Source organism: Fibrobacter sp., assembly GCF_017545445.1.
Taxonomy (GTDB): Bacteria; Fibrobacterota; Fibrobacteria; order Fibrobacterales; family Fibrobacteraceae; genus Fibrobacter.
Genome location: NZ_JAFWOM010000074.1, coordinates 1 through 56659 on the forward strand (window position 1 = coordinate 1; position 56659 = coordinate 56659).

Sequence of the window (56659 nt, forward strand, 5' to 3'; positions counted from 1 at the left end):
CGTTAGCCTTAAGAATAATTTCCATAGTCTAGTTCCTCCTATTAGCGCATGCTGTCCGAAACGAACGGGAGAATAGCCATCTGACGGGCACGCTTGATAGCTTCGTTCAGCATACGCTGATACTTAGCGGAAGTGCCAGAAATGCGGCGCGGAATGATCTTGCCACGTTCAGAGATAAAGCGACGGAGAGTCTTTTCGTCCTTGTAGTCAATGAACTTGACGTTGTTCTCAGTGAACCAGCAAGTCTTCTTGCGGCGAATACGAGTAGCCTGCTTCTTATCTTCAAAAGCCATTATTCAGCCTCCCCTTCTTCTGCGTCAACCGGAATGATTTCTTCGGTTGTCTGTGCCTGAGTCTGGTCATAAACGATTTCGCTCATCGGATAATCAGCGAGGGTCATCCAACGGAGAACGTTTTCGTTAAGCTTGAGAGCGGCTTCCATAGCAGCGACTGTTGCAGCTTCTGCCTTGTAGTAGAAGATGACATAGTAGCCGTGCTGGCGCTTGTTGATCGTGTAAGCGAGCTTGCGCTTGCCCCAGTCGTCACGGCGGAGAATTTCGCCGTTGCCGCTGGTGATGTTATTGCCGATGGTCTCGACTTCAGCCTTGATAGCGTCGTCAGAGATCATAGCGTCGATGATCACCATCGTTTCGTATTGTCTCATAATGAGTCCCTTTGGTCTATCGCCCAGGTACCACCATTGGTCCTGGGAGGGTTCCGATTAAATCGGTACGGCAAATATAGAAAAAACGTTTTTCGATGTCAAACCGGAAGCGGCAGTCCTAGCTATATGCCGAATTGCAAACCGAGGAAACCGGCCAAGGCCCATTCATTCACATCGCGGTTGAAATATCGCTGAAAAACCATTTCAAAAGAAATCCACGTTGACCGGAGATTCTTGTTCGCCCAAGGCCATACCTCATGCAAGTTGAAAGCAATTCCCGGAGTGAACGTCACTAGTTGCGTCCATGAGAAATTGAATTCATAACTTGCCCCGCCAATGAGTCCAAAATACCGTGACAGAACAACGCCCATGCCCACTTCAACGCCAAGCGTAAAGCCATCTAGCGAAAACATCTTTTCGCAATTACGCCCCTTGTCAGAAGAACTCGAAGTGTTTCCTGTAGAATTCTGATTACCATCATCATCTATCGGTTCTGCAGACGGATCCGCAACAGCCCCATCATTTGAATTTAACGAAGTCACACTACCAGAATCGCTGGGATTATCTTTATGAACACCTTCACGAATTTCCTTGCGGAATTCCGAAAGGTCCGTAGATTCCAGTCCAAGCAAAGCCGCGATGTAAAAGTCCGCCCCCGCGAAACTCTTGTGGAACCGAGTATTCAAGCGGTAGCGCTGGTACAAAAGCATCACATCCCGGTCTAACGTTCCGCCAAAAAAGCGAACGTCAAAGCCGCCAGTGATGTAGTCCTTGTAATGAAATTCCAACTGCCCTTGCCACACGCCCAAGCAATCGCAATCCTTCGACGCATTGAAAAGTCCAGCACCAATGCCCACAGAAAATCCTTTGCCCAAAAAAGCAGACTGGTGCGGCAAAGGAATGTTGTAGCAATCTTTATTTTGTTTTAATTCAGCCGTATCAGGAGTAACGACATAAACGGTATCGACAACCGTGTCCCGTACAACAACAACGTTATTCGGAACTTCTGCAAGAGAGGGTGTTACGGTTTCTGGAATAGCCGCTTCTAATATTGGAGATTCTTGACTAGCCACAACGGACGGGGCCGACTTTATCGACTTAACCGTTGTTGTTTTTGATTTTTTTGTTTTTTGCGATTTAGCCCCAGCCTTGGCCGTAGCCTTTGGAGCAACAACAGCAGTTTGCGCTTTTTTCGTCTGTTTGCCACTTTGAACAGAACCGGAGCTTTTTGCTTCGGCATAGACGTTCAGAATCAGCAAAAGAACTAAAAAAAGAATTCGCACGACTGTAATTTAATAAATAGTGGTGAGTAGTTAATGGTCAGTGGCCCGTCTCCACCTGTTGAATCAGAGCATTTTCTTTTTCACCACATTTTTTTGCAACTTCATAAGAAGAAAGCGCAGTAAATATTTCGCGAGGAGGCATGAGATCAAGCATCATTTTTTCAATAGCCATAGCGCCTCGCATTCCAAGGATGGAAGCATTACTCAACCCCAATTGACGACTGGTTTTGCGTTTATAATCTTTCATCGCGATTCTAACAGAATAACCATCCCAAATTTCATCAGAATAATATTCCTGTTCGTATTTTTCTATAGCATTTTTTAACGCTTTAGCAGCGGCTGATGCTTTTTCGGAATTCAGCGGCAGCCATTGGGTAGAATCGATATTAGACTCCACACTACACATGTGATAGGCGGCACGATAAAAAACGGAGTCGTTCCGTTCCCTGATTGTTATGATGCGAGAATCATTCCCCCAAGCATCTTCCAGAACCATTTCTATTTCGTAATCAGCGTTCTGCGCCTCATCCAATTCAACATCCTGCAGCGGTTCATCGACAATTTCTGCAAACGGGTAAAAGACAGGAGGATAAACAAGTGCAAATACAATCACAGAATACGTTAGCAGCGGCATTATGGGAACAAGAACCCAATGCAATTTTTTCGATGCATTGAACATATTTCCCAAAGCCATTCCAATAAAGTAAGGAATAAACACCAAGACACAATGATTAGTAAATAACGCTTGTGTTAACGAAAAGCCCACCAGCAAGACAGCCGGAAAAATATAAGCAACGGCCAACCACAACTTTTTTCTTGGAGAATTTCTACGAAGGCAACAAAATACGAAAGCCAAAAAGAAGAAAACGGCAACTTCAGCCAAATTGTCTATTTTGCAAAATGAATACGAAAAATCGCGCCAAAGCTGATAAAGGAATTGAGAGGTTTCAATCATTTTTGTTGTTCCTGAATTTCTTATAAAGTACAATATACACAAAAGCTCTCAGCAAAAAGCCGAGAGCCTTGTAAAATGTTTTTTTTAAAGCCAAGCGATCCTTTCCTTCAACTTCAGCATTTGGAAAAGGAGGGTCTGTGAGCGAAAAACGCCTCGTATCAACGAGGCGTGATCGCGAGAGAATCCGCCAACCGTCATATTCAAGTTAGATTCTAGCGGATTCGGTCTCATATTTGGGGAGGGCGGAGCCTTCCCTAGTCGCAGGAAACTTACGTTTAGTAAGTTCCTAATAAGTGACGCACGCGGTCCATCATGATCTTAGCCTTCGCGCGGGCGCGTTCCTTACCATAAGCGAGAATCTTTTCGATTTCGTCGGTATGGTCGAGCAAGTAGAAGTACTTTTCGCGGGCGGCACCGAGATGTTCTTCGAGAACGTTCTGGAGTTCCTGCTTGGCGTGGCCCCAGCCCATGCCACCAGCGCGATAGCGGGCCGCGAGAGCTTCGGTCTGTTCCGGCGTCGCAAAGAGTTTGTACAACTTAAACACATTGCAGGTATCCGGATCCTTCGGTTCTTCGATGCCCTGGGAGTTCGTCACAATTTTGCCGAGACGCTTCTTGAGAGCCTTCGGTTCGAGGAAGATATCGATGTAGTTGTCATAAGACTTGCTCATCTTACGACCGTCGAGCCCCGGGATAACGCCCGTGGATTCCTGGAAAACCGGTTCCGGAATGGTGAACACGTCTTCACCAAAATGCTTGTTGAACTTGATAGCGATGTCGCGAGCAAATTCAACGTGCTGTTTTTGATCCTTGCCCACCGGCACGATGTCTGCACTAAACATAAGGATGTCGGCATCCATGAGGCACGGGTAGCAGTAAAGGCCCATGTTTACGTTGGAATCGACATCGACACCAGCGGCGGTGTTGGCTTCGACCTTTGCCTTGTAAGCGTGTGCGCGGTTCATGAAACCCTTCGGCGTAAAGCAGCTGAGAGCCCAGCTGAGTTCGAAAATTTCAGGGATATCACTCTGCTTGTAGAAGAGCGATTCTTCGGGATTGAGACCGAGAGCAAGCCAGGTGGCCGCGACCTTGTAGATGTTCGCACGCATTTCGGCGCCGTTCTGCACAGTCGTCAAAGCATGATAGTCCGCAATGAAATAGACCGTGTCGTAAGTCTTTGTAAGTTCAAGAGCTGGACGGATAGCGCCCACATAATTGCCGAGATGGGGCGTGCCCGTCGGCTTAATACCGGTAAGAGAAATTTTTTTCATGGGCTACAATTTAGGAAAATTTTAAGGATTCCCTAAAACCAATAGCCAATACCGAGCTGGATTTTGTTGAGCAAAAAATACGACCCCGCAAAATCGTCATTGAACTCGTATAATTTTTCAACTGATTCCGTACCAGACTCTTTATCCATACGGCTGCTCCATCCGGAAACCTTATAACAGTCACACTTTTTATCGACGGTCACAACATCAGTCAACTGGTACGACAAACGAACATCGACAAAAAGTCCAAACGAAAATACATGTCCAATCCCAACTGAAATTCCAGCTCCGAAAATACGGTCTTTTTGACATTTATCCGTACGATGTTCTTTGGGCAAGAAAAATTCGCTTTTTCTCATGAGTTTAAAATCAAAAACGGGACCTGTTTCGAAATAGACAATATCTGCAATATGCGCTTGGACAAACAATGGAATTTCCAAATAAAGAAGATAATCTTTATTTTCGCCATCCCAATAAGCATCTTTGCAACCATCACAACTTAGCCCAAATACCTGATTATCCGAAACAAAATAACGATAGTCCATTCCTACGCCAGCATGCAAATATAACCACGGTAAAAAACGGTACGACGCATCAAACGAAAACGTTGCACCAACGCCAACCCCACTAGCGAAAACACCCCAAGATGCATCCGTAATTTCACCAACGCTATTCAAACTCAAGCGAGTTCCAAAACGTAGCGGATTATCCATAGCCAAGTCTGAGGCCGCATTTGCAAGCTGCGGCATGCACAGCAAAATTGCACAAATTTTTATTTTATTAAACAACATTTTCCTCCTAACACTTTTTTATCATTCATTTTATTCGCGAAGTAATCTATAATTCATTCCTTTCGCGACCAAGAATTCCGTTGATGCAATCTTCAAATTCACGGGCATTTTGCTTTCTAATCCCATACGCCCCCGATTCCATTTCATTTAAATAAGGTGCATTTTCTTCACTGCACTGTTCTTGTGTAATATTTGGAATTTCGCGGCTAAACCCATTGCAAACAACATTACCCGACGTTAATGTTACAGACACACTGTCCATTATTTTCGCATAATTCAATTTCAAATCGAAAGCATGTCCATCATAATCAAACTTCATTCTCTTATTCGTTTTTTCTTGAATTACAATTCCATAAGTCTTAGCAAAATATTCGACATCACCACCATAAAACGGAGTTTCAATCTGAATCGAGTTTTGGTTATCCAAGAACATGAACAATTCATCGACAAAAATCGAATTCATGTAATCATAGTCCGCAATATCTGCAATACGGTATTCAAACTTATTTCCATCAATCTTGAAAAACGAGTCATAGCCATCAGCGCCACAGGACCTACTCCCTTCCCTATACCTACATTGAGTCAATCGCCATGAGCCTCCCAACTTACCCGAAGTTCCACCCACCAAAATAAGAGTTTCATCAAATTCTTCTTGATGGACTTCATACGGATTTGGCACATAATGCCTCGTAAGCATCAAAGTATCACCTTGGAAACTATAAACAAAAGCCATAGAATCTCCGTAATAGAAGCTCGGATCATACATAAACGCTTCACCTTTCTTGACACATCCACCAAAACCTTCGGCTATAAGCGTTACCGAATCTTTCGATTCATCAACGAGCACTTTACCTGTATAAACCACACGAGCCGATTTAAATGCATTTTGCGCATCAACATTTCCAGAATCAGCACTTGAAGATACATTGCTTTCAAGAATCCCCTGGATGCATTTTTCAAATTCAGGACGATTATCTTTTTGATATCTCGACGCATGTGCATCTGAATCCGAATCTTCTGCGTAAAATTCCATATAAGGTGCATTTTCTTCGCGGCATAATTCAGGCGGGACGTTTTTCTTCCTGCTGTAATTGCCAACGCATGTCGTTCCATTAGACGAGAGCGTCACCGCCATGCTATCGCTATAACGGACAAAATCTAATTTCAGGTCAAACGTGCGACCTTCATGCGTAAACTTCATGCTCTTATTCGTTTTTTCTTGAACTGTAATCCCATATTTCTCTGGTCTATTGTTGTTAGTACGTGAATAAAAAACATCATCGAACATAATGGAGCTTTTATTGCTCAAGAATCGGAATACTTGACCTACAAAATCCGAGTTCATATAATCATAGTTTGGCAAATCACCAGCACGGAATTCTACGTTGTCTCCATCGATTTTAATAAACTTTTCATAAGCATCGTTATTACAGTAATGAACTCCATCGAGATAAAAGCACGGTTGCGAACGCCAAGTGCCATCCAACACGCCAGAGGTTCCGCCAACGAACTGAACCGTCTCAAGCTCTTTTGTATTTTTATCTTCGTAAATAGAAGAAAGCTGTAAAGTATCATTACGGAAATTATAGGCCAAGCGACTTGTATCTGCAGAATAATAGTCTGGATTATAGAAAATCGTTCCATTACGCTTCAAGCAGCCCCCGAAAACTTCAGTTACAAATGTTACAGAATCCTTAGATTCATCAACATGTGCCTTGCCCATTCCCGTCACACGAGCCGAGGCAAAAGCTGTTTGCACATCAACAAATTCGCCTTCATCATAAGATGTATTTCCATCTTCGGTAAAGCCGGTACACCCTGTCAACAATGTAGAGCTTGCAAGAATCGCAGAGAACGCGAAAACCGTTGCACAAGCAATCCCCATGGGAAATATATTTTGCATCAAGTCGATTTTTTTCATTTTTCATCTCCAACTTTTTTGCTCAAAGGAAAGAGCTGTAAATTCATTCGATAAACGCGATCGTAACTTTTCACGTTCGACACAATCTCCGCCACTTTTTTGCGGAATGCGTCGAGTTCGGCGGCCAAGCGTTCATACGCTTCTCGGTCGAGGCCCATCGTCATTCCAGAGATGTGGCGATATTCTCGCGAATAACGTTCAAGAGCGTCGGCGGCCAAATGAGCATATTGCTTTTGCATATTGACGACCGTTGCCGAAACCACTTCACGGGAACTCGAAACGCCTCCGCTTGTTTGCACGTAATTTCCACTTTCATCTTTTTTCAAAAGCCCAAGCGATTCCTGAAGTTCCAAAGACTCACGAGCTTCCGCAGCAGAAATTGCAGGAACAAGCGTATGCCCCATTTCGAGCGGAGTCGCCCCCTTCATAATCGGGGCAAGTTCCCTAAGCGCAGGATTCGCCCATGACGAAAAATACGCAAACGATTTAGCTTCTAGAAATTCGACGCGGTTTTCGCTAGCAATTTTCATCATCCGTTCAAACGAAACGCGGCGAACATCAGGCTGTTGCGAATCGCAAAATTCAACCATCGCACGAAAATACTCCGCCTGAGCATCAGACAAATTCATTGCGTGCAAGACTTTTTCAACGCCTACTTTCGAGAGTCGCGTTTTGCCATCGCAAACAAGCTTCAAAAATCCCGACGAAGAAAAGCCCGCAAGTTTAGCAAACTCGCGCCACGTAAATGCGGAACACTTTTTACGGCTCTCGTAAAAATCTCGCACATACTCGCGGTAATCTCTATATTCAAAAATCGTTTTCATATTTCGTCTTATCTATATACAAAGATAAAACATCCACAATAAAAAAGCAACCTCAATGAAACAAAAATTACCAGATTATTCAAAAATCAAGTATTTTTTTACTCAATTATCAAATTTTTATTTTAGTACATGAAACAAACTGTTTCATAAATGCCATCTTGAGGCAAAAGAGCAAATGTAATAGATTAATACGAGAGAACGGAATCGATAAATTTCTTTTCGAGGAAAACGTCAAAATCAGCCGGATTCATGACGCTCAAATTCGAATTTTTACAATAAACCAAGCAATTGCCGTTACTCCCGCCCAACCAGTCCATTTCCTTGAACATGAGCGTCACTTTATCATCGATAGCGTAATCAATGATGTCGTATTCGAAAGCGTCCAAGCCCTCATCATTTTTAGAATAGGGATGGAACAGCATTGCATTGTACTTAGGTTTAAATTTATCGACAAACGCATTTTCTGCTTTCACCGAAAGCGTTTCGATAGACGGAAGCCTTTTTTCGTTCAACGGTGCTAGGAATTCGTTTATCGATGTCGCATTCCCCACCAAAAGACTATTATCCCTTTCATCAACGTCAAAGAACAATAGAACAATGTCATCCTGAACATCTTCGTATTCTTCAATTTCTGATTCAAGAATTTCTAGAAACGATTCACGATCTTTATGCAATTTCAAAGAATTTTCATGAACAACTTTTCCGATGTACATGATTTCATAATCCCAAAAGAAATTTTTCGCTTTATCAAAATTCGGGATTCGGAGCAGTTTGTTCGTATATAGGTACAAAAGTTTTTCAGGAGCAAGCCAACCCGCAAAAGCATTGTCATTCAAATGTTTTTTCAATTCTTTTTCATTGGCTTTTTCTAATACTTTTTTTTCAACCTCATAGAAACAGATTCCACGAGCGCTTGCGACATTGCCTTTCTTGATAATTATGTTATTTTCAATATCAAAAACAAGTTTTTTATTACCACACGTTTTAAAGAAATCTTGATTTGTGGGAATGGAAATACTCGTATGGCCGCACGTATTTACGAGATCAAGATTAATTTTATCATTCACGACATTAATATTGCTAAAATAGATTCGAGGTTTTTTAGCAATCATATACGCATGAGCTTTTCTTATCGCTCTATTAATATCGTCATCATTCTTAGCCCACGCAATATCGGATACAGATAGCGGGCTACACGCCAATTTCAATACTGTCGAAAGTACTTTCATACCACACTCGCTAAATATCCATACACCATACCAAACATAAAACTTTTTTAAAAAATTCCGTAGCTCCAAAAACTGCAAGAAATTGCTTTATATTTCTTATGTTTTGATGACGTTTTACAAAACAGGGCGAAACCGCAGTTTCGCCATTTGCTTTTTTACAGAATTTGAAAATATCTATTTTTGAATGTTTTTAGCAATGTCTGTCGCCATATTTGCAGACATCATTCATCAACGTTCTTGACGCAACGAACCGCGTTATAAGTGTTCTTGTAAACTTCCTTTTTTTCCATCACTTCGCCATAAACAACGTGCGACTCGTCCAAGACATAGACATAAGCCCTGAGATTCCTGAAAGACTTATTGGTTTCATAAACAGGATCGGCGGTCCACAAGTAAGCTGTTTCATTGACAACAGAATTGTGGTTAGCTCCGATAGCCTCGTCTTTTTCGTCATAACGGCCAGCAGCTACCAACGAGAATCCATATTCATCATCGCCAGGATTACTCCAACCCACTTTAGCCTTCAGCGCATGGACTTTGTCCCAGCCGCCAATGGCGTTTAACAGTTCTTCAAAATCGAGAATAATCGGCAAATGCCAGCCTTCTGGGCAAATACCGCGAACCGGCTCCTGACTAAAAAGCTTATCCAAGAACGAATAATCAAAAGAACCGGAATCCATGGCGGCGGCCCAAGAATAAAGCATACCATACGTTTTCTTCAATTCAGCTTCATCGGTTTCCACCGACACGGAACGTCCCTTGAGTACCGGAGTCTTGGCGGAATCTGCATAATTGAGATTTTCGGCCATCCAAGTTTGCTTGCCAATCGTTACGGTTTTATACACCTGTCCATCGCGAGCATCTGTAAATTCGCCTTTTTTCACAGACGATGGTTCCACCGGTCCGTGAATATGTTCATAATTTTCCACACAACGTACAGACAATCCATGACTTTTTGATTCATAGTCAACATCACTACGCGAGCCATAAACGGAACAATAAGCCATCGCCGTTGAATCGCTATCTTCATGCGTAGTCCAAAAAAAGGCATTTTTCGTACTCAGTCCTTTTTCTCCATTGCTATACTGATAATACATGCCTGACGGAAGAAGCGTAAAGCCGTAAATGTTCACGTCAATAGAATCCGACCAAGAAAAGAAGCGACCACTTCTGAAAAGATTATGTCCATATTTATAAAATAAACTAGCTTCTTCATTTTCGAGAACGTGCCAGCCTTCAGGACAAATTCCTTTAAAGTTGTCAGTAATTTTACATATTTTTCCATAACCGCAACCGGATTTTACGGAATCCATGGCGGCAGCAAACGTGTAAAGACGCCCGTACAAATCACAGTTTTCCTGAGCACACCAAGTATTGGCGGTATCGCCCAAATCATAATTCAAGTTCTCGGCCATAAAATTATACGGCCCCAGCTTGATGGTCTTATAAATCTTGTTGTCGCGGCTATCGACGAGTTCGCCATAGGTAAGCCCCGGATTGAGGTAATCCCACGCGGTCTCTACAGAACTGGAGCTTTCCAGACTGCTAGAACTCTCGACGCTGCTGGAATGAGCCGAACTGCTGGAACTTTGCTCGCGAGACGATGATAAAGCTTCGCTGCAAGAACTTTCAGCAACGGAGCTCGACGATATTTCTAGCGGAGGCATCGACGTGCTTTCTTCACCGCAAGCGATTACAATAAAGGAGATAGATAAAATGCCCGTACTCAAAATACGGGCAAAAAACTTATGGAAGAAATTTTTATTCATACAACAAATTACTTCAAAGTATCAATTAAAGAACACCTTTGCTGCTAGGCACACCCTTCACGTTACGCGAAGGAGCGACTGCCATAGCGACAGCACGGGCGAACGCCTTGAAAATGGATTCCAGACAGTGATGGTTATCGTTGCCATAGAACAGTTCCACATGCAAATTCATGCGGGCGTTTTCGCAAAGGCTTTTGAAGAAATGCTCGAACATGCTCGCTTCGATTCCGCCTGCGGTCGCAGCCGGGAGTTTCACATTCCAGACAAAACCGATGCGGTTGCTGAAATCGATGCACACGCGAGAAAGAGCCTCGTCCATTGGAACAAAGTAAAACCCGTAACGTTCAATTCCCTTCTTGTCGCCAAGACATTCCACAAGAGCTTGACCCAGTACAATCGCGATATCTTCCATGCTGTGGTGCATATCTACTTCGGTATCGCCCTTGCACGTCAGATCCAGATGGAATCCGCCATGAACTTGGAACAAATTCAGCATGTGGTCCAGAAAGCCTGACCCTGAATTGATTTTGCCTCTTGTGGCATCATCCAAATTCAAAAACAGTTCAATATCGGTTTCACTAGTCTTGCGAGAAATCTTAGAAGAACGCATCTTAAAAATCCTTATTGAAGAACGCGACCGTCAAAAACGCTAAAGCGAACTACACGGCCAAATTTCGGCGTCGGGATTGGAGTTTCCACGCCGTTCAAGTACATTTTGCCAATCGCACGCGGTTCGCCAATGACGATATACAGCGTTCCGCTTGCCGTATAGACAAGCTTGTTATCGACAGTCGCAATGTTCGCTTCTTTTACAAAATCATCGTCATCTTCGTCACGCTTGATGCCGACCCAAGAACGAGTTTCGCCAGAACCCACGAGCTCGATTTTCGTGCGGCCATTATCCGAAACCGGCCCCGTCGGAGCCTTCACCGTGTCCTTCTTGGAAGATGCGGAAATGAAAATCGTTGCAGAAGCCGGGAGATTCTCGGACTTTTTCATCGCGTTATCGACGATAGCCTGTGTGACCTTTTCGTTTTTTTCATCCTTGATGGAATCGACCGGAACCGCTTCGGCACCTTCAGGCATATCCTGATTCAATTCTGGAGTATCTTCAGAAGCGACTGCCGCCGGAGGATTAACGTTAGCATCAGAAGCATTTTCGTTAATGGTCACAAAATGAAGCCCGACAAAGAGCAACACAGCAATAAGAAGAATCGCAATGGGCACAGCCTTGCTGCGCGGTTTTTTCTCGTCTTCTGTCATCGGGGCGATGTTCTGCATGAGTGGTTCTGCGTCATTTTCTGCATAACTAGAGCCAACTTCTTGAGCGTAAGCCTTAAGAAGAGTCTTGACATCCAAACCCAGCTTACCGCTTATAGAGTTCAAATAGCTACGAACGTAAGCTTCCACCGGAAAAGCTTTCCAGTTGCTAGCTTCGATATTAAGAAGAATCCTCGTCGGAATCTTTGTACGTTCCGAAAGATCTTCAACAGAAAGCCCTTGAGATTCACGAACCCTGACAAGATATTCACCAAGACGTTCGTTAGGATTTTTTTCGTCCATTTGAACCATTACCTATACCCTATTTTTAACCCATCCAGCATTTCCAGCGTACGTGCAACAGGCAATCCAACCACGTTGTAGTAGCAGCCGTTGATGGACTTGATCAAGCGCGCGCCATTCGTCTGAATTCCGTATGCACCAGCCTTATCCATCGAGTCCTTAGAATTTACATAATCTTTAAGCTCTTGTAAGGAACAATTTCTAAAAAAGACCTCTGTTTTCTCCTCTGACGAACAAAGGACTTCCCCATTTCGAGCAACCGCCACTCCAGTAATGACAAAATGGCTTCGGTTATTCAATTTGTTCAGCATATTGAGGGCATCGTCTTCTGATTTTGGCTTGCCAAGCGGAACGTTATCCAAAAAGACAAGCGTGTCAAAGCCAAGGACGTAAGCATCACGCTCCAAGCGGGATACAGACAAAGCCTTAATGCAGGCGTTTTCACGTGGAAAATCAAGCGGATTGGAGCTTGTCGGCTTTTCGTCTTCATTCGAGACGACCACGCGGAAGTTGACACCCAGCTGTTTTAAAATTTCAGAACGACGCGGCGAACCGCTAGCGAGAATAATTTGGTCTTTAGTCATTGGTTGTTTTTAGGTTATAGGTTTTAGGTCGTAGGGATTAGGCCGCAGGCGACCGCGCCCATTCCCCACAACCTCTCTCGTCTTTGGATTATCGCTTCTCCCCACAGAGGATAACTCAACTAAGGCAATAAATTGCCAAGTTTCGTATAGCTCTAATCCCAAATGCTGGACTCGGTCATGCCCATGCAAGCATGGTCGCGACTCTCGTCCTACGCATTTGTCGTCTTTCGTCTTTCGTCTCTCGTCTATCAGCGAAGCGGTCTTAATCATAGTACTTCGTGTCGGTGCTGCCTGCGTTCAGCTTGATGTCCGGCAAGTCTCGCACATAAACAGAGAAGCTCCAACCGGCGGCAGGCCCCGTAGGCGTCCACGAGAAATCGAGTTGCCAACAATGCAACACACGCTTGAACGTAAACTCATGCGAAACGAAACGGCCTTCGTTGTAATCGTAACGCGTACTGTACGATACGTCCCAGTTGACGGTCGGCTGGAACGTCGCCGAAATCCCCGTCGAATGGTTTATGTTATCCTTAAATAAATTCTTTGCGACTCGCGTACTGCTGAACGAATAACGGTAATCCAAGCTCAAGGACCACTTCAGCATTTCGTACTTTTCCATCTGCGACGGAAGCCCGCCGTTAAACGAACCGCTCCAGTGGAAACTCTTCGAAAGTTCGTAACCCCAATATGTGAGTTCCGGGAATCGAACTTTATTCGGATTCGATTCGTACTTGTGATAGAAGCTATGGCGAGTATTGATGGTGAACATGTAATCTTGCAAAATCTGGAATCCGAACGAAGACGAAATATCGGAGAAATTCAGTGAATCCGCCGCAAAGTTGTACGAGAAGCTATGCCTTGTAGTGAGCAAACGGCGAGTCCCGTATTGATCTTCAACCATCTTCGCTTTCTTAGTCGAATCGCCGCGAGTCGTATCGACATGGCCCGCCACCTTGAGGTATTTGATGTCAAAGTCGTTGCTCAAGCTGAACCCGATTGTCTGCTGCTTTTGCTGGTACGTCGATTGTCCCAAGAGCGGGTGCGGAGCGAACGTCTTGACCGTATCAATTTCGGGTGCGTACGTGTAAGAAATGCTCGGAGAAAGCACGTGACGAATACCCGTAAACCGCCCTATTTCGGGAACCCAAATGCCGTAAAGTTTCGTGTCGGCAGTCAAGCTGTAGCTGTGATTGTAAGCGACATCGCCAAAAGTTCCTTCGCTCGGATTAAAGCTCATGTAGCGTTTTCTTTTGTACAAAGAATCATTCGGATTCCGCCAAGATGTACCCGTCCAATACCCCGAGAACGTCGCCCTCGGCGTGATGTTGATAACGTTAAAAAGACGGCCCGAATAATCCAACGTGTAAGTTCCCGAATATCCTACATAATGCGCAGTCGTATCTTCGTCCAACGTTTCATCCCTATCGCGACGCATGTAGTAGTTAAAGCGGTTCGTAAAACTGTAGTTGAACTTTTCAAGGAACGACTGGAACGAGCCGTCTTCTGCGGCGACCTCGCCTTCTTCCAATTCAAAATTGAAAAGGTTTCCGCTCATGCGATACTGGATATCGGGCAAGTTGCGTTCGAGCATGCCAGTCGTGAGGTTATGGCTCTGCGAGATCTTGACCGTTAAACTCTTGTTGTTGCCGAACTTTCCAGAATACGCCAAAGAAGCGTTCGCCTGCTGGTTCAAAATTGTGCTCGCCTCTAGCGAGTTGTTCTTACGCACATTCTTGCTGCTGACAAAAGAGCCTTGACCGCTCAACGTATGCTTTGCATCGGGAGTCAAATTCTGATTGTGCAAGAAAGAAATGTCATAACCGCTGTTGCTAAAATCGAATTCTTGCAAATAGCTGGTGTATCTCAAATACCCGTCTAGCAAATAACGTTTTCTGTAGCGAATTTCGCCAGACAACGTAGAGCGTTCAAAGCGAGCCTCGTCACCTTCGATAATGTCGCCCGAAATCGTCGCATCCCAGTAATCGTTCGCGGCATAGTAAAAACCGATGTTACGCAAGTAAAAACCCTGCTTTTGGTCGCCACCGAACTTAGGCGTCAAAAGGCCCGACTTGCGACCGCTCTTGAGAGGCGCCACGATCATCGGGAGAACCGCCACCGGCACGTCGGCAATGTTCAGCACCACCGGGCGAGCCGTAATCGTCTCTTTGGGCTTCACCACCATGCGTCGTCCGTAAAAGTAGAAGTGCTGATGCGTCGTATCGTTACACGTACTGAAATCGCCACGGGCAATCTGGATTCGCGTATCCGGCAAACGCCGGACTTCCATGCCGTTCAGTTGCTGATTGTCCTGGAACGTGGTCGCGTAATACACCTCGCCTATTTTCGACTTGAGGTTGTACTTGAGACGCATCCCCGAAAGCGAGGGGTTCTTAGTTTCGCGGAGCACGGGATTTCCGCTAGCCGCCAAAATCTGATTTTTCTGGTCCATCCAAATCGTGTCGGATTCCAGCGTCGCGGTGCGATACTTGAGCTGTGCGGAATTATTCAAGTTGAAGGTCGATGTTTCCACATCATATACCAAGTCAACCGCACGGTACTCAATCGTATCCACGCCCGTCGTGTCGTTCATCCAATCGACTTCCGTCGTGTCCTCTACAGGCTGTTCGCGTTCTTCAAGTTCAAAGCGGGTCATCTCCTCGCCATAAGAGCAAGGAGCAAAGACCGCAGCGACCAAAAAAGCAAAAACGGCCCACAAATAACGATGGGTTGCGGATAAAATCACGGTGCAACAAAATAGAAAAATATGAAAACGAGAAAAAAATTTCTCATAAAAAAGACGACCCCGGCACTATGGCCGGGGTGACATATTCGAAATTGTTATAAAAAGCGAGAGTTACTTCAGCACAGCGTTTGCACCGCTAATGCTGCCATTGTGGTCAATGGAAATAACGTAGCGGCCAGACGGAATCTGAGAGCCATCCCAAGAAAGCGTGTTGACACCAGCCTTTGCATCGTCGAGCTTGAGCTTTGCCACCTGTTCGCCATCAGCATTCAAGATGGTAACGGTTGCACGGCCTGGAGACTTGAGCGTAAACCAAACCGACTTGCGGTTGAAGAGGCGGAGGCTTGCGTCACCAGTACGAACGGCAGTCTGCTTTGAAATCTTCGGAGTGGACTTGACCTTTTCCACATAAATTCCATTGACGTTTGCAGAAGCGACAGAGACATCCTTCTTGATGAGAGTGCCGAAGTTGAGCACAGCAACCAACTGTTTTTCGTTTTCGGCAGCGCTAGCGTACGTTTCAAGTTCTTGCACGTTCACGCGGTCCTTGTCGCCGTACCAGCTCGTGACAGCCTTGCCGTCCAAGTCCTTCACGGTAATCTGCGCACGACGGATAACGGTGGAATAAGTTTCACCATTGCTGATGTAAGAGATTTCGAGCGGCTTGTTGACCTGACCACGGAGCTTAGCCTTCGAAAATTCAATATCCTGACCCTTGAGGCTCACACCGTCAACAGCAGTGATAACATCACCAGCCTGCAAATTGGTTTCGGCAGCCGGAGTGCCCGGAATAACTTCGGCCACATGAACGCCGTCCTTCACCTGATAAATGGTGATGCCAACGCCACCAAAGGATTCGTCAGCCATAAGCGGAGCGGCCATCATCGCAGCAATCAGAGAAGCCTTAACAAAACTATTCATGATATTCTCCTTAAATTTTACCTATCATAATATATAATAAAAAAAATCATATTACAACCGTAAAGCCCCCTAAAAAAAGCCTTTTTTCAATCCATAAAAACCTTTTTCTTATATTTTTTTTCATGCATAATCGATTTATCAGAACATTTTTCGTCTTAACGGAGTTTTTCTTCTTCGCCCAAGCTTCTGCAAGAATGCTTGCCCCCTTTGAAATTCCCGAATTTGACGACCCCGTCCCCACCGAGGTTCGCACCACACGTTCCTCGCCCACCCCCACGAAATACGCCTTAGAAAAGTATCCGTTTTCTAGCGATTACAAAGAAGCTTACCGCTACCGCACAAACGTACCCAACGCGCGAATCGTATCATTCATAAACAACGTAGAAAACGAAACGCTCCGCATCAACAGCCCTGAAAAATACCTGAAAGCACTATGCCAAATGATAAATTTTTCGACGAAAAACCCGTTTGAAAAAGTCAAAATGGTCTATGACGCGACAACACTTTTGCTCGATTACGATACAGAAGCCGTAAAACTCCCGTTCATTCCCGTTCAAACTTGGGAACAAATTCTAGTTTCCCGAAAAACCGTCTGCGAAGGATATGCCGATTTTTTCAAGAAAATTTGCGACATGCTAAACATCCCCTGCGAAAAAGTTCCCGGTTTTGCGCAAGGCGGATTGCTCCCTTTAACGCCCAACAAAGACTTAACCGCAAACCACGCTTGGAATATTGTGCAAATTAACAATTTTTGGTATAACATAGACTGCACTTGGGGGTCCAGTTCAGCCGACGTGCTGACGCAAACACAAAAAAAGAAATACTCTACAGATTGGCTATTCCTCAATGGCGATTACTTTAGATACACGCATTTCCCCTCCGATTCCAATTTTCAACTAGCAAGTCCTAAAATCAACGAAGAACAATTCAAGACCTTGCCACGACTGGAACCAAGCTTTTTCGACAAGCTCAAACTTATAACGCCATTAAAATCAGTCAACGACATCGAAAGCACGTTTAAAATAAAGTTGCAAAAAAAAGACGATACGAAAATTCAAGTTTTATTCTACGATTACAACAGCGGATACGCCGTACAAAACAAGACTTTACAGAATCAAAAAGACGATACGCTTTCAGTCACGTTCAACGCACCGCAGGCCGGAACTTATTTAGGCACGGTCATGTACAATCTCGAAGGAAACGCCTACAGAGGCTGCGCTTACTTCTTTGTACAAGCTAAAAATTCAAACAATATTCAATATCCCGTTCCGCTGAAATCTTCAGCAAAAGACGTTGAAATCATTTCGCCGCTCGTCGCATTGCAAGCCGATTCCACATACGATTTCAAAGTCAAGGTTTCGAATAAAAAATACCTCATCCTTTCTTGCAATGGAAAAATAACGCGAATGAAATCCGAAGGCAACGGAACATTCACGCAACGACTCACAATCCCACGCAATACCCAAAGCGTCACGATAAGTGCCTCCGATACTGAATACGGGCAGTACGAAGGTCTCGTGAAATACTTTATCGAGAATTAAAACGCACTGTCATCCCGCACTCCGTTGCGGGATCGGTTGTGGTTATGAAAAAGCCGACCCCAGCATTCCGCAACTAGTGCGGGACAGGCTCAAACCGGAGTGACAAAGTCATGAGATTCTTCGGCTTCGTTACACTACGCTCAGAATGACACTAGCCCTCACGGCTCATAGCCCATTGCTCACGGCTCTTTCACGCAGCGGATGGGAGCCAAGTCATCAGCATCTATATTATAAATATAGATATAGTCGTAAGACAAGCCAAACACAACAACGTCACCTGTTTTTGAGGAATTATAAGCCCAGTATATAGCATTTCCCGATCCATTTTTAGCATTTGGCTTTTTGCTCGTTCCCAAAGGCAAGAAAGACGTTCCATACGTATTGCATTCAAAGCCACTGCAAATAGAACCGATTTGCGACACGAACTGTTGGCTAAAGCAGTTTTGCAAGTACATGGAAAGATGGTCGTATCCTTTTTTCAACGAATTGACAACATTCGAATCAGGCAGAATCCAACCCGCAGGGCAAGCGTTTTTCGCGGCCTCCTTCGAATAGAAACGGCCCGCAATTTCGCACCCTTCTTGAACAGAAACGCTTTGCGAAGCATTTTCCGTTACATACCTCAAGTTCTCGGCCATCCAAGTGTAACCATTGACTTCGACCGTCCTATAAGTTGCGCCATCGCGGTCGTCCGTCAACGTACCGTATTGAACGTTCGGATTAAAGTAATACTCCTTCGGAAAATCGCAACTCCAGTTTCTTGAATAACTCCATTTGCCGTTATAGCAGATGTAATCTTCGTTCAAGCCTTCTTTCCAATCACGGACTCTCTTGTTGTCCGTATCGCAAGGAGCATCGTAAAAATCCACCCAAGAGTTCTGATAACAGACGTATGACATATTCGTATCAACGACACCTTGAATGGTTTTACCTTCCGCATCGCAAGATCTATCGCCTATGTCCGCTTCCCTTTGTGTCGCCGTGTCCCAGCCTGTATCGCGGCAGATATAAAAGATTCTCCCCTTATAATCCTTGGTTCCACTATCCACAATTTTCCCGACACGGTCGCAAGGAATATTCGTCGTTGAAATTTCCATTTGATCCGCAATTTTCCACTTTGAATTTTTGCACAAGTAATACTTGGTGGTGTCTGTCGGGCTTTTCACGAGCATGGCCGAATCGCCGCAAGCGAGGTCTTGTACTTCAAAGTCCATTTTCGTAGCGACATTCCAGCCATCGGCCTTACATATATAGTAACGTTCGTTTACAGACGCACTCTTGATGACCTTCCCGACTTTATCGCAAGGGACATCCTTGGTATCTTGATCAAAACTACTCAAAAATGTCCAACCGCGAATATCGCAAAAATACAATGTATCGCTGATGATGTTTTTTAGGCCGGCTCGCTGGACAGTACCAAACATTTTATCGTCGCAATAAGGCAGCCCTATGCATTTTCGATAGAGATTGCTGAATATGTAAGTAGGCGGCACTTCCTCGGAACCAGTCGCGGCACACCCACGTTGGGCGGCATTACTCGCCCATACACGGGCCCTTATATAAACTAAATCCGTCGTAGCTTCGCCCCAGCCTGGTTTCAAAGAAACATTCCATATGCCACAATATTCAGAAGGGTCTAACGTTCCTGTTTCAGAAAACGACTTGATAAAACTGGCGACAAAAACAGTGTCACGAGAGAAGAAATAGTTCAAAGCGTATTCTACATTAGACCTCGTAAATCTGGCATAGCCGTTTTGCAGCGGACTTTCGTGAAACAACGTGTCCAGCCCCAAAGCCGCAACAAATTCTTCCTTTGCCTTTTTTTCGGCATCAGCCGCTGCGACTCCGTTTGAAACAAGCTTTGCGGTTCGTGCTTTGATAATCTGCGTATAAGGGAAAATCGCAAGAGAGGATGAATCTACTGTGAAGCCGCCCTCCATGCCAGAGGTTCCCCACGCCCCCGCACCCCCAGCAGCCCCAGCGGCACCTCCGGCAAAACCACCACCTCCGCCACATCCAAAGCTATAGGACATATCCTCATCTAAAAAGTCGAGGTAATTCGAATTGGAAGGGACTTGTTTGTCGTTGCCGCTAGAAGGAGTCGCTCCAGAAGAACTGGACAATACCTTTCCATCACTTGAGCCAGGCTTTCCAGATGAACTGGACAAGGATGATTTTTCAGTCGCAGACGAAAGCTTGGACGCACCGGAAGATAGCTTCTTTTCGCCGGGCTTTTCAACAGAAGACGACTGCACTTCAACGCTCGACGAACTTTCATCCTCCGCAAGAAAGCCGTCATCGACCTCGGCTATGTTTTCGGACTCCGAGCATGCGATTAACGCCGCAACGGACAACAAATATGCAATTTTTTTCATATTTCCTCCCCCAAAAAGCACACCACAACTGACACATAATTAAAATACATTTAAATAATTTACCGTATTGTAAAAAGAAATCAACTTTCAGAATAAACGTTGAGATGCACTCATTAATGGGAAAAAAATTGATAAGATTTTCAAAAAAAAAATCCCCGAAATCATCAAGATTTCAGGGAAAATGTCATTATTTTATAATGCGAAACAACGTTCTAAACGACCATTACTTATTTTACGAATGCCGCATTTTTTGCCATGTCGCATTTCATATATCTAAGGTCCTGCAACAGATTCGGGTCTAGACCTCCTGAAAGCGCAACCGCTTCCTGCATGATCTGCAAGCCCTCATTCTTCTGTCCGAGACGGTAAACAGCCAAGGCCCGGCCACCCATCGCATAAGCATCCGCGCCATTGATTTCCAGAGCCTTCTCGTTTGCTTCAAGGCAAGATTCATAATTGCCACACATGAATTCGCTATACCCCAAAGCCCTGTAAACCGCCGCATTATGGGGTTCCAGTTCCTGGGCCCGTTTCAAAGCAAAAGAAGCCTCTTGATGGTCACCCTGCGCAATCAGCGATTCAGCCAAATTCAGCAAGGAAGAAGCATTATCGCACTTGGAATATTTCGCCTGCTTTTCTTTAAGCGTGAGATTGTAGGCACAATATTCATTTTCCTCATAAATGCTCCCCTTCATCGTAAGACGAGTGTTCGGGCAGCCTCCGAGGCACTTGGATCCGTAAACACAGTTTTTGCATGAACCAGAAAGCTGTTCCTTTTTCATTTGGCGTCTCCACGCAAAGGCGTTTTCATCTTCCCAAATGTCGCGCAACTTTCTTTCGCGGATATTTCCTTCAATGAACTCCTTTGAGCGGATTGAAGTACAGCCTAGAATGTGACCGTCATGCAAGATACCGAAGCTACGAACGCCCGCATTGCAGCCATCCCACAACGAATAGCTACTAGATTTATAAGAGATACGTCTTGCTTCTAGATCTTTTTTAGAGTAGTATCCGATACAGTCCGCAGGATAAATACGTATTCTCCCCTCTTTTGCTGTATTGTAGCAAAAATCAATAATATCTCTGATTTGCTTCGGCTCTAGTAGCCAGTCCGGGCGCTCCTTCAAATTACCCATAGGCAGACCGATCTGAACCTGCCATGTTTTAACACCCATGCCAATAAGTTCTTCCTTCAAAGCAGGGAGAATATCTATGTTCTGCTTTGTGATCGTTGTAATCGCGCCAGTTTCAATTCCTAGATCCGTCATGGCGTGGAAAGCACGCTTTGCATGTTCAAAAGCGCCTTTTTTCCTGATTTTATCATGAATTTCCGGTGTCCCGTCTATGCTGATCGCGACCGTCGATATCCCGTTTTCTTTTAATCTTCGGGCCATTTTTTCATCAAGAAGCCAACCGTTCGTGATGACGTTCACCTTAACGCCATTCCCGGACAGCCGCTTCACCAATTCTGGAGTATCCGATCTCGTAAGGGGTTCGCCACCAGACAAGGTTATCCATTTCAGTCCAAGATCCGCAACCTGATCGCACAAATCAAGAGCTTCTTCAGTACTCAACTGTCCCGGGAGAGCACCCTCACAAGACGAACCACAATGCCCACAACGAAAGTTGCAGCCCATTGTAACTTCCCAAACAGCGGTAACTGGTTTATAATCAATATTTGCCATAAAAAACCTCCAAACTACCGGCAAAAATGTTTACCGGCAGATATTTTAGTCCTATATTCACAGATTTTTATTAAAGAAATAATGAGCATACGCCTAAATGGATGGCGTACGCCCACCGCAATAATCGTATTAAATCTTAAGATTTCTGATTATCGCACTTGAATCCGTACATAACCGCAGCGTCCTGTGCTCCGCAAGGATAACCGTACTTCAGAGTTAAATTGCGATCAACGCAAGGATAACCATACTTCACATTCACTGCATCCTGAGCGCCACACGGATAGCCGTACTTCAGAAGCACATCCTGATCGCCACAGGGGTAACCATACTTCACGTTCACAGCATCCTGAACGCCACAGGGATAACCGTATTTCACGACCGGATCCTGCTGATTATTTGCGCACGGATAGCCATACTTCACGTTCACGGCATCCTGAACGCCGCAAGGATAACCGTATTTCACGACCGGGTCCTGCTGATTATTTGCGCACGGATAGCCATACTTCACATTCACGGCATCCTGAACGCCGCAGGGATAACCGTATTTCACGACTGGGTCCTGCTGATTATTTGCGCACGGATAGCCATACTTCACGTTCACGGCATCCTGCACACCGCAAGGATAACCGTATTTCAGGGTCACATCCTGATTTGCGGGGAAACCATACAACACGAGCGGATTAAACGTTCCACAGTTATAGCCATACATCGCATTCACAACAGAGTCTTGCACTTCTTTGGGCGAAGGAAAGCCATAAGGCGGCATCGAGTTGCAGACATCCCTGAACATCGGTTCACAGTTTTCGCTGAGCTTTACAAATTCTTCAGAATCACTCGGAATAACTTTCACCATCACGGTATGTTTCTGTTTCGAAACTTCCATGGTTGCAAAACTAATCATCGTGAATTCGATTTCCGCCTTATCCTCTGGTGCTGCAATTGCAACAAATTCAAATTTCTGGATAACAGGCGCAACCATTCGAGCATACGTCGAAGGCGACATTGTCGTATCTAACAGAGCTATACCTTTCGATAGCCCAGTCAAGCTCCACCCAAAGCCAGAAGAACCAAGCATCGACTGCAGTTCAACAGTGAACTTTTTCCCCTGTAATACAACCATTTCATTTGCCATAAAGGACCTCCATTTTATTGTGAAAACGGTTTTTCTCCCACCCCGATCAACTTATTTTTTTAGGATTTCAACACAAAAAAAGTGCATCAAAGCAAAAGCCACAGATGCACAAAAATCTTAAAATCTGTATTTTTTACGCTTGTAAAGCTGAAGCAAAAGCGTTGTACAAACGCCCAATACAAAACCAAGAATGGCTATTACCATATACAAGCCATTTCCTGCGGGCAGAATAAACGCCCCATACTCGATTTGGTTCACAGGCACTTCTGAACCTGAAAAAACTCCAATTACGCAAAAAAGAGCAATTAGACAAAAACTCGCTGAGGCAGCCAAGAGATTTGTAACCACTCTTTGATGCCTACGTCTAATCGTTTTGGCGCGTCGATTTATTTCTTTTAACGCATCTTCAGTTGTATATTTCACTTTTTGTTCCTTAGCCCCAATAATCTTTCATTTTATTAATTACAAAATCCGTGTATTTTACTCTTTGTTTTTTGTAAAAAAAATTTTCAGCAGACTAGTCCCTCGGCTCGGTGGTTCGACAAAAGGTCACTGAGCCTGCCGAAGTGCACCAACCTTAATTCGGGCTAAAGGCAAGAATGACTAAGGGATACTTATTCCGTCATTTCGCGAGATTCTTCGTACGACGGACGATCGTCTTCGTAATCTTTGAGAGTCTTGTCGCCAGGAACAATGACAAGACCAAGCGTTACAGGTTCACCTTTCAAGTTGATGTAGGCTTCCAGATAAAGCGTCGTCGAGAGGCGGATGAGGCGAAGGTCCATCATCGTGCCGCCCTTGTGAATGCTCATCGGATTGCGATTGAAGAAGAGAAATTTTTTATTGATGTATTCAAAGCGGTCTTCTTTGTAATTGATGGACCATTCCGTGGTGCCGTCGTTTTCTTGACGGTACGTGCAGCGGTCGTTGTCGATATCGCATTCAAAACTTGCGCTTTCTTGATAGCGTTTATTCCATTCGCGGCTAAACGCGCAAGACTGCACGCGAGAACCGCCATTGCGCTGTTTGTTCAGCTGGTCGTTTATAACAACATAATCCATCTTTAAATTCTTGACTTGATCATAGACGTTCATGAGAATGATATACGCTTCGATGTCCTTGGGGCACTTGCCGGTAAGATTCACATCTTCGTGAGCCTTCAAGAGCGTTTGTTGTAAATCAATATCAATGGCATCCGGGATTTCGCTTTTCTTAATTTTGTCAAGCGTTTCCTTAGGCGGCACATAGACAATCTTGTCTCCTTTCTTGACGGCGTAACCGAGCTGGTCGCGGACGTAATCCAAGCATTGCTGCACATGAACGTGAACCGTATTCGAGCCACCCGAAACAAAGTCCGCACCAATGCGAACATTCCATTCGTCAGCGGTATTCGTTGCATTCTTATCGAGTTCGCAGAACTGGTCTTCTCGCGTACCATCGACAAAAACCATGTTGACATGCAGTTTCGTCACAAGGGCTTCTTCCTTATTGAGCGCACTGCCCAAGCTCCAGAATTTCGGGTTCAAACGAAGCACTTCAGCAAAAGCCTTGTCGCCATCAAATGACGGCAAAAGAGAATCGTTACGGGCATTCTTTTCTTGCAACAGTTCAGAATACGATGTTTTGACATCCATGTTATTGAAGGCGTTTCTAGCCACCGCCGAAAACGCAGACGTTGCAAGCAACGAGCACACAAAGATCACTGATAAACGTAACATAGAAAACATTTCCCTCTCCTATTTTTTTACAATCTTTTTCACGATAAAGTTTAGCAAATACAAAACGACTCCGCCAGCAATAATCGTAGGCCCTACGACAAAATTCATCTGGCACGCCACCAAAAGCCCAAGCACCACAAGTACAAGCGAAACCACGACCGAAACCATCATCATCTGGAACAAGTTTTTCGCATAACATTCCGCGATGTAAGCGGGAATCGTGAGGAGCGCAATCACGAGAATCATGCCCACCGCCTGCACGGCAATCACAACCGTAAGGGCAATCAAAGCAATCAAAAGCATGTAATAATTCAACACTGGAATACCGCGAACGCGAGCAAATTCTGGGTCGTACGAAATCGAAAGGAAGTTGCGGTAGCAGACGGAAACAGCAACCAAAATGAACACGAGCAAAGCCCCCATCCACCAGAGAAGTTCCGTTGGTACAGTCAAAAGGCTACCGAACAAGAAACTCATCATCTCACCGCTGTAACCAGGCGTCAAATCCGTCAAAATCACGCCCAGCGCCATGCCTGCCGCCCAAATAATGCCAATAAACGTATCCGCATGTTTGCGGTCGCGCCACGTCAGCATTCCCATGAGCATCGCGCAGGCAAGAGCAAAGCCCAACGACCCAAGCATCGGCGAAAAACCGATAAAACATGCGAGCCCAACCCCGCCAAACGAAGCGTGAGCCACACCGCCCGAAAGCGATGTGAGTCGATTCACGACGACGTACGTCCCCATGACACCGCATGCAACGGCCACAAGCACCGCTGCTATCAGGGCGTTCTGCATAAAATCCATGGAAAATAAGTCGAGCATGTTGTTAGGTGTTAGGTGTTAGGTTGTAGGTTTTAGGGGTTAGTGGTTGGTGGTTAGTGGTTAAGGGGTTGTGGTTAGTGGTTAAGGGGTTGTGGTTAGTGGTTAGTGGTTAGGATTGCAATAGGAACGTTCTTTTTACTTTCCTGTTTACTGCATACTGTTTACTAACCACTTATAACATTCCTGTTTACGGCCTGATGGCCTAACCACTGCATACTAATCACTAGACAATCAATTCCTCTTTTAAATTTAGTAAATGCGGGATGTGAAAATCCACCCAGCTGGGGGCTTGGATGTTCGGATTCACAAGAATCGTAGTCCAACCGCGTTCATGAGCGGGTTCAAGATTGCGGAGCGAATCTTCGAGCAGCACAATTTGCGACTTATCCAACGAATCCTTCGCCAAAACGCCTCGCGATTCCAGCCATTTTTCAATCTTTTCATAGGCACTCGCATGCGGCTTGCCTTCCCAATTCATCAGTTTCAAATCAAAAACATCTTCAATTGCGCAGTCAATTTGCATGTGAGCCATGCCCGCACGGCTCCAGTCGCCCCGCCCATTCGTAAACACGTAGCGGTGACCCGCCAGCGATTTGAGCAAAGTAAGTTTTTCTGGAGCGACCTTCGGGTAAATCAAAAACTCCGGCTCATGGATAAAGTCAAAGAAATCTTCGGGATTGGTATGGTGCAAGGCCATAAGCCCCGAAAGCGTTGTACCGAAGCGTTCCAAATAATCGGTACGAACCTTGTGTGCCGTTTCAAAATCGCAGCCCACCACTTTTTGCACAAATAGCGAAATGCGGTGGTCGAGCGAATTTAAGACAAAGCGTTCTTCTTCGCCATAGAGCGTCAAATCGTAATCGAACAGCCAAATTTTCGAGGAATCGTTTCTTATGCCGACGTTCAAAGCCACACCTTCACAAAAGCCTAGTAGCCCATCGCAAGACCGCCGATTTGGCGAGCCAAATACGTCGCATAATTGTCGGTCATGCCGCTCACAAAGTCGAGCACCTGGTGGTAAGCTTCGGCAGTTGTCACACTTTGGCCGATTTTCGCTTGCCCGATAAGCCGCACAATGCGATTCGCACGGTACGAATTGCGGTCATTTTGGCGGTAATCATAGACACCGTTGATAAACGCATCAAGCACCGTGCTGAGCGTCGTGTAGCTACCGACTTCAAGTTCCGTCTTGCGGCGGTCGGGGTAAATGCGTTCCACGCCAAGACGTTTTGCAATGCGGATGCCTTCCATCGTATCAGAACGGGAAAGATCAATCAAATGCTTATCGAGCGTCCCTTCCATGATGCGGTCGTAATTCTTGACAAAGAGAACGGCCACATCATCAATCAGGTTTTGAATAGCCCGTCCACGAATGCTGCTGAGAAAGTCCCTAAAATTCTGCCCATTTTCATTAAACTCGCGGTCGATATCCACTTCGGGGCCGCACAAATAGCTAAACATATTGCGCACATCACCGAACGTCAAGATTCCAAGTTCAATAGCATCTTCGACATCTAGAATCGAATAGCAAATGTCGTCAGCGGCCTCCATCAAATAAACTAAAGGATGACGTGCCCATATGCCATTCCCCACTTCAGGGATTCCCAAAATTTCAGCAGTTTCACGATAAAGCTCCGCTTCCGTCCTGAACAAGCTCGTCGGATTTCCATAATACGCCAATCGCGGATACTTTATCATCGAGCCAATCGTAGCATACGTGAGACGCATTCCGCCATCGAGAAAATGATATTCCAGCTTGCTCAAAATGCGATGGCCTTGCGCATTGCCGTCAAAATTTTCAAAGTCCGCAACTTCCTTGTCGCTCATTTCGGACATTGGCGCGGAATGACGATTTTTGCGGAACCATTCGCGGATAGCCGCCTCCCCTGCGTGGCCAAACGGCGGGTTACCAATATCGTGAGCAAGGCACGCTGACTGCACAATCGTTCCGAACTGGTATTCGTTCACGTACTTGGGCAAATGCTTTTTAATCAAGTGATACACCGTAATCGCAAGGCTACGGCCAACACTCGAGACTTCCAAACTGTGCGTCAAACGGCTATGAACGTGGTCGTTCACCGAGAACGGATGAACTTGCGTCTTGCGGCCAAGGCGACGGAATGCGGTCGAAAAAACAATGCGGTCGTAATCGCGATGAAAGTCGGAACGGTTCGGGTCCGGATCAGCCGGGTGACCGTAACGCGTTGCAGAAAGAAGCGTATCCCATTGTAGCATGAGCTACAATTTAGCATAAGGCGAGAGTCGCGACAACTGTGCGAAGCACAATTGGCATGACCAAGCCGAGCTAAATGCACGCGTAGCGTGCCATATAGCAATTAGACCATCAGCTATGGGGTCGCACCTTCGGTGCTTTGAGCTATGGGGTATGGGCTTTTTATAATGCTGTTCCGACGGCGACAAAGTGTAACGCATTTGACCATGACTACCGCTCTCCGCCATTAATGATTTGACAGAAACCTAGTCTCTATCAGTTTCCTTTGAGCTTAAGTTTCGGTTGTTTTTTATTCTGGATGACAATATTCGAAGAGTTTTTGGACGCGGGAGTGCCGTTGACTTTGTATGGACAATAATTATCTATACGCAGATTACGATGATTCATAGAATTTTCGTTTATCCTTGAGCCCGTACAAGAAATGGAATCTGAACCATCATTACAACGATAATCATCGTAATCACAATCGTAACCTATACCAGTCCATAAAGATCTATCAAAGAATACGCCCCCTCCAAAATTCCAGTTTTCATCATCCTGGTACCTACAATAAATAGCGGAAATATTGCTCTCCAAGAAAAAAAAACGGTAACATAATGCTTTATAGGCCAAATATTTTTGATAGACAAACAAATTAACAAGAATATTAAAATATTTCAATGTCGAATCATACGCATACAAAAATTTTTTATAATTATTATCAGTATTCATTTTAAAAGGAGTATCTTGAGAAATATCAAAGTACTCAAAATCCTCTTTGGCAAAGTTTCCATTCAAGAACTTCGACGTATCCAACGCTCCATTTCCAAAGTTTTCTTTGGGAATCCAAATGGAATCATTAGTAACGCAATCAAGTGGAGTTTTTTCAAACGCATAGGTATAATTCACAACACGCATACCATAATCCATGTCATATTTTAATCCCCCGTAACACCTCCAATATGAATAAATATATAATCCGTTTTGACTTTCGTTAGCATCCAGATGCTCTAGAGAATCCTTTCCAAAAAATAGCGATCATTTACGCCAAGCATGGTAAAATTATCCCAGGTTTTACCCCAAACAATTGCTGAAAGACATAAAAGCAATAAAACTACTTTTTTTTTTCACATTCCTTTCTTGTATGGCGGGAACCTTGGACTTTTTCTTTGTTGCTATTTAATATAATTTTAAAAAAAAATATATTGACAGCAACTTGCTAATTTGCTAGTAAATTTCGTGTAAATTTTTCGTATAAGTCACTGGATCCATCCTCCTTACAGTCGTCAGGATGACGCCCCTAAGCTCTAAGTTCTAAGCTCTACCCACTAAACCTCATACCCCATACATTTACTGGATGGGGCAAGCCCCAACCTCTTTGGCTCGGTCATCCCCATGCAAGCATGGTCGCGACTCTCGCCTTTTGAGGTTGTCTATCGGCTGACGCCTCCAGGATGACGGAGAAAAATTGCAGTTTGTCGTTTACTGTACAGAGCCAGCGTCAACCCAGACGAATTTGCTTGCATCAAGCTTTTGTTCACCATCAAAGCGGTAGGCGGCCAAACGTCCGTCACCACGGTAACCAGCGACACTGTAATCCAAGCAGCAAACGTTATCCCGAACAAGTTCAGGCACCCCCGTCAACCAATAATGCCCAAAGAAAACAGGACGTTCATTTTCGCCATAGAAATCGCGTTCATGGATTTCTTGAGGCACTTCATGCGGGGGCAGTTCCACGCCAGGCTGAAAACTCAGTTGTTGCAAGTTCGCATTTTTCGGGTCCATCCACCAGCGGATTCGCGTGCGTTTGCGAAGCACGCCTTCCCCATCGCGGAACGTCAAGCCATCCGGCAAGCTCATTTCAGGGCCTTTCAAGAACAAATTTATCGGATCAAAAATAGAATCTTCGTATTCATGGTATTGGTCGTTTGCCCGCGCAATCAGTTCATCGAAATTTCCATCCGCAAAAGAACGGATTTTTGCAGCATTGAGCATTTCTGCACTTTTAAAATCGAAACAGGCATGCTGCGCACGGAACAAATCCGTTTCCAAATAAAACGGGAGAGTCTTCAAGAAATCGAGCATTTCGAAGAACTCCGTCTTACGTCCGCGATAGCTTTCGACGGTTTTGACATGAATCGCTACTTTGTTAAAAGAGTGCTCCCTCAAGTAACCGCCATGAATCGCTTCAATATGATGCCCACCGACTCCATTCTCGTGCCAAAAGCTGAGTGCATTGAATTCGTGATTGCCCATCAACGCCACGGCGGCCCCCGCATCGCGCATGGCTCGCACGAGATTCACCGCCTCGCGAACTTGACTGTCGCGATCGATGTAATCTCCTAAGAAAACAACGGTTCGTGCATTGCCGGGATAGCAATAAGTCCCATTACGTTCTTCGTAGCCAAGCTTTTTAAGGAGCGCTACGAGTTCATCGCAATGCCCATGAATATCACCGATAAAATCAATGGAAGAATTCATCGTATAGCTTTATTACACGGCAATCGGAGCCTTGATCGTCGGCCACGGATCGTAACCCACGAGTTCAAAATCTTCGAACTTGAATTCAAACAAATCATTCACGTCTGGATTGACCTTCATCGTCGGGAGTGCACGCGGTGTACGCGAGAGCTGTTCGCGAGCTTGGTCAAAGTGGTTGCTGTACAAATGCAAATCGCCAAAAGTATGGACAAACTCGCCGGCTTCGTAACCGCAAACCTGAGCAAGCATCATCGTCAAAAGCGAATAAGATGCAATGTTGAACGGCACCCCGAGGAACATGTCAGCACTGCGCTGGTACAGCTGGCAACTGAGCTTGCGTTTGCCGCTAGCCCCAACACCGCCCACGTAGAACTGGAACAGGCAGTGGCAAGGCGGCAAAGCCATTTTATCGACTTCCGCAACGTTCCACGCACAAACCAAGTGACGACGCGAATCGGGATTGTTCTTGAGGCTGTTAATGAGATTTGCTATCTGATCGATATGTCCACCATCGGGAGTCGGCCAGCTGCGCCACTGGTGGCCATAGACCGGTCCCAAGTCACCATTTTCGTCCGCCCATTCGTCCCAAATCGTAACCTTGTTGTCGTGCAGATACTTGATGTTCGTATCGCCCTTCAAAAACCACAGCAGCTCGTGAATAATGCTGCGGAGGTGAAGTTTCTTGGTCGTTAAGCACGGAAAGCCTTTGGAAAGGTCAAAACGGGTCTGGCGGCCAAACACAGAACGAGTGCCGGTGCCAGTGCGGTCGGAACGATCTACACCGTTGTCGATAATATCTTGAAGAAGGTCTAAATATTGCTGCATGACGGTAATTATATAAAAGTAAGAAGCAGACAGTAGGCAGTGGTTAGTGGTTAGTGGTTAGTAAACAGGGCTATGGGCACGGTCGCCTACGGCTCCCTTTGGGCTATGGGGTATGCGTTGCTAAGCGATTTCGTCGTTTCCGAATAAATCTACGCGCTTGTATTGCTTGGCGACTTTGCCTTCCACTTCAGCGGCGTTTTGTAAAAGGAGTTTATTCAAAGCTTGCAGAATCAAGTCCTGCGTATGCTTGGGCACAGGCTTTTTGCCAAGGCGAGCCTTCTGTACCATCTTGTGGTTCAAATTTGCAGGGAGCATTTCCACTAGGTCATGGTTGCTAAAATTGTTCGAAGTCAGAATTTCATCAAGTTTTGTCATATTGCAAATGTAGAAATTCAAGAACAACAGACCCCGGCACGGAGGCCGGGGTGACAGTGTAAGCTATTTGCCGTTCATTCGTTGGCGGGGTGACAAACGAAAAAAAGCCCCAGGCTAACGCCCGGGGCTTTGGATTTAAGACTTTAGTGTCAGGTCTTATTCACCAACGTAGTTGCTTTCGCACTTCATACCGTCATTTTCCGGTGTGACGAAGTGCATTTCAATACGACGGTTCATTTCGCGACCATCTGCCGTGTTGTTATCGTCAACCGGGCAGGTAGAGCCGAGACCGATAGCCTTAATGCGGTTCTTGGCAACGCCGAACTTCGTGAGCTGCTTCATAACGGCCTTAGCACGGCGGTCAGAGAGCTTGAGGTTCTTCTTAGCCTTACCGCGGTTGTCGGTATGACCCTGGATCACAATCTTGAGATCCTTGTATGCTTCGTCTTCCTTGAGCTTCTGAGCGACGCCCTTAAGGATTCTCTTAGCGTTAGCATTGACGGTAGCAGAACCGCTCTTGAAGGAGATACCTTCGAGCTTTTCGACCTTCTTCTTCGGGCAGCCGAATCCGTCATCACCAGCTTCAGCCGGGCAGCGGTCCATACCAGAGCAGACACCTTCGAAGAGGTTGAACATATTTCTTTCGGTGACCCAAGCATCGCAGACGCCGTCCTTATCGAGGTCCGGATCCGGGAGCGGGCAACCATCGTTTGCAGGCACGCCGTGTTCGAGCGGGCACTTGTCGAGACCCTTACAGGTCTTGGAGATGAACCATTCCTTAGCAACAGATTCGTCTTCGGCAGCCTTTTCGAAGTAGTAGCCGAGCTTCTTCTGGACAACCCATTCGTCGCAAACGCCGTCGCCGTCGCTGTCCGGATCATCCCACGGACAACCCTTATTGCCAGCAGCACCAGCTTCACCCGGACACATATCGTAGCCCTTGCAGACGCCGGCATACTGATCGAGCTTGTTCTTGTCAGTGACCCACGGAGAGCAGAGACCATCGCCATCCGGATCCGGATTGTCTTCCGGGCAACCGTTGTTCATGAGCGTACCAGCTTCAGCCGGGCACTGGTCGATGCCAGAGCAAATATCCTTGAACTGATCCTGCATACCCTTCTGGCTAACCCAGGATTCGCAGACGCCGTCCTTATCCGGGTCCGGATCATCCGTCGGGCAACCATTGGAGCTGCTGCCCTTTTCGTTCGGGCACTGGTCAACACCAGAGCAGATATTGCTGTAATCGTTAGCAACACCCTTTTCAGAAACCCATGCATCGCAAACGCCATCTTCGTCAGTATCCGGATTACCCATCGGGCAACCAGAGTTCAAACGGTGACCAAAATCATCCGGGCAACGGTCATCGGCATCAGGCACGCCATCGCCATCACGATCCTGCGGAAGCAGGAAGCCGGACCAAGTCAAGCCGCCGAACAAAGCATACTGCGGATTGATGCGAAGCTGAGAAGCGTTGACACCAAAAGGCTGTTCTTGGTTTTGCTTGACATGGACAAAATTCAAGTAATTATCGTTACCCACATAGAAAGAACCACCGAGCTGGATGTCGAGCCCCACCGGCAGATGGAATACGAGACCAGCCGTAAGCTGCTTCATGTCCAGCTTCTGGTCAACCGGATTGCCCATAGCATCACGATTCCACTGGAAAGCCTTGGTCTGGATATTCATGTACAATTCAGCAAAGACGGAAAGGAAGTCAAGAGGATAGACTTCGAGAGCGCCACTGAAAAACGGGAAGTTTTCGAACTTGATGCCCTGATACTTACCCATGGACATCTTGTAACCACCGTTCAAATGAACAAGGAGGGGGAACACGTCAATCTTGGAAAGATCCAAAGTGATAGCGCCGCCAATAGTCATGTCGCCCTTCTTGGCGCCATAAGCATAGGCAACACCCATTGGAGCCTGCTGACCGTTTATATAATTGAACGGAGCAGTACCAATGTATTCCGGTTCACGAACCCAGATACCTTGCTGATTTTCCTTGGAGGTATTGAAAGTATATCTGAAGAACACAGCCACATCGACCGGAATATCGGACGGAATCGGAGCACGGACCTTCAAGTTCGCAGCCAAATTGCCAACATAGCCCTTCTTTGTTCCAGAAAGCGGATCTCCATTGCATTCAGGGGCGCCACAAAGAGCATTGCCATTGAACTGGTCATAATAAACCGGCAACGTCACACCGAGGTCAATGATGTCGAAAAGACCGATAGCAAAGCCTACATAGGCGCTAATGCCAATGTAGTTCGCAACTTCAGACTTCTGATTTGCATATTCATTTTCCAAGGCATAAGGATAAGCTTTAGCTTCGTCTTTTGGACGGAACATATTGTTTCCGAATGCAAAATCGCCCAAAGCATTAAATACAAGCTTGGAATGCCCAAGCGACTGAGCCGACTGTGTCTTGTTGACACCGACGAAACCAGTCTTGTTTATCGTCTGGGCATGCTGGTCTGCAAAGGCGGAAACCGCCAGTGCAAAGGCCAAACCCATTGCTACTCGTTTCATAGAGTCTCCTTGTTTTGAACCAACCTTGAATAGACAGGTTCTTATCGTATAGTAATGTTTAGTAGAAATATAACACTTTAATAAAAAGTCTGCACTTCAAATTGTGCAAAAAGATTGATAAATAATACATAAAAATTGCAAAATTTTCGTTTCATTTCTTTTTTTTTACACAAATTCACTTAAAGAAGGTACTTTCGAATATTTCAGGGTACCGACGACAAAGACTTGTAAACCCGCTTTTACCAATTATGATGTGATCGAGAACTGGAATTTGCAAAATTTTTCCCGACGCGCAAAGCACCCGCGTGATAGACATGTCCTCAGGACTTGGCTCCAGCGAACCCGACGGGTGATTGTGAATAAAGATGACAGAAACAGCGCGATCTTCGATGGCAAGCGCAAATGCCTCGCGAGGGTGAACCGGAGTCTGGTTGACAAGCCCTGTCGTGAGTTCATGCACCCGAATAACATAATTCGCGGAATTCAAGGAAACGACCACCAAATGTTCCTGCGGCTCGTACTTCATATACGCCACACGCGACAGAACATCTTCGGGAGTAGAAACAGGAATCGCCTTGTCGCTCAAGATAAAGCGACCAGAAAGTTCCAAGCAGGCAAGAATCTGCGAAGCTTTGACCTTCCCCAGCCCGCGAATACTCCTAAGACGTTCCAAGGAAGGGACCGACGTTTCCGTCGAAAGGAACTGCGCAAGCCGCCGCGAAAGCTCAAAAACATCACAATCGTGACAACCGCTCCCCAAAATAATCGCAAGCAATTCTTCGTTGCTCAGCGCACTAACCCCAGAATATTCAAGTTTTTCGCGGGGCATCAAATGGAATTCGGGAAGATTGAAAAGAGCAACCTGATTATGGTTCATCCGCATTTTCTCCTAAAAAAAGTGGTTCTATTATATAAACACGCTTTTTTCAGGATTTTGGACCAAAAATGAATATAAAGGGAACTATGAATTATTTACACTAAAAATACAACAAAAAAAAGCCCCTTTAATTCCGTAGTAAGTAGGACTATGTGAATTTTTTCGAGAACATATGATGACGTTCGGCAATGCGCACACCCCAAGTCCTGCACACCGATTGTATTTTTTACAACGCAATAGCGCAAAGATCAACAGCTTTGATTAGTCGACTTCAATTACGAATCGGCAAAAATTCTAAAAAAGAACTTGAACGAGTCAACAAATTTCCATCCTACAATAAAGATATGCCTATTAAAACAGAAAAACTGTTTGACAAGGACTTTATCAAAGATGTATCTTTGACTAGAAATTTCAAAAAAAGGTTTTGATATGATTTTTAACTCATTCAATTTCATTATTATTTTTCCATTCATTTTTTTGCTTTATTATGTAATACCAGCAAAATTTGACAGATTAAGAAACTCCTTTTTACTTGTTACAAGCTATTTGCTTTACTTAAATTGGAAACCTGTATATGCACTTATTCTAATCGGAGTTACGTTCTTTACATATTTAGGAGCTAAAATACTTGGAAAACAAAGAAACAAACGCAAATTTATATTGTCATTTTTTGTAATCCTAACATTGTTGCCTTTACTTTTCTTCAAATATTTTAATTTTGTAAATGAAATCATTTTTCATGTATTATCCATCATTGGATTACAATTCAAACTTGTTGGGCTAAATTGGGCAGTCCCCATAGGCATCTCCTTCTTCACGTTTCAAGCTTTGGGATATTTATGGGATGTTTACTATCAAAAAATAGAACCTGAAAAAAATTTTTTAGTTTATAGTCTTTTTATTTCATTTTTCCCATCAATTCTTTCTGGCCCAATCAACAAAGCATCTCTAATACTACCTCAGTTACATAATTTGCGCAAACAGTTTGATTATCCCAAAATTGTAGAAGGCTTAAAATATCTCTTATGGGGAATGTTTATGAAAACTGTTGTTGCTGACAGAGCTGGACTTTATGTGGATACAATTCTCCCTAACTACATAAATTATACGGGAGTATCTTGTTTAGTTGCTGTTTTTTTCTATACCATTCAAATTTATTCTGATTTCGCGGGTTATTCATTAATGGCGATTGGTGTTGGCAAAACACTAGGTTTTGAATTAACAGAAAATTTCCGCAGACCATATTTTTCTTTCAGCGTAACGGATTTTTGGAGACGTTGGCACATTTCGCTATCAACTTGGTTAAAAGATTATGTTTACATCCCGCTAGGGGGAAGTAGATGTTCCAAGCCAAGAAATTACCTAAACATCCTAATAACATTCCTTGTTAGCGGAATTTGGCATGGAGCTAACTGGACTTTTATTATTTGGGGACTTTTACATGGGATTTTTCAAATCATTGAAAAAATACTTGGGCAGCAAACATGCAATTACAAACGACTTGGAAAATCTATCAAGATTGTCACAACATTTATTCTGATCAGTTTTGCTTGGATATTCTTTAGAATGCCAACATTGTCCGATGCGTTGGGCGTTGTAAAACGAATATTAGACATAAGTCTCCCGAAAACCATTTATACCGGCAGTATTACTGTATTCTCGTTTATGATTTTAGGAACAACGATATTATTTATAAAAGATTTCGCAGATGAATTCCTACCAGGAAAATTTAAATTTTTCAATAATTCAAATATTTTTATTCGCTGGTTGTCGTATATAGTATGCATGATATCTATTATGCTTGCCGGAGTATTTAGTGCAGATCAATTTATTTATGCGAACTTTTAGTTGATAGGATTGAAAATGGTTCAAATTAAATTTATTCGTAAATTAACTCTTTTTGTAACTCTCTTAGTTGTCCTAGATTTTTCTCTTGGATACATCTTTAAATATATGTCCGTTCACTCAAAAGGTGGATATGTAGCTCATCACAATCATATTATCGATAAAACTCACGAAGATGTTTTAATATTTGGTTCTTCAAGGGCTATACACCATTACAATCCTGAAATAATATCCAAAAGTTTAAACATGACCTGTTATAATGCAGGCCAAGATGGAAATGGCATCATTTTATTCTATGGTTGGTGGAAACTCATAAGTCAACGGTACCATCCCAAGTTGATTATTTACGATATCACAACTGGATTTGATTTACAAAAAAATGATAACCATAAGTATCTTGGTTGGTTGAAGGAATTGTACGACAGGAATCCAATTCCAGAAATATTTGAAGCAGTTGATAGAACAGAAAGAGTAAAAATGCTAAGCAGAACTTATCGATATAATTCAAAATTTCAACAGATCGCTGCAGATTATTTTCATCCAATATACAAGGTAAAGGGGAATGGATTCTTACCTCTAGCCGGAGTATTAGACACCATGAAAATTGCGAAAAATAAATCTGAAAATAGAATTCAATTTGACTCCTTAAAAATTAATTATCTGGCTAAATTCATCGAAAATATCGGTGATAGTCAGATTATTTTCGTCCATTCGCCCATATGGTATGGTCTTGATACGGCGTGGTTGCGACCGATAAGAGAATTGTGCGCAAAAAACAATATTAGATTCCTTGATTACTCAAATGATTTCGAATTCGTTCATAACAACAACTTGTTCAAAGACGGAAGCCATTTGAATGCAGAAGGAGCTGATCTTTTTACGGAAAAACTGGTTAAAGACTTAAAAAAGTTAAATTTTTCAATTGATGAAAAACATCCTCAGCTTGAACTTTTTCTCACCCCTTGATAAAGTATAAAACGCCATCGAAGGAGAGAGTCTGCTTTGAGCCAATGGACACGATGAGATCTCACTTGCGAGACTCGTCGCGGAAGTCCATTAGTTCACGCAACGTTGTGGACGCCCTTTCGTTGCGCGCCTTGGTAGACTCATTTTTCACTTAGGCGAGCAGAAACACTATCCAGCCTTCCCCCCACAATAACCGGAAAGGCCCCCAAATATTTTATTGTCTCAACAAAAATTCCGCCCTATTCAATAATATCATTCACACCTTTTTCATTGATGACCTTCGCAGGAACCCCAGCAATAGTCACATTTGACATTGGAAAACTCTTATTCACCACAGCATTTGCACCAATGGCAACATAATCACCAATGACAATACCACCAAAAATTTTTGCACCAGGAGCAATATAAACATGATCACCAATAACGGGGAAACACTCCCTTTTTCGAGCATCAGCACCAATATTGACCCCAACATGAATTTTGCAGAAGTCCCCGATTTTCGCATGGGAATTGATAATTATGGGTCCAGTATGTGCAATGCACAATCCCTTACCAACAACATTAATAGGAATGCTAAATCCAGTGAGTAATCCAAGTTTAAATTTTTTGTATCGACAATATGCACCAAACAACTTATTTAAAATTCCACCTTTTGAATTACTATAATATTCACATTTACGAAGCAATATTTCGTATTTCCAAACAACATCATACATTTTAGGGGCTTTACCTTTTCTCCCCAAAGCATTTTTATCGGCTTCTAAATATTCTTGTAAATCAGCTTTATTCTTTATCATGTAAAGACCTCCATTTAGCTGTTAAATAACGTATTTTCAATAGAAATATCTATTTTTCAAATATAATTATAAAATTCTACATCAAACAAACATCTTTATTTTTCTTTTTACCCTTCCCAAAATTTTCCTTATTTGTTTATGCAATCTAGCCATTGCAGATGGAAACGGACAATACATCTTTATCAATTCGTCAAGAGAGTAATTATCTAAATTAGCGAAGAATTCAGCTCTTTTGGGATGCTGCTTGCTAGAACGCACAATACAAGGATTACCAGCAATAGCATATTCTAGCTTGGATTCGCATTGAACCACCTTGTCAGCTACGGAATCGAAGAGTTCAATGCCGAAGGAAGTATTCAGCAAGACAACGGAAGTTCCCTTGTTGTCGTTCATTTCTGGATGGTATTTTGAAATTCCCCAATAGTCGCCCAAAGTAATGTCCGCTATTCGAGGCAGTTTGCGGTAGCGACATTCTCCACAAGAGACATTCTGACAAATGCGGCTCTTGAACAGGTGCATATATTTCGAACGGTTTAGAGGCACAGCAACTGATCTTCCAGACTCGAACTGATGCAGCAGCGCATAGCCGCTCCAGCCTTCCGACTTGTCGCGGAAATTGATACAATCCAAAACAGAATTATCCGTTTTCTCCATTTCGCGGACATATTTCTCAAAAACATTCACGCTTGGCATGCCATGACACACAATATCCACCGTAACCAAATCGACAGAATCGGATACTTTGCCAAGTACAGCATAAAGCCCAGCCACCTGGCAAGGAGTTCCCGAGAACAGCACTTTTCGCCCCACCTTGAGCAATGCACGGACTTTCTTGTAGATCAACCCAACATTGGCCTGCACATACTTAGAACCACGCAATTTCACCAAGTCAACCTTATTGTCAACAATAATGAATCCAAAACGGGTTGGAGCAATTCTTGCAACACCTACCACAACACCACCGTCATCCAAAACACGTTCAGCCAAAACGGTGAAAATCCCTCCGCTGGAAGACTGCAAACGGATAGACTCATCCTTCGCATAAGCAGCCACCGTTTTAGGCAAAATATTCGCGACATTTGGATTTTCGACAGCCTTATTCCATGGACACACCCGTTCGCAAGCGCCGCATTCGACGCATTTTTTCACATCAATCACAGGGCGATAGAAGCCCTCAGCATCTAATTGCATGGAAATCGCACTACGAGCACAGGCATTGGCACAAGCCGCACAGGAAGAACAGTTCTGGACGGGGATATTCATACTAGACTCGCTTCAAAAATTTCTTTATAGGCTTCAAAATCAAGTCTCTTTCATAAGCATTCATTGAAAATGCAAAAAATAACGGCAAGTAAACAATCAAATAAAAAACAATGCCCACGATAAGTTTAACAACAGTATCAAGATCGTATTGTTGCAAAACATAGTACGTCAACACGGTCAACACACCAGGAACAATAGACATCTTAATAATTTCCTTCCAGAACCCAATAATATCTATATTTTGCTTGACTTGGTAATACACATTCATCACTAAAATTTGCCCTAAAACAAGAGCTCCTGCAATAGCACAAGCACAGCCAATTCCACCAAAGTACTTAGACAAAGGGATCTGGGCACCAAGGCTCACTAGCGAAATGCATAAATACAAAAGCGATCTAAATTTCATCTGGTTACGAGCCTGCAAAATAGTAATTCCCAAATTTTGAATGAGCGGCACAGTCAAAGGAACAAAGAACAACATGGAAATAATATAAGCATCGTCATAGCCCTCCCCCGCCCAAAGATGAATGAACTGACGACCAAACAGAAAAAAGCCCGAAAGAACCAAAACCATCACACAATATTGAATTCTCCCCGTTTTTATAAATAAATCTGAGATAGCCGTGCCATTGGATTCCCGCACAGCCATTGCTGTGACTTTTGGTAAAAAAACACCACTGATGGCAGAAGAAAAACTCATGTACATGTGTTCCAATTGAATTGCAACGGCAAAAACGGCAACCGCAGCAGTTCCCACAAACGCACCTAATACAAATTGGCCAGTACTCCAATAAATACGATCCATAATAGCATTCAAGAATATCCAAAAAGAATAAATCGAAACCTCTTTCAGAAAGCCCCACTGGAACCTGGCAAATTTTAATTTGATTTTCAAATAATGCTTACAATACCAATAATTCAACCCAAGCGTCAATATGTTAAAAACAGTCGTGACAACAACCATAGCAACAGCTTTATAACCAAAATTCAGCAGGACAATCATCGTCACTGTATTCAAAATAATTCGAAAAATCAAAACAACTTTTTGGAAAACAAATTGTTCATAAGCTGTAATAACAGATCCAAACAAACTAAAAGGGAATGAAATCGCCAAATTAAAAATCATCAAAGCAAGAATAAACTTCGTTCGTTCAAGTTCGTTGGCAGTCATAGCTGCATCGAAAATATTCTCGGCGTTCAAATATAAAATACCACCAGCCATCAAGGCAATTATTCCTATACCACAATACAATAAAAAGAACATACCAAACATTTCGTATTGTTCTTTGCATTTGTTTTCTGCACGAAATTTTGCAGTATAACGAACAATTGCATTTCCAAAGCCCAAATCAAGTACCATCAAATACGCAACAATCGATGCGGCAATAGAGTAAAGGCCATACTCCGATTTGCCCATCATACGAAGCATAAATGGCGTGTAAAGAAGCCCAACAAGGTTATGAAGAGCAAGCACGACATACGAAAGCAAAGCACCTATTTTCAGCTGTGATTGCATACTATTTTTGGGGTAAAGATTCCATTAACGACACCATCAATTCTCTATTTTTCAAAATGACCGAATCAATGTCATTCCAATCTATCAAATTGAATAAATCATCCAACGAATTAGAATAAATACGGTTTTCTAAAGAAAATAAATTCATAATATTCTCGATGCGTTCATTAAGGGAAGAAAGCACACCGACAACAGGAAATACCATAAAACGTTTATGATGAATAATTGAAAGTGCAGTCCCATGATAAGAATTTGTTATAACAAAATCCGCATTAGCCATCAAAGACAACCATTCTTCAACGGGGGCATAAATTTTAGGAAAGCCATCCTCCCTCCCCTGACTTGCAACATATTTTACATCAAGATTATTCTTTTGAGCAAACTCAAAAATTTGTTCTACCTTGATAGGAATTTCTGCACCTAATAAATATAAAAATATATATGGACGTTTTTTTGTTAATGGAGATGAATAAGACTTGTATTTTTCGGAAGACATTAAAAAAGTGGGATCTAGAACAAGATGAGCGTCAAAACGTCCTGCTTTTTGACAAAGTTCAAGTCCAGATTTTTCACGAACAGTAATAAAAGAATAAGATGCCAATACATTTCGGACACTATTTACGAAAGCATCTGTAATCGGTTTATGTCCAATACTAGGAGCAATGCTAAAACGAACACACTCCTTTGGAGCAAATTCCAAATAATAAAAATAAGGAGACTCACTCCATGTTTGATCACTACCTACACAATAAGCATCAAACTTGTAATTTCGAAAAAAAGAACCATCATCTTCAATAATATTAAAATATTGCCTACGAAAATTTTCAAAATACCTAGGATGCTTTTTTTCCATTCGATTAGAAACAGAATGCCACGATCTAATTATTTTCCCTTTTTGTTGAGCTATAGAACTCAAATTATCTCGTTTAATTATTTTTTTTACAAAATGATAAAATGGCGCGACCAATCGTTTCCATAACGGAATTTTCTTTTTTATACGAAGTAAAAAGCATTCACAATCAAAATCTCTTAAAAATTCTTGCGTAGCCAAATACTGCAGAACCTGACCATAATTATCTATAGTATTAGAATAAGTTACAACGCCAACTTTCAGCATTACAGTTCCTTTTTAACATTCAAATCCTTAAAAATTTCATCCCAACGATGCATAATATTGGGAAGTTCATAGTATTTAGATCTTTCAATTGCATTTTTTTGCAACATGAGACGATAATTATCATCAGTGATTACTTTACAAAGAGCATCCGCAATCGCATTTTCATCATCAATCGGGCAAATAATCCCTTGTGTATCATCCGCAATAATTTCTCGCTGACGTCCTTTATAATCACAAGCAATACAAGCACAGCCTTGGCTCATAGCTTCAATCAGAACCATTCCAAAGCCCTCATAGCGACTGCTTAAAACAAAAACTTCAGCGAGTTCATACTGTTTTTTAATCTCAACAAAGCCCAAAAAATCAACGCGATTTTTTATTTTTAACTCATCACATATCCTTATCAAGGTTGATTTATCACCACCACCCGCAATTTTTAACTTCCATTGCGGAAACTTATCACAAACTTTAGACCATGCTTTTAATAGCAAGTCAAATCCTTTACAATGCCATATATCCAATCGCCCAGCCGCTAAAATAACTTTTTCTTTCTGCGGAATACTTGGTTGAGGAACAAATGTTAAAGGGTTCGGCAACACATAAACTTTTTTCATGAAAGAAGCATCCATCTTCTCAATGAGTACACGTCGATCAGCTTCAGTCAATACAGTTAAAAAATCATAATTCCTACTTACTATAAATTTTTCTGAATATTGTTGCGATGTAAAAGGAGCATATTCCGGACGTTCAAAAGCATTATGGGCTGTAACGATAACAGGAATATTATATTTACATATATTTACAGCAGCTTTCAATCTTTTAAACGAAGTCGTTGAAATTGTAATAATTACATCAGGTTTTTCTTCTTTTATTATTCTCGATGTAAGCCAATCCCTTATAGACGAAGGGATTATATTGTATATTTTGTCACAATACGTACTTGAAAAAAATTTTTCTTTTAATTTTCGTGGCATTATTCTCTGCCACAAATCATATACTTTCGACTGTCGCATTACCTTTATGTTTGGAGGCAGATTATAATCTAACCTAGAACAAAAAGACCCCAGTACAACACTAACTGAATTACCATTGTTAGCAAAACCTTGAGCCCATAAAGAAGCGACTCGCTCTGATCCACCATTGCTTAAAGACCAAGCGTATATAAGAATTTTCATAATACTCTACCTTTACCCATTACCAACTCATAAATCTATAAGGCATTATTCCATAATGACCAATAATGGCCCATCTGTAAATATAAAATGTAAAATAAGTAACAACAATAGGATAAATTAAAAATTGAAATGGGAAATTAGCATTTTTTCTTCTTATAAATTCATAAAACAAAGCTATAAAGATAATTTCGCCAAACGCCGTATATTGCGTGAAACGTTCAATATCAGAATAAATATACCTCGCTTGTGATACAACTAGATCAAAAATCATTAGATAAAACAAAGAAATAATGTTTTGCCCATATATTTTCATTAAATTTTTTAAATAAAAACCAAAAATAAATAATAAAGGCAAACGTATAAGTATATTTCCATAGCCCCATGAATCAGACATTTCATAATGAGCATATCGCCCATCGGCAACTGAAGATATGACCCCCCCCAAAAGCCCTGTTTTTAGAGCAAAAAACAACAAAAATACAGAAATAATTGAAATCAACTTAAATGCTATATTGCTAAACTTATCCCAATATCCGCCACGAACTGGCCTACATATAAAATAAACAGGAATATTTAGTATTGCAGAATTATGGAAACCAAAAGCTAACAGAGAATACAACCAATACCCCCCCCCTTTTTGATCTTTATCTAGTAAATATGAATAGGCACAAAACGATGCAGAAATAGCCAATCCATTACGTACCATACTTGTACTTCTCAACATAATTACAGAAAAATAAATCAAAAAGATAATGGCAACGTTATAACCCTTTAAATGAAGTTTTCGTAAAAAAATGAAAATGAAAATATATTGAATAACAGAAGATAAAATAATAAATGGCTGAATACCTCCAAGATGATAAGATATGAACATAACTAATCTTGAAAGAGGTTCAAGAGCAATGCCCCCAGTAACGTAAAAAAAATAAAATTTAGCCCCAAATTTTGCAAATTCAATATGTCCCGCATACCTAACCAAATCCTGTCCTACATCAGGACTACGAAAAGCATACAAACAAAGGCAAGGCAAAAGTCCTATTAAAAGATAAAGAAACTCATCTTTACCTTTAAGCAAATCATATTGGTAAAGGAACACAAATGCAAATACTAGTGCACCTCCAAATAAAAAATAAGAATACCAGTCCCACTCAACCATCTAAGACCACCTTAAAAAAATTCTGTATTCCATCTTACAATATGACCTCCAACCACTTATCCGCAATCACATTCATTTGAAATAGAGCTGGACTTATTTTATAGTTTTCTTTCCCTAAAGTTACACATTTAAAAAGCAGAACACTTAACTGTTCTTCATTATTGCAATCAAATAGACTTTCATCATTCAACAACATCTTAGGCCCACCACAAGGGCAATCTGTCGATATGCACGGAATACCTAAAGCCATCGCTTCCATCAAAGAATTTGGCATACCTTCAAAATCCGAACTTAAAACAAAAAGTTTCGCGGTCTTAATCGTATCTGCAACATTTTTTACGGCACCGGGCAAAAAAATTCTATTTTGCATCTTCAAGTCAGAAACAAGCTGCTCTAATTCAGCACGCAACTCACCCTCGCCATAAATATAGAGATTGTCCTCTATTTTATCAGCGACTTTCGCAAAAGCTTTAATCAACAGTTTATGATTTTTTTGCGGAGCAAGCCGTCCCGTTGTAACAACGTCATGCCTTTTGCCTTCAAATTGGGTATTGTAAAAAATATCATCAACAGGATTTAATATAATGTTTGATTTCTGCTGTATTTTTTTTGAAAACCAACGTTGAGCATCTTCGGTTTGAAACACAACATGATCTGCAAATCGAAAAAGCGTCTTGGCAAAAAAGCGAAAAATGGCATTAGGGTATTCTCGATTTGGATCATTTCTGACAGAAATCACAGTTTTATGAAGCATTCCAAGACTTGCGATAACCGCCCTAAAATTCGGCTCCGCCATAAACGAAACTAAAGAGTCGGGTTTTTCTTTCTTGATTAGAGTTCTCAGAGCACAAGTGAGTTTAACATTCCGAACAATAAAATTACCTACAGCATTTTCAAATAAAGAAATTCTCCGAACCTTTTCCGATAACGAATATTCCCAGGAATCTCTAAATGAAGTCACAAGCACTACTTCATGTCCACATTCAGCAATATGATTGGCGAGATTAGCCATTACACGCTGAGCTCCACCATGATGAAGAGCATTTATATAGAACATGATTTTTTTCACTTAAGCAACCTCATTTCCAATCATCAGCAGCATCTTAGGATTCTATTCACACAAACATATACCTTAAGACCCAGCAAGTTTCTGATAAAAACTTGTAAGTTCTTTTACGGTATATTGAATGTCATATCCGGCCTTCCTTATAGCTTCAGTATGATCCAATCGCTCCGGTTTGCCATTTATAATCTCGTCAGCCCAGTATGCAGCATCTTTGTCCAGAGAAATGTAGTTAATTTTTCTATCAAAATCAACTTCTTTTGTTACCGTATCAGAGGAAAAACAAGGCAATCCAGCAGCCTGCACCTCCACTAATGTAACAGGCAGTCCTTCAAATAACGACGGAAAAACAAAGACATCAAATGCGGACAGCAATTCGTTAACATCTGCACGAGAACCAGTAAAAATCACGCTATCGTCTAATTTGAGTTCCGCAGCCTTTTCTTTTACAGAATCCATCAAATCACCAGTCCCGACAAGCATCAAAACTGAATCTGGACGCTTTTTATGAATTTCTGCAAATATATCAACAAGAAACGAATGGTTTTTCTGTGGATGGAACCGTCCTACATGCCCTACGACTAATTCATTCTTAAGATTAAATTCGTCTCTAATTTTCTTTCGAGACATTTCTGAATAAGCATATTTTTCAACATCTATGGCATTGTTCAACACATGATAGTTCGATTGTTTCGTAATTTCTTCACCGAACAGCCATTTTCCGGCAACATCGGAACAAGCAAAATAGTAATCAACATTTTTACGCAAACCACGCTGCAAACAGAACTTCACTACAGCCTTCAAGCCCTTCCCTGAAGATGTATTATGGCTATGAATAATAGTCTTTAAACCAGCGTTCTTTGCAATTGGCAAATAAAGCGAAGCGTAGCTGCGAACATGCGAATGAAGGATCTTGTATTCAGGATGATCTTTGAAAAATTGCTTCCAAGCTTTACGTATTTCAAATAAATTGTACCCCTTGAACGTCGGCATACAATAGATTTTGCCACCCAATTCCTTTACAACAGATTCATAATACAATTGATCAGGATGATCGACGATATAATCAAACTGAACTTTTGATTTATCAATCGCTTTATGAAGGTTTATAATCATAGCTTGGGAACCGCCTACATTAAGGCTCCCTATCATGTGCAAAATTCTAATTGATTCAGACATTTTGAAACACCTTCATATCGGTAGCACGTTTTTGCACAATTACGCTATTTGCAGGATATTCACCTTTCAAAACACAACCAGCACCAACTACACAATTATCACCAATTTTAGTGCCACGAAGAATTACAGCGTTAGCACCAATCCACACGTTATTACCTATTATTACTGGTGAAGTTTTATACCTTAATGCAGAAAGCCCGTTCCGATCCCTAAAATCATGATCATGGTCGTAAATTTGAACATTTGGACTTAATTGGACATCATTTCCAATAATAATTTTTTCATGACAAGCTATCATGTTGTTAGAATTTACCGATGTATTATTTCCAATAACACATTCGGCCCCCTTACGAACACGTATTTTGGCGCCATCGCGCATTTTAAAATTTTGACCGATATAAAGCTTTCCACCTGAAATGGTTATTTCAGAAAAAGGAGAAACTAAACTGATTATGGGTCCCTTAAAATTGACTGGATGAAACAACTTATTTAAAGCCATTTTTAAGAATCCACATGGGACACATACCGCAGCTCTTGCAAATCTATTCATCCCACATTCTCCATTTCATTCAAGTAAGCATCCACGACAATTCGCCTGTCAAATTCGCGTTCGACCTTAGCGCGACCGGCAAGCCCCATCTGCATTTTCTGTTCGTGCGAAAGAGCAAGGAACTTTTCAATCTTATCGATAAGGTCCTGACTATCACGCTGTTTTACCATAAACCCGTTCACACCGTCTTCGACGACCTCGCGACAACCACTGCGGTCCGTAGTGATGATAGGACGTGCACTAGCACAGCTTTCCAAGAGCACGTTGCTAATGCCTTCTGGGTAAAAACTCGGATGAATCGTGCAATGAACATTCTTGAGAATTTCACGAACATTGCGAACCATGCCATGGTAAACGATAACGCCTTGTTTTGTGAGTTCTTCCAATTGGGATTGGTATTCCTGTTCGCAGAAACCGCAAATGTGGAACGTCGTTTTTGGATTGCTTCGCTCCGCTCGCAATGACGTATGGTCAAGTGATTCGACAGGGAGATCCCCACCATCGTGGGGATGACAATGTGCAAAAAAATGCTTCGCGGCATCCAAATAGTGCTCAATGCCTTTTTCACGCATGATGCGGCTAATGAACACGAAATGGATTCCATCGTCTTCGGATGGATACGGAAGGGGCGAAAAACGTTCAAGGTTTACACCGCTGCCAGGAAGTATAGCGTGTTTATCCGTGTATAGGTTTCGATCTATAAAGAACTGACGATTTTCCGTATTCTGGAAAAAAATCCGTTGTACTTTTTTAAAGCCTACCTTGTACAAAGCCACTGTTATTTTCTGAGCAATGCCTGGATTTTCTACAGCTGTCCCGAGTCCCGTAATGTTAGCGACAAAGGGGACTCCACAAAAACGTGCTGCCAAGGCTCCATAAATATTCGGCTTGATGGTATATCCAAAAATAATGTCCGGCTTTACCTTTTTTACAAGAAGGATATACTTGAGCAACAACATTCCATCAGCGATAGGATTCATGCCATGACGAGCAATTTTTATTTCGTGATACTTGCTGCCGAGTTTTACAAGGTCATCTATGCGTTCGCCGTAGGGACTGCTGATGTGAACTTCATGACCATCTGCTACCAACCGTTCCACCAATTCAAGACGAAAATTGTAAATCACCACATCGTGGTTGACAAGGAAAAGGACGGTCTTTCGCTGCATCACTTCTCCGTCTTCGCAATAGCCTCTTCGAGGCTGTACTTCTGGTACGGTTCCCTATAAACGCTCATTTCCTGATCGTACGCGAGATTGCCGAAAGCCTTGTTCACAAGTCCCGTAACATGGCTCATAAGCTTCAGAGCCCAGCCGAATCCGGGAATAAGCACGCAACATTTGTTGTGCGCCTTGGCAATAAGCGAGATGACTTCGCTAGTATTGCTGTACTGCGGATTCTGCGGCCAGAATGTACCGCGTTCGCCGTTTTCAATCATCAGGCGGACGAATTCCACGAGGTTCCCGATGTAGAGCATGCTACGCTTGTTCGCGACTTTCGGGAAAACAGGGAGTTTTTGTGCAAGCTTGCTCAAAAGCGGATAGTTGCCCTTGCTGCCCTTGCCAAAAATCATGGGCGGGCGAAGAATCACGACTTTGAACGTATCGCAGTCAAGTGGGCGCAACCCGTTTTCAGCCTGGACTTTACTGTCGCCGTAACAGTTCGCGGGATTCACCGGGGTGTCGCGTGTGATGAGCTTTTCTTTGCCGATGGGGGCACTGTCGCCATACACGATGGCGCTGCTCATGAATACGAACTGTTTCACGCCGGCTTCTTTTGCCTTGGTCGCGCACTCCACGGTGAGGTTCGTGTTGACAGCGTAGTAGAGTTTTGCACGTTCTTCGCTGATTTTTCCGTTGTCGCTGTGGGCGATTCCAGCCACGTGATAGACGGCATCGTACTTGCTGAAATCAAAGCTACGCCAAGCGTCACCAATCATGTCGAGCGTATCGACTTCGTACTTGCCGGCAAATTCGGGCTGAGCGAGGTAGTCGGCAAAGCTCATGCCGATGTAGCTGTTTGCGCCTGTTATCAAGATTCTGATCATAAGACCTCCCTGGATCCTTCGCTTCGCTCAGGATGACGCGTGGAGAGAGACTGCTTAGATTCTTCGACTCTGCTTGCGCTGCGCTCAGAATGACGCTCGGCTTCTTGCTTGTGCATTTCGCCAGTGCCGCCTTCGACAACGCCATCGCTCTTGAGCACGCTGATAAACGTCCCGAAGAAGCACTTGCAGTCGAACAAGAAGCTTTGGCGTTTCACATATTCGCCATCGAGGGCAGCCTTTACAGGGATTTCCAGTTCGTCACGTCCGTTAATCTGAGCCCAGCCGGTGAGGCCAACGGGCACATCGTTTGCGCCGTACTTGTCGCGTTCTTCGATCAAGTCGTACTGATTCCAAAGGGCCGGACGAGGACCGATGATGCTCATGGTTCCTTCGAAGATGTTGAACATCTGCGGGAGTTCGTCAAGACTCGTCTTGCGGAGGAATCCGCCAACCTTCGTAATCCATTTCTTGGGATCGCTGAGTTCATGCGTCGGAGCGTCTTTCGGCGTGTCAGTACGCATGGTGCGGAACTTGTAAATGTTGAAATGTTTCTTGTGGAGACCGACGCGTTTCTGCTTGAAAAGAACAGGTCCCTTGCTATCGAGCTTGATGGCGACAGCAATCGCGAGCATCGGAATGGCAAGAACGATGATGCCAAATCCAGAAAGCACAATGTCTATGATACGCTTGAAAAAAATTGTATAGAGAGTCTTATGCATTAAGAGTACCTTTTTCACGAGTAAAAACCGAGCCGCACGCAACATGGGTTCCGGCAGGAACCTCAGCAAGAGTTTCTACAACGGCATTGCAATCCACATGTGAATATTCACCAACGGTCGCATTGTGACGGATGACAGCGCCACTGGCAACAAACGACGCCCCGCCGATAACAGCTCCAGTTTGAATAGTCGCAAGGGGTTCTACGCAGCACCCCTTCTGGAGTTTTGCGGACGGACTTACATAAGCAGTCGGATGAATTAATGTCGCCAGAGAAAAGCCATTAGCAAGCAGCTGTTCCGTAAGCTTGCGACGAAGAGCCGGGTTGCCAATAGCAACGAATCCAAACCGGAAATTGGTAGCGAATCGTTCGATGTCAGAGAGCGAACCGATTACGTGATTGCATTTCGAAACAACACCATCGCCCTGTTCTTCGCAAAGATCAGCACCTGTCGTTTTAAGAAAAGAGTCGTCAAGGAAAGCTATACGGTCGAAAGCACCCATAGATTTGGCAATTTCCGCCGCCATCACGCCGTATTGACCAGCACCGAGAACAAGAAGATCGCCTTTTCCAAGCGAACCATCCGCTGCTTTCGGAGTTGGATTCTCGTCGTTTCGCACTTACCGCAACCCTCGGTTTTACTCTAGCCATTTTTGTATGTCTTAGGCCGCAGTTTGCGGTTTTTTACATAGAAAAAATAGCCAGAAATGGAACATTTTCGTAAATATTAGTAAAAATTTCGTAGGTTGTGAAGGGCTATGGCCTATAAAGTGACTCGAATCATACGCAAACGAATACGGCTTCAATGGGATTTTTGAGGCCGATTGGACCTGCCGATCTACTTTTTTATGACCTTTATAAAGCCTTTTTTCTCAGTATCCAAAAGCGCTCTTTGCACGTAGCTCAGCCCTTTGGATTTTTCGGCAGCTTGAGCTTGTGTCCGGAGAGCTAGTTCATTTTGCAGCAATGTTTCAAATTTCGACATAAGTTCAGTTGCTGTGCAACCGAAAGCATCAGCGAGGTCACAGAACGATTTCAAAGAAAAGTTGCGTTTGCCTTTTGCGATTAGCCCAATATGCTGACGGCTAATTCCACTTTCCAGCGCAAGTCTCTTTTTAGTCGTAGATGTATCTCTCAACATCTGCGCCAATAGTTCAACTTCCGCTTTCTGGATGACTTCAATGTCATAACGCATTTTTCAATTTTATGAAGAATATTCAAAAACACGTGCAAACAATAGTTTCCATTTTTTAGGGCTCACGAAATTAGACGACTTTCGAGAAAATCGGAACCGAGCCTATTATTAGTTTGTAAGAAATTCATTATTGCTGAAAATTTAGGTATATCATTTCCCTTTTTTACACCATTTTGGGGCAATTGGGCATTCGTAAGTACCTTCTTTTTGGGAAAAAACGATAAATAAAATTCACAATTGATTTCTTTTAATTACATTTCTTTTTCAAATGATTAAAGACGAGAAATATATACTGGTTGATAGCGAAGAATCGCTCGCGAACTTGCTTCTGGATTTGGAGCAGTACGACATGGCCGCGGTCGATACCGAAGCGGATTCCATGTACCATTACACGGCTCGTCTCTGCCTCATCCAGATTACCATTGGCGAGCATCATTATATAGTAGATCCGCTGTGTGGGCTGGACCTTGCGCCACTGTTCAAAGCCCGCGCCATGCAGACGCTAATTTTCCATGGCGCAGATTACGACCTCAGACTGTTGTGGCAGACCTACGGTTTTTCGCCGAAAAGTATTTTCGATACGATGCTCGCCGCAAAGCTTTTGGGCGAACAGCATCTTGGGCTTGCCGACTTGGTCAAGGAATATTTTGGAGACGAACTCAAAAAAGAGAACCAGAGAGCCGACTGGACCATTAGACCGCTTTCGCTGGATATGTGCGAATACGCCATCCACGATACATTCTACCTTCATGAACTTTGTGCGATTTTAGCGGAAAAACTGCAACAGGCTGGCCGCATGAGCTGGCTCACCGAGCAGTGCAACGCGCTTATCGAACACGCAAAGCACCCGAATACACCCAAGAAGGATCCGTGGCGAATCACGGGGTCGAGTATCTGCGGTCCACGTGCACTGAACATTCTCAAGCATTTGTGGGAATGGCGAGAAAAACAGGCCGAAGAATTGGACCGCCCGCCTTACAAGGTCATGCAGGCAGAACTGATGCTCGCAATTGTCAATGCACAGCAATCGCATTTCCCGGAAGTTGACGAGAAGTTCCTGCCCAAGCTTCCCCGCAACTTCAAAGGCGACCGTCTAGAGTCGTTCCTCAACATGTTGCGTACGGCAGTCGCCGTTCCCGAAAGCGAATGGCCCATGCGGCTCCCCAAGGCTCCACCACCGCCGGTCATCCCGCATTCAGACTTGCTCAACGCGCTCAAGACATGGCGTGACGAAAAAGCCGAAGAGTTGAAAATCGACGCGGCGCTCCTTGCGAACAAGGCGCAGTTGATTTGGCTTGCAGCCCCTGGCGACCTTCCGTGGGAAACTCGTTACGAAGAAGCGCACTTGATGCACTGGCAGCAGAGCATTTGGAGCGAAATTCTGCGAGACAAATTGCCTACGGCAAAGCGCATCGGCGACGATTCGAGCGACGAAGAGTAAAACAACGAAGAATCGTCAAGGACAAAGGAAATAAATGGCAGCGTCCATCGTTATCGTAATTCTTGTTTTTTTGATTTTCGGAAGCAGTTCCATCGTGGAGTCCGTCTTGAAAATGCGCCGCATGAAAAAAGGCGACGACATCATCAAGGAGCCGTGGCAAGAGATCCATGACATTCCGGGCTATCACGATGCCAGAAACATCGCCGCATTTTATCCGCTCAAGGGCGAGCCGAATATCATGCCGATTCTTGAGGAACTCGCTATTGAAGGGCGCCTCCTCCTCCCTCGGTGCGAGGGTGACGGCATCATGAATTTTTACAAAATAGAGAACCTCAAGAAGGACTTGGTCAAGGGGCACTTTGGCATTATGGAACCTCGCGAAGGCCTTGAAAAGTTCGAGGGAGACATCCCTGTATTCTTGGTTCCCGGCGTAAAGTTCAATTGGGACGGAAGCAGGCAGGGGCACGGCAAGGGGTACTATGATAGATACCTTGCAAAGTATCCGAATGCATTCAAAGCGGGCATCATGACTCCGGCGCAGCTTTCAAAGGAGCCGTTGGAACAGAAAGAAACCGACGTGAAGATGCACACGGTAATTGCTTGTAGAGAAAAGTACTGATAAACAACCGATCCCGGCACAGTGGCCGGGATGACAACAACAACCGATCCCGGCACAGTGGCCGGGATGACACATTGATAAGCACAGCGCGGCAGCTCAAAGCGGTGCGGCAGCAGAATGGCAATGCTAAAAGAATTCGCAAATTCTAAATTTGTAAGTCAGAAATTAAACTTCTGAGTTACGAGAATTAATGAGTCATCCTGAGCGGAAGGCGAAGCCTGTAGTCGAAGGATCCAGAGCATTATCTACTAATCATTTCTCTAATGACCAAAGACTAATGACCAATGACCATTCTCTAGTAACTAAAATCCTTTTTCACGGAGATTCACAAAATGAGTTTCAATAATGACGATAGCCGTCGCGGTTTTGGCAACGATCGCAAGCGTAACTTTGGACGTACCGCACGCCCCACATTTGACGAAGCAAAGTTCAATCGCGAACACCCGGACGACGAACCGGTCCGCACAGAACGTCGCGAATTTAATAGCGAGCGTCGCGGAGGCATCGGAAGCCAGGCGCATCTCCGCCGTGACCGGGATGATTTTAAAAATCGCCCTAGCCGCTTCGCTAGTGAACGCAAAGACTTCGACTCGAATCGCGAACGCAATTTCGGCGGCGAACGCAGCGAACGTCGTGAATTTTCCGCTGACCGCCGCAGTTTCGAGGAACGTGCAGACCGCCGCTTCGACGACCGCCGCAGTTTCAATAGCGACCGCGCCGCACAAGATAACGTCGTACCCGCAGTCGGAGATGCCGATGCCGCACCGCAGGTCGCCGTCGGCGGCATCAAGGAAGTCGAAGAACTCCTGAATAAAACTCCGCTCCAAGTGCACCGCGTGCTCTTCATGCACAAGTCCGGCAACCCGAAACTCTACGAACTCCAGAAGCTCGCGAAACGTGCTCACGTGCATGTGCAGCAAGTCGATTCCAAGATTCTCGACAGCTACGCCCGCCCGAACCACGGCGTTGTAGCCCTCATGAACGAGAAGGAACTCCTGAACTGGATGGACGTGCGCGAAGAATTTTTCAAGGCCCGCGATACCGGAGAAAAGAAGCTCATCGCCGTGGCCACGAACATCGAAGACCCGCGCAACCTCGGCGCCTGCATCCGTAGCAGTCTCGCGTTGGGAGTTGACATTTTGCTTCTTCCCGCGAAGGGAATGTGCGGCATCACGCCGAGCGTCGCCCGCACCTCTGCAGGAGCCCTCGAAAAGCTCCGCATCTGCCGTCCGGACAACCTCGAAGGCGCCATCGGCGAACTCAAGATGGCCGGTTACCAGATTCTCGGGCTCGACGCAGACACCGAAACAAACCTCGCCGGATTCGACTTTGCCGACCACGTAGTGCTCGCCGTCGGTGGAGAAGACGTGGGTCTCCCCCCGTTCATCAAGAAGCAGTGCGATGCAGTGCTCCGTATCCCGATGAAGCCCGAAGCCCATTCCTATAACGCGTCCGTGGCACTTTCCCTCGGTTTGTACGAATACGCCCGCTTGCGGATCAAAGCGTAATTGCCTTTTTTCGCAAAATTTTACAGCTGTTGTAAAGATGTAAACACAAACTACATGTAAACTTAAATAAACGCACCTATTTAATTAGAGTGCGTTTATTTTTTTATGAGATGGATAAGGAGTGTGGATTTTCTTATGTTCAAAAAAATCATTCTATCAAGTTGCTTCGCGGCAAGTTTATCTCTAGCACAGACCTACGACTTGCCTATCATTTTCGTTGATACCAAGAAGCAATGCCTTGACAACAAAGTCACCGAAAAGATTCCCGCAACAATGAAGGTCTTGGACGGTGCAACAAACAACGTGGCCGACAGCGCCAAGGGAACCTTCTACGACATCGGCATCAAGGTCCGTGGCCAGTCTTCTGCCATGTTCCCCAAGCCCGGCTACAGCATCGAAGTTCGAGAATACAAAGACAAAGACACCTCCAGCGTCGATGTCAGCCTTTTCGGACTCCCGCCCGCTGACGACTGGGTTTTGCACGGCCCTTACGTTGACAAGAGCATGTTGCGAAATTCCCTCGCCTACTGGCTCTTTAGGCAGGCCGGCCGCTACGCCCCGCGCACCAAGCACTTTGACCTATACATCAACGGCGTTTATCGCGGCGTCTATGTGCTTGTCGAAAAAATCAAACGCGGCAAGTACCGCGTGGACATCAGCAAGCTCAAAGAAACTGATATCGCGGGTGACAGCCTTACCGGCGGCTACCTTTGGGCATTCGACAAAGTCGGCACCAACACTGGCGGCGGCGGCAGCAACAACCAGGGCGGTATCGAGGCCGAAGGTTTCAACACCTCCGACGGCTTGAACGTCATTTTGCACTACCCCAAGAAAGCGAACATCCAAAAGCAGCAGGAAGAATACCTGAAAAAATACTTGAACGATCTCGAAGCACTGTTCAAGAACGGCAAGAAAGGCGATGGATTCGAGAAATACGTCGATCTCGGTTCTGCTGTTGACTACGTGTTACACCAGGAAGTCACCAACAACGGCGACTCCTACTGGTGCAGCTTCTTCTTGCACAAGCCCAAAGATAAGGGAGGCAAGAACGGCAAGGAATTCAAGGAAGGTAAAGTGACCTTGGGTCCGCCGTGGGACTTCAACCTCGCCATGAGCAATGGCGGCATGATGGGCTATGGCGGAGGCAACAGCTGGCAAATTGAAAGCAAAGGCGGCGGCGGTGGCGGTTTCGGTGGCGGTTTCGGCGGCGGCGGCATGGGTAGCCTGAAAGCTCCGAACTGGCTCATTGGACTGTGGAAGAGAAGCGATTACCAGGACGAACTGAAAAAGCGTTGGGCGGAACTCCGCAGCGGCGTGTGGCACACCAAGGTCATGGACGCATACCTAGATTCCATGAAGACTTACTTGACGAAAGCCGCCGACAGAAACTTCAAGCGCTGGCCGAACCTAG

50 protein-coding genes are annotated in these 56659 nt (G+C 44.0%); 7 read left to right on the forward strand and 43 right to left on the reverse strand.

Features of this window, described 5'->3' with window-relative positions:
- Nucleotides 1-41 precede the first annotated feature (41 nt).
- The 15 genes from rpsR to IKG78_RS08685 form a co-directional block, all read right to left on the reverse strand.
- The gene (gene rpsR, locus IKG78_RS08615) at nucleotides 42-293 is read right to left on the reverse strand and encodes a 30S ribosomal protein S18 (RefSeq protein ID WP_012820327.1); all 252 of its coding nucleotides are present in this window, start codon (nucleotides 291-293) and stop codon (nucleotides 42-44) included.
- Complete coding sequence (gene rpsF / locus IKG78_RS08620) at nucleotides 293-664, reverse strand: 30S ribosomal protein S6 (RefSeq protein ID WP_290942357.1); 372 nt, start codon at nucleotides 662-664, stop codon at nucleotides 293-295. Before rpsF ends, rpsR begins: the two co-directional genes overlap by 1 nt.
- 122 nt (nucleotides 665-786) lie before the next feature.
- Nucleotides 787-1947 (reverse strand): hypothetical protein, encoded by a 1161-nt coding sequence (locus tag IKG78_RS08625; RefSeq protein WP_290942359.1) that lies wholly within the window; start codon nucleotides 1945-1947, stop codon nucleotides 787-789.
- Nucleotides 1948-1984: 37 nt separating this feature from the next.
- Nucleotides 1985-2902 (reverse strand): tryptophan-rich sensory protein, encoded by a 918-nt coding sequence (locus tag IKG78_RS08630; RefSeq protein WP_290942361.1) that lies wholly within the window; start codon nucleotides 2900-2902, stop codon nucleotides 1985-1987.
- Between the two features lie 275 nt (nucleotides 2903-3177).
- On the reverse strand, nucleotides 3178-4173 hold the full coding sequence (locus IKG78_RS08635; RefSeq protein WP_290942363.1) for a tryptophan--tRNA ligase: 996 nt from the start codon (nucleotides 4171-4173) through the stop codon (nucleotides 3178-3180).
- Between the two features lie 32 nt (nucleotides 4174-4205).
- Nucleotides 4206-4964 carry a hypothetical protein gene (locus IKG78_RS08640; protein ID WP_290942365.1) on the reverse strand — a complete coding sequence of 253 codons (759 nt, stop codon included), beginning with the start codon at nucleotides 4962-4964 and terminating at the stop codon, nucleotides 4206-4208.
- 46 nt (nucleotides 4965-5010) lie between these two features.
- The gene (locus IKG78_RS08645) at nucleotides 5011-6885 is read right to left on the reverse strand and encodes a hypothetical protein (protein WP_290942367.1); all 1875 of its coding nucleotides are present in this window, start codon (nucleotides 6883-6885) and stop codon (nucleotides 5011-5013) included.
- Nucleotides 6882-7709, reverse strand: a complete 828-nt coding sequence (locus IKG78_RS08650) for a TIGR02147 family protein (RefSeq protein WP_290942369.1) — start codon at nucleotides 7707-7709, stop codon at nucleotides 6882-6884. The genes IKG78_RS08645 and IKG78_RS08650 overlap by 4 nt, the downstream gene beginning before the upstream one ends.
- A 185-nt stretch (nucleotides 7710-7894) precedes the next feature.
- Nucleotides 7895-8938 carry a hypothetical protein gene (locus IKG78_RS08655; RefSeq protein WP_290942371.1) on the reverse strand — a complete coding sequence of 348 codons (1044 nt, stop codon included), beginning with the start codon at nucleotides 8936-8938 and terminating at the stop codon, nucleotides 7895-7897.
- A gap of 221 nt (nucleotides 8939-9159) precedes the next feature.
- Nucleotides 9160-10707 carry an FISUMP domain-containing protein gene (locus IKG78_RS08660; RefSeq protein WP_290942373.1) on the reverse strand — a complete coding sequence of 516 codons (1548 nt, stop codon included), beginning with the start codon at nucleotides 10705-10707 and terminating at the stop codon, nucleotides 9160-9162.
- Between the two features lie 25 nt (nucleotides 10708-10732).
- The gene (gene hisB / locus IKG78_RS08665) at nucleotides 10733-11317 is read right to left on the reverse strand and encodes an imidazoleglycerol-phosphate dehydratase HisB (RefSeq protein WP_290942375.1); all 585 of its coding nucleotides are present in this window, start codon (nucleotides 11315-11317) and stop codon (nucleotides 10733-10735) included.
- An 11-nt stretch (nucleotides 11318-11328) separates the two neighbouring features.
- Nucleotides 11329-12270: a helix-turn-helix domain-containing protein gene (locus IKG78_RS08670; protein WP_290942377.1), complete on the reverse strand. Its 942-nt coding sequence runs from the start codon at nucleotides 12268-12270 to the stop codon at nucleotides 11329-11331.
- A gap of 8 nt (nucleotides 12271-12278) precedes the next feature.
- Nucleotides 12279-12854: a Maf family protein gene (locus tag IKG78_RS08675; RefSeq protein ID WP_290942380.1), complete on the reverse strand. Its 576-nt coding sequence runs from the start codon at nucleotides 12852-12854 to the stop codon at nucleotides 12279-12281.
- Between the two features lie 262 nt (nucleotides 12855-13116).
- On the reverse strand, nucleotides 13117-15507 hold the full coding sequence (locus tag IKG78_RS08680; RefSeq protein WP_290942382.1) for a putative LPS assembly protein LptD: 2391 nt from the start codon (nucleotides 15505-15507) through the stop codon (nucleotides 13117-13119).
- A 201-nt stretch (nucleotides 15508-15708) separates the two neighbouring features.
- Complete coding sequence (locus tag IKG78_RS08685; RefSeq protein WP_290942384.1) at nucleotides 15709-16518, reverse strand: PDZ domain-containing protein; 810 nt, start codon at nucleotides 16516-16518, stop codon at nucleotides 15709-15711.
- Nucleotides 16519-16640: 122 nt separating this feature from the next.
- Here IKG78_RS08685 and IKG78_RS08690 point away from each other — a divergent pair, with 122 nt between their 5' ends.
- Nucleotides 16641-18059: a transglutaminase domain-containing protein gene (locus tag IKG78_RS08690; protein WP_290942386.1), complete on the forward strand. Its 1419-nt coding sequence runs from the start codon at nucleotides 16641-16643 to the stop codon at nucleotides 18057-18059.
- A 179-nt stretch (nucleotides 18060-18238) separates the two neighbouring features.
- Here the strand turns inward: IKG78_RS08690 and IKG78_RS08695 are convergent, their stop codons facing one another.
- The 14 genes from IKG78_RS08695 to radC form a co-directional block, all read right to left on the reverse strand.
- Nucleotides 18239-20434, reverse strand: coding sequence for an FISUMP domain-containing protein (locus IKG78_RS08695; RefSeq protein ID WP_290942388.1), 2196 nt, complete (start codon nucleotides 20432-20434; stop codon nucleotides 18239-18241).
- Nucleotides 20435-20661: 227 nt separating this feature from the next.
- A complete protein-coding gene (locus tag IKG78_RS08700) occupies nucleotides 20662-22119 on the reverse strand; it encodes a radical SAM protein (RefSeq protein WP_290942390.1) in 1458 nt (485 codons plus the stop codon).
- A 136-nt stretch (nucleotides 22120-22255) separates the two neighbouring features.
- Nucleotides 22256-23251: a hypothetical protein gene (locus IKG78_RS08705; RefSeq protein ID WP_290942393.1), complete on the reverse strand. Its 996-nt coding sequence runs from the start codon at nucleotides 23249-23251 to the stop codon at nucleotides 22256-22258.
- 117 nt (nucleotides 23252-23368) lie between these two features.
- Entirely contained in the window at nucleotides 23369-23674 is a 306-nt protein-coding gene (locus IKG78_RS08710; RefSeq protein WP_290942397.1) for a hypothetical protein, read from the reverse strand.
- A gap of 191 nt (nucleotides 23675-23865) precedes the next feature.
- Nucleotides 23866-24978: a hypothetical protein gene (locus tag IKG78_RS08715; protein WP_290942398.1), complete on the reverse strand. Its 1113-nt coding sequence runs from the start codon at nucleotides 24976-24978 to the stop codon at nucleotides 23866-23868.
- A gap of 9 nt (nucleotides 24979-24987) precedes the next feature.
- Entirely contained in the window at nucleotides 24988-25794 is an 807-nt protein-coding gene (locus IKG78_RS08720; protein ID WP_290942400.1) for a metal ABC transporter permease, read from the reverse strand.
- A gap of 223 nt (nucleotides 25795-26017) precedes the next feature.
- On the reverse strand, nucleotides 26018-26707 hold the full coding sequence (locus tag IKG78_RS08725) for a pyrimidine 5'-nucleotidase (RefSeq protein WP_290942403.1): 690 nt from the start codon (nucleotides 26705-26707) through the stop codon (nucleotides 26018-26020).
- A 14-nt stretch (nucleotides 26708-26721) separates the two neighbouring features.
- On the reverse strand, nucleotides 26722-28029 hold the full coding sequence (locus IKG78_RS08730; RefSeq protein ID WP_290942405.1) for a deoxyguanosinetriphosphate triphosphohydrolase: 1308 nt from the start codon (nucleotides 28027-28029) through the stop codon (nucleotides 26722-26724).
- 253 nt (nucleotides 28030-28282) lie between these two features.
- On the reverse strand, nucleotides 28283-28924 hold the full coding sequence (locus IKG78_RS08735) for a hypothetical protein (protein WP_290942408.1): 642 nt from the start codon (nucleotides 28922-28924) through the stop codon (nucleotides 28283-28285).
- A gap of 564 nt (nucleotides 28925-29488) precedes the next feature.
- A complete protein-coding gene (locus tag IKG78_RS08740) occupies nucleotides 29489-30487 on the reverse strand; it encodes a metallophosphoesterase (protein WP_290942410.1) in 999 nt (332 codons plus the stop codon).
- Between the two features lie 12 nt (nucleotides 30488-30499).
- A complete protein-coding gene (locus tag IKG78_RS08745) occupies nucleotides 30500-31312 on the reverse strand; it encodes a thymidylate synthase (protein WP_290942413.1) in 813 nt (270 codons plus the stop codon).
- Nucleotides 31313-31432: 120 nt separating this feature from the next.
- Nucleotides 31433-31687, reverse strand: a complete 255-nt coding sequence (locus IKG78_RS08750) for a hypothetical protein (protein ID WP_290942415.1) — start codon at nucleotides 31685-31687, stop codon at nucleotides 31433-31435.
- Nucleotides 31688-31843: 156 nt separating this feature from the next.
- Nucleotides 31844-34216: an OmpA family protein gene (locus IKG78_RS08755; protein ID WP_290942418.1), complete on the reverse strand. Its 2373-nt coding sequence runs from the start codon at nucleotides 34214-34216 to the stop codon at nucleotides 31844-31846.
- Nucleotides 34217-34391: 175 nt separating this feature from the next.
- Nucleotides 34392-35093, reverse strand: a complete 702-nt coding sequence (gene radC, locus IKG78_RS08760; RefSeq protein ID WP_290942421.1) for a DNA repair protein RadC — start codon at nucleotides 35091-35093, stop codon at nucleotides 34392-34394.
- Between the two features lie 429 nt (nucleotides 35094-35522).
- On the opposite strand from radC, the gene IKG78_RS08765 reads away from it, so the two are divergent.
- Entirely contained in the window at nucleotides 35523-36941 is a 1419-nt protein-coding gene (locus IKG78_RS08765) for an MBOAT family O-acyltransferase (RefSeq protein ID WP_290942423.1), read from the forward strand.
- 15 nt (nucleotides 36942-36956) lie between these two features.
- The gene (locus tag IKG78_RS08770; RefSeq protein ID WP_290942426.1) at nucleotides 36957-37904 is read left to right on the forward strand and encodes a hypothetical protein; all 948 of its coding nucleotides are present in this window, start codon (nucleotides 36957-36959) and stop codon (nucleotides 37902-37904) included.
- A gap of 239 nt (nucleotides 37905-38143) precedes the next feature.
- On the opposite strand, the gene IKG78_RS08775 is transcribed toward IKG78_RS08770, so the two are convergent.
- The 14 genes from IKG78_RS08775 to IKG78_RS08840 form a co-directional block, all read right to left on the reverse strand.
- A complete protein-coding gene (locus IKG78_RS08775) occupies nucleotides 38144-38701 on the reverse strand; it encodes a hypothetical protein (protein WP_290942428.1) in 558 nt (185 codons plus the stop codon).
- A gap of 81 nt (nucleotides 38702-38782) precedes the next feature.
- A complete protein-coding gene (locus tag IKG78_RS08780; protein WP_290942430.1) occupies nucleotides 38783-39964 on the reverse strand; it encodes a Coenzyme F420 hydrogenase/dehydrogenase, beta subunit C-terminal domain in 1182 nt (393 codons plus the stop codon).
- A 1-nt stretch (nucleotide 39965) separates the two neighbouring features.
- Nucleotides 39966-41480, reverse strand: coding sequence for an oligosaccharide flippase family protein (locus IKG78_RS08785; protein ID WP_290942432.1), 1515 nt, complete (start codon nucleotides 41478-41480; stop codon nucleotides 39966-39968).
- Nucleotide 41481: 1 nt separating this feature from the next.
- Nucleotides 41482-42597 carry a polysaccharide pyruvyl transferase family protein gene (locus IKG78_RS08790; protein ID WP_290942434.1) on the reverse strand — a complete coding sequence of 372 codons (1116 nt, stop codon included), beginning with the start codon at nucleotides 42595-42597 and terminating at the stop codon, nucleotides 41482-41484.
- Nucleotides 42597-43772 carry a glycosyltransferase gene (locus tag IKG78_RS08795; protein ID WP_290942436.1) on the reverse strand — a complete coding sequence of 392 codons (1176 nt, stop codon included), beginning with the start codon at nucleotides 43770-43772 and terminating at the stop codon, nucleotides 42597-42599. Before IKG78_RS08795 ends, IKG78_RS08790 begins: the two co-directional genes overlap by 1 nt.
- Before the next feature lie 19 nt (nucleotides 43773-43791).
- Nucleotides 43792-44928 (reverse strand): EpsG family protein, encoded by a 1137-nt coding sequence (locus IKG78_RS08800; RefSeq protein WP_290942438.1) that lies wholly within the window; start codon nucleotides 44926-44928, stop codon nucleotides 43792-43794.
- Nucleotides 44929-44962: 34 nt separating this feature from the next.
- Nucleotides 44963-45997 (reverse strand): glycosyltransferase, encoded by a 1035-nt coding sequence (locus IKG78_RS08805; RefSeq protein WP_290942440.1) that lies wholly within the window; start codon nucleotides 45995-45997, stop codon nucleotides 44963-44965.
- Nucleotides 45998-46060: 63 nt separating this feature from the next.
- Nucleotides 46061-47170, reverse strand: a complete 1110-nt coding sequence (locus IKG78_RS08810) for a glycosyltransferase family 1 protein (RefSeq protein WP_290942442.1) — start codon at nucleotides 47168-47170, stop codon at nucleotides 46061-46063.
- A complete protein-coding gene (locus tag IKG78_RS08815; protein WP_290942444.1) occupies nucleotides 47163-47720 on the reverse strand; it encodes an acyltransferase in 558 nt (185 codons plus the stop codon). The genes IKG78_RS08810 and IKG78_RS08815 overlap by 8 nt, the downstream gene beginning before the upstream one ends.
- On the reverse strand, nucleotides 47717-48889 hold the full coding sequence (locus IKG78_RS08820; protein WP_290942446.1) for a glycosyltransferase family 4 protein: 1173 nt from the start codon (nucleotides 48887-48889) through the stop codon (nucleotides 47717-47719). Before IKG78_RS08820 ends, IKG78_RS08815 begins: the two co-directional genes overlap by 4 nt.
- Nucleotides 48889-49767 carry an NAD-dependent epimerase/dehydratase family protein gene (locus IKG78_RS08825; protein ID WP_290942449.1) on the reverse strand — a complete coding sequence of 293 codons (879 nt, stop codon included), beginning with the start codon at nucleotides 49765-49767 and terminating at the stop codon, nucleotides 48889-48891. The genes IKG78_RS08820 and IKG78_RS08825 overlap by 1 nt, the downstream gene beginning before the upstream one ends.
- Complete coding sequence (locus IKG78_RS08830; protein ID WP_290942452.1) at nucleotides 49764-50486, reverse strand: sugar transferase; 723 nt, start codon at nucleotides 50484-50486, stop codon at nucleotides 49764-49766. Before IKG78_RS08830 ends, IKG78_RS08825 begins: the two co-directional genes overlap by 4 nt.
- Nucleotides 50479-51105 carry a hypothetical protein gene (locus IKG78_RS08835; protein WP_290942454.1) on the reverse strand — a complete coding sequence of 209 codons (627 nt, stop codon included), beginning with the start codon at nucleotides 51103-51105 and terminating at the stop codon, nucleotides 50479-50481. The genes IKG78_RS08830 and IKG78_RS08835 overlap by 8 nt, the downstream gene beginning before the upstream one ends.
- 218 nt (nucleotides 51106-51323) lie before the next feature.
- The gene (locus IKG78_RS08840) at nucleotides 51324-51680 is read right to left on the reverse strand and encodes a helix-turn-helix transcriptional regulator (protein WP_290942456.1); all 357 of its coding nucleotides are present in this window, start codon (nucleotides 51678-51680) and stop codon (nucleotides 51324-51326) included.
- Nucleotides 51681-51948: 268 nt separating this feature from the next.
- Here IKG78_RS08840 and IKG78_RS08845 point away from each other — a divergent pair, with 268 nt between their 5' ends.
- From IKG78_RS08845 to IKG78_RS08860, 4 genes are all read left to right on the forward strand, one after another.
- Nucleotides 51949-53121: a ribonuclease D gene (locus tag IKG78_RS08845; RefSeq protein ID WP_290942458.1), complete on the forward strand. Its 1173-nt coding sequence runs from the start codon at nucleotides 51949-51951 to the stop codon at nucleotides 53119-53121.
- Nucleotides 53122-53155: 34 nt separating this feature from the next.
- Nucleotides 53156-53740: a 5-formyltetrahydrofolate cyclo-ligase gene (locus IKG78_RS08850; protein WP_290942460.1), complete on the forward strand. Its 585-nt coding sequence runs from the start codon at nucleotides 53156-53158 to the stop codon at nucleotides 53738-53740.
- A gap of 332 nt (nucleotides 53741-54072) precedes the next feature.
- Nucleotides 54073-55248 carry an RNA methyltransferase gene (locus tag IKG78_RS08855; protein WP_290942462.1) on the forward strand — a complete coding sequence of 392 codons (1176 nt, stop codon included), beginning with the start codon at nucleotides 54073-54075 and terminating at the stop codon, nucleotides 55246-55248.
- A gap of 135 nt (nucleotides 55249-55383) precedes the next feature.
- The coding region (locus tag IKG78_RS08860) for a CotH kinase family protein (RefSeq protein WP_290942463.1) at nucleotides 55384-56659 on the forward strand (1276 nt) is incomplete at its 3' end.

Coding starts and splice junctions, on each gene's coding strand:
- IKG78_RS08750 (WP_290942415.1), bottom strand. CDS start 31,687: ATGACAAAACTTGATGAAATTCTGACTTCGAACAATTTTAGCAACCAT.
- IKG78_RS08635 (WP_290942363.1), bottom strand. CDS start 4,173: ATGAAAAAAATTTCTCTTACCGGTATTAAGCCGACGGGCACGCCCCAT.
- IKG78_RS08810 (WP_290942442.1), bottom strand. CDS start 47,170: ATGTCTGAATCAATTAGAATTTTGCACATGATAGGGAGCCTTAATGTA.
- IKG78_RS08790 (WP_290942434.1), bottom strand. CDS start 42,597: ATGCTGAAAGTTGGCGTTGTAACTTATTCTAATACTATAGATAATTAT.
- IKG78_RS08815 (WP_290942444.1), bottom strand. CDS start 47,720: ATGAATAGATTTGCAAGAGCTGCGGTATGTGTCCCATGTGGATTCTTA.
- IKG78_RS08850 (WP_290942460.1), top strand. CDS start 53,156: ATGGCAGCGTCCATCGTTATCGTAATTCTTGTTTTTTTGATTTTCGGA.
- IKG78_RS08755 (WP_290942418.1), bottom strand. CDS start 34,216: ATGAAACGAGTAGCAATGGGTTTGGCCTTTGCACTGGCGGTTTCCGCC.
- IKG78_RS08840 (WP_290942456.1), bottom strand. CDS start 51,680: ATGCGTTATGACATTGAAGTCATCCAGAAAGCGGAAGTTGAACTATTG.
- IKG78_RS08765 (WP_290942423.1), top strand. CDS start 35,523: ATGATTTTTAACTCATTCAATTTCATTATTATTTTTCCATTCATTTTT.
- IKG78_RS08715 (WP_290942398.1), bottom strand. CDS start 24,978: ATGTTTTCTATGTTACGTTTATCAGTGATCTTTGTGTGCTCGTTGCTT.
- IKG78_RS08795 (WP_290942436.1), bottom strand. CDS start 43,772: ATGAAAATTCTTATATACGCTTGGTCTTTAAGCAATGGTGGATCAGAG.
- IKG78_RS08775 (WP_290942428.1), bottom strand. CDS start 38,701: ATGATAAAGAATAAAGCTGATTTACAAGAATATTTAGAAGCCGATAAA.
- IKG78_RS08820 (WP_290942446.1), bottom strand. CDS start 48,889: ATGCAGCGAAAGACCGTCCTTTTCCTTGTCAACCACGATGTGGTGATT.
- IKG78_RS08730 (WP_290942405.1), bottom strand. CDS start 28,029: ATGCTACAATGGGATACGCTTCTTTCTGCAACGCGTTACGGTCACCCG.
- IKG78_RS08735 (WP_290942408.1), bottom strand. CDS start 28,924: ATGCGTGTTGTGAATTATACCTATGCGTTTGAAAAAACTCCACTTGAT.
- IKG78_RS08705 (WP_290942393.1), bottom strand. CDS start 23,251: ATGGCAAATGAAATGGTTGTATTACAGGGGAAAAAGTTCACTGTTGAA.
- IKG78_RS08645 (WP_290942367.1), bottom strand. CDS start 6,885: ATGAAAAAAATCGACTTGATGCAAAATATATTTCCCATGGGGATTGCT.
- IKG78_RS08845 (WP_290942458.1), top strand. CDS start 51,949: ATGATTAAAGACGAGAAATATATACTGGTTGATAGCGAAGAATCGCTC.
- IKG78_RS08690 (WP_290942386.1), top strand. CDS start 16,641: ATGCATAATCGATTTATCAGAACATTTTTCGTCTTAACGGAGTTTTTC.
- IKG78_RS08700 (WP_290942390.1), bottom strand. CDS start 22,119: ATGGCAAATATTGATTATAAACCAGTTACCGCTGTTTGGGAAGTTACA.
- IKG78_RS08830 (WP_290942452.1), bottom strand. CDS start 50,486: ATGCATAAGACTCTCTATACAATTTTTTTCAAGCGTATCATAGACATT.
- IKG78_RS08745 (WP_290942413.1), bottom strand. CDS start 31,312: ATGCAGCAATATTTAGACCTTCTTCAAGATATTATCGACAACGGTGTA.
- hisB (WP_290942375.1), bottom strand. CDS start 11,317: ATGCGTTCTTCTAAGATTTCTCGCAAGACTAGTGAAACCGATATTGAA.
- IKG78_RS08720 (WP_290942400.1), bottom strand. CDS start 25,794: ATGCTCGACTTATTTTCCATGGATTTTATGCAGAACGCCCTGATAGCA.
- rpsR (WP_012820327.1), bottom strand. CDS start 293: ATGGCTTTTGAAGATAAGAAGCAGGCTACTCGTATTCGCCGCAAGAAG.
- radC (WP_290942421.1), bottom strand. CDS start 35,093: ATGAACCATAATCAGGTTGCTCTTTTCAATCTTCCCGAATTCCATTTG.
- IKG78_RS08675 (WP_290942380.1), bottom strand. CDS start 12,854: ATGACTAAAGACCAAATTATTCTCGCTAGCGGTTCGCCGCGTCGTTCT.
- IKG78_RS08740 (WP_290942410.1), bottom strand. CDS start 30,487: ATGAATTCTTCCATTGATTTTATCGGTGATATTCATGGGCATTGCGAT.
- IKG78_RS08785 (WP_290942432.1), bottom strand. CDS start 41,480: ATGCAATCACAGCTGAAAATAGGTGCTTTGCTTTCGTATGTCGTGCTT.
- IKG78_RS08780 (WP_290942430.1), bottom strand. CDS start 39,964: ATGAATATCCCCGTCCAGAACTGTTCTTCCTGTGCGGCTTGTGCCAAT.
- IKG78_RS08655 (WP_290942371.1), bottom strand. CDS start 8,938: ATGAAAGTACTTTCGACAGTATTGAAATTGGCGTGTAGCCCGCTATCT.
- IKG78_RS08695 (WP_290942388.1), bottom strand. CDS start 20,434: ATGAAAAAAATTGCATATTTGTTGTCCGTTGCGGCGTTAATCGCATGC.
- IKG78_RS08650 (WP_290942369.1), bottom strand. CDS start 7,709: ATGAAAACGATTTTTGAATATAGAGATTACCGCGAGTATGTGCGAGAT.
- IKG78_RS08660 (WP_290942373.1), bottom strand. CDS start 10,707: ATGAATAAAAATTTCTTCCATAAGTTTTTTGCCCGTATTTTGAGTACG.
- IKG78_RS08685 (WP_290942384.1), bottom strand. CDS start 16,518: ATGAATAGTTTTGTTAAGGCTTCTCTGATTGCTGCGATGATGGCCGCT.
- IKG78_RS08770 (WP_290942426.1), top strand. CDS start 36,957: ATGGTTCAAATTAAATTTATTCGTAAATTAACTCTTTTTGTAACTCTC.
- IKG78_RS08855 (WP_290942462.1), top strand. CDS start 54,073: ATGAGTTTCAATAATGACGATAGCCGTCGCGGTTTTGGCAACGATCGC.
- IKG78_RS08670 (WP_290942377.1), bottom strand. CDS start 12,270: ATGGACGAAAAAAATCCTAACGAACGTCTTGGTGAATATCTTGTCAGG.
- rpsF (WP_290942357.1), bottom strand. CDS start 664: ATGAGACAATACGAAACGATGGTGATCATCGACGCTATGATCTCTGAC.
- IKG78_RS08680 (WP_290942382.1), bottom strand. CDS start 15,507: ATGACCCGCTTTGAACTTGAAGAACGCGAACAGCCTGTAGAGGACACG.
- IKG78_RS08825 (WP_290942449.1), bottom strand. CDS start 49,767: ATGATCAGAATCTTGATAACAGGCGCAAACAGCTACATCGGCATGAGC.
- IKG78_RS08630 (WP_290942361.1), bottom strand. CDS start 2,902: ATGATTGAAACCTCTCAATTCCTTTATCAGCTTTGGCGCGATTTTTCG.
- IKG78_RS08800 (WP_290942438.1), bottom strand. CDS start 44,928: ATGGTTGAGTGGGACTGGTATTCTTATTTTTTATTTGGAGGTGCACTA.
- IKG78_RS08640 (WP_290942365.1), bottom strand. CDS start 4,964: ATGTTGTTTAATAAAATAAAAATTTGTGCAATTTTGCTGTGCATGCCG.